The following is a 57671-nucleotide window of genomic DNA, read 5'->3' on the forward strand; positions in this document are numbered from 1 at the left end:
TTATTATCAGAGGTATTAGCTAATTACATGTTTGAACCTTTATTGTCAAAGAATATTCACAAAATCCGGCTTTTTATTATAATCTTTAAGTATTAAGAAATAATGAACTAATTATTCGTTATAGAAGAGCATTTAGATAGAAAAATAATATGAATTTAATACGTAAAATAGTTTTGATCGGGGCCTTCGTTCCGATGATTGTTTTGGGGCAATCGAAGGAAAAGCCTAAAGAGAACTGGCAGAATTTAGATTTACAACGAGATGGGGTTATGGGGATCAGTACCGAGCGAGCATATGAACTGCTTAAAGGGAAGCCCAGTACTCCTGTTGTAGTGGCCGTCATAGATGGTGGGGTAGATGAAGAGCACGAGGATTTAAAAGCGGTCATGTGGAAAAACACAAAAGAGATTGCTGGTAACAATAAAGATGACGATAAGAATGGCTATGTAGACGACCTGTATGGTTGGAATTTCCTTGGTTCTCAAGATGGAAATGTTCGATATGATAATTTAGAGGTGGTCAGGCTTGTGAGGAAACTCAAAGATAAATATGCATCTGTAGTAAATTCCACACCTCTATCAGAAGAGGAGCGGAAAGAATTTACTCAGTACAAGAAAATGGTTACTGATTATATGACTCGTCTGGATAATGCACGCCGGGGTTATGAAAGCTTAGCCGTAATAAAAAAGATCACAGAAGAAATTACTGTAAAGATCGGCAAGCCGGCTCCTTCTTTAAAGGATTTCGAAAAATATGAATCTGCCAACGAAATAGAATCAAAGGTTTTAAAAGTTATTAAATCCGAGATGAAGAAGGAACCGGATTATAAGCTATTCAAAAAAGATATTGATGATACCTATAAGTATTATAGCTCCCAGGTCAACTATCACCTTAATATAGATTATGATCCCAGGGATTCTGTCAAAGATGATTATTCCAATACTTCGAACAGAATTTATGGTAATTCTGATATTACAGGACCTGACGCAGAACATGGCACCCATGTAGCCGGTATAATAGCGGCAGTCAGGGGAAATGGCATCGGAATAAATGGTATTGCTGGCAATGTTAGAATCATGGGAGTTCGTACAGTTCCTGATGGTGATGAGCGTGACAAAGATGTTGCAAATGCTATCCGTTATGCCGTAGATAATGGTGCAAAAGTTATCAATATGAGCTTCGGTAAAGCTTATGCGTGGAATAAGGCAGTAGTAGACAGCGCGGTAAAATATGCCGAATCTAAGGATGTCCTTTTAGTTCACGCTGCAGGAAACGATGGAAAGAATACCGACTTCGGGGTGAATTTTCCGAATAGAATTTATGGAAATATTACGTCGATAGAAAAACCTCAGGTACTTGATGGCAGGTCTCTGCAGGGATATAGAAGACCTCCGGAGGTAACTAAAGTAATTCCGCAGGATACCGCGAATGCAAAGTCAAGATTTGATTTACCAAGGGCTCAAAACTGGATAGAAGTTGGCGCGTCTGGATGGACTAATGACGATAATCTCGTTGCGAGTTTTTCCAATTACGGAAAGATGTCTGTAGATGTGTTTGCACCTGGTGTTAAAGTAAATTCAACAATTCCCGGTTCAAAATATGAACCCAATGACGGCACAAGTATGGCTTCTCCGGTGGTTGCAGGTTTAGCAGCCTTAATCAGGTCTTATTATCCCTCTCTTACCGCAGTGCAGGTTAAAGATATAATAATGAAATCGGTAACCAAGATTGATCAAAAAGTTAAGATCAAGGAAGATGGTTCAAGTAAAAAAGTTAAGCTGGATGAGATTTCCATTTCTGGCGGGGTCGTAAACGCCTATAATGCTATACAACTGGCATCAAAAATTAATAATTCGAGTTTGTAAGTATTAGTATAAAAAAAATGCCGGAGACAGCTCCGGCATTTTTTTTAGAACGAAAATCCGCTATTTATACTAAAGTATCTTCCTTCTTTAGAAATGCCATAACCAGCTGAGAGAAGGAACTTGTTATAAAAATTAACCCATGCCCCGGGCCCATATGCGGTATGCAAATCATTACTTTCAGGAATGTTAGAAAAGACTCTGCCTGAATCAAAGAATCCAAATAAGCCAAAGTTTCCTGTTAATATATAATTCCTGAAGGTGGAAACTTTAAACCTGAGTTCGGAGTTTTGGTAGACATATGATTTTCCGGCGAAGCGGTTATTTCTATAACCTCTCAAATTAGTGGTATTACCCAGGAAATTTGATTGAAAAAATTTATAATTCCCAATATTTGTTGCCCCCCCTATTCTTAAGGCCGCTGTTACCGGGAAATTGAAATTTGGGGTTCCAAAAAATGCTATATCTGTTTTAAGCTGCAAGAAATTATCTTTTGTTCTATTTACAGCATTAAAATAATTAATTTCATTCTTCCAGCGCACGCCGGATGAAGGGGTCAATTCATTATCCACAAAATCAATGTTAGCATAAGAACGCAGAGTAGCAAATCTTGAAGGGTTATCCAAATCAGCTTTCTCCAAAAAATCTCCGCTTGTTAAGAAATTGTTCAACGGCTTTTCAATCCAGTATAACTCGTATCCAGGTCCGATTCCGATTTTAAAGGCCTGGGTAAAGCGTCGTTGAAAGAAGGTTGAAAAAGAAATATTTTTGGTTCTCACCCTGTAATAATCGATATCGTCACCAACGTTAGGAGTGGAGTTCCCCTGCCCAAAGTAATTAAATGTGTACTTAGGACCATTAAATGCAGCTTGTATTATTATATCTTTATTTCTGCCAAAGATAGAATAGATGTTTCCCGTGTAATTGATGCTGTGTGCATGAGTTCGGGGAGCATATCTCGCAGTAATTTTATGAGTGTAACTATAGGGTTCTTTTCTAAAGCCATAATGTCTCAACTGATAACCTGCGCCAATAAATAAACCGTCGTCAACATTGTAATCAAAAGAAGGCATCGGACTTTTCTTGTCATACTTAAATGCATTTCGATTGTATTCGTGTACGCTTTCATATTTAGAAAGTGCCAGTTTGGTGCTTTTTCCCTTATTTATGGTTGCTTCATTGTCTCTTGTATCATATACTATAATATTTTTGCTTTGATCGGTTGTATTATCAGTATAATGATCGGCATCCGCACCCCCTACTACTCTTATTTTTATTTTTGAAGCATCACCCTTAACAACAATACTATCACGACCTTCGAAGGCAAAAATGTTTATTTCCTGGGTTTCTTTACTAAGAAAAGTACGCCCAAAAATCTTGGTATCTACTTTTCTATCTTTATCAATTTTGTAAATAGAAAGTCTTGTAAAATCGCCTATATTTTCAATTAATATATATTCGTGCTTATCAGTGCCTGTAATTGTTACTTCTTTAGTAAGCACGGCATAGTATTCTTCTGCAGCCTTGGTTATATTATTTCTTCGCGATTTAAGTTTCCCGATAATTTCTCCTCCCGAAATATTAAACACTTCCGGCGGCATTTTCCGTACAGCATCTTCAATGACTTTGTCTGTTAATTTGGTTTGTACTTCAAATGCTACCTGTAACCATTGTTCATGAGTTAACTTATTAAGGAAATTTCTGTCAAGATTACGGGCAGCGATAGAGAGTTTGGATACATCTTTGATCTCATATTCAAATGACTGAAGATCAGGAACTACTTTTGTGATCAATCTTGGTAAGGTACCATCATATTTTGTGAAAGCCTGGTCTCTGTCGCGGGGAATAGGTCTGTAAATTGATCCTTTTTCTTTCTTAAACTCCGCCCAGCGCCATTGGTCTTCGTGTCTGTCCCAGTCACTTATTAAAATGTCAAATAAGCGGGCCTTTAAGTACATTACCTGGTCAACTTCATTGTCGTTGTCTTTATGAAGCTTTTCATATAATTTGTGGGTGCTTATTGCATTTTTTGCGTTCCCGAATGATTTAAAGTCAGAAACATCCTCATCGGGTCTTGCTTCAATAGTTCCCAATTGTCCGCCAACCTGCTGAATGTAGGGGCCCAATAAACGGGAGTAAGGCATGTAAACCAATTGAGGACTTACATAAAAAATTCCGATAGCTTTTGCCATATCAGGCACAATGAGAGAGCCATAAGGATGGGCCGAGGATATTTGATCCTGAAAAAAGTCGTCCGCAAAAGTCCGGATAAATCCTTCCGGTAATAAAGCGCTGGGATCTTTTCGGACGGTTCTGAACTGGTATACGTTTCCATCTTTACCATCCAACTGCAGGGATGTGGTTTGTTTTCCTCCACCCATTTTTAAAGGAGTGAGACCACCGGCAAAGGTACTCAGGTCTAAATAATTGACTTTAACCGGCGTGGCCCATGTGTCGCGATAATGTTCGCCAAAAAATGTACGTTTAAAACCACCAGCTTCGTATTGAGGACCCGCAGCTATAACCTTTACGCTGTCTTTATAATTAATTTGCTTTTCTTCACGAATTTCAGAGGCATCTTTGGGCAGAATAGCATAAAGAGGGGCCCTGTACATTAATTTACCTTCTGAGCCATCACCTACAGGTTCCCAGAATTCGACCCAGCTTTGTCCGTTATCGTAATAATTTATTTTTGAAAACCCTTTGGTACCATGAGCAAATAAAGCTTCATTTCCCTTGGTCATCCCGTTTGATTTTGCACCCGCTCCGCTAATAATATGGCTTATATCATTATATCTGTTAAACTGAAGGGCGTGTTCATGTCCTGTTGCAATTACAACATTCTTTTCTTCTTCTAATATTGCTAACAGTCCGCGTTTTAACTGCTGATAATCTTTATTAGATAAATCTTGTCTCGATATCCCGTACTGGCGCATAAAAGGATATATGGAGCCAATTACAGGTAAGGGAATAAAAAGCTTTTCACGAACAAGCGTTAATGGAAACATATAATCTTTAAGAGAATAATATCCACCGTGCTTTCCGTTACTGAATAAGGGATGGTGCTGCGCAATAACAATGTTTTTGCCTCTGTTTCTTACAATTATATCTTTTACCTGTTCCAGAATTTCAAGGCGGCTTCCCGCGGTGCATCCATTGTCCGGAGCTATGGGTTTTTCATATTTATAAAGCCACCATTCGCTATCCAGTACAATAACTACCAGGTCATTATTTAATTGAAGTTCTACAGGGCCGGGGCAACCATCGCTGGGAAGAAAGACATCATTAGAATCAAGATAGTTTTCTACAAACTCTTCCTGGCGATTTATCGCTGCAAGGCCACCTGGATAACTTTCATTCCAATCATGATTGCCGGGAAGAAAGACTTTTCTACCCTTAAAATCCTTGACAATATTCATCTGCTCAATAATTCTCCGCTCCTTTTCTTTTCTGTCGGCGTCCTCAGGTTCAGGTAAGCCTGTATTGTAAATATTGTCTCCGAGAAACATGACAACATCTTTGGGATTAGAATTATATAGCACGCTGTCTTTTCCTGCGATCTTTAGCATTTGCTGTTTAAAGATGTGGCTTTGGGCAAGTTTAAGTGTAGGTTCCTGACGGTTGGCATCCGGATTTCCGGCATCCCCAATTAGAAAAACAGTATATTTTAAATGTGTTGAGTCGGGTGGTGTTGCTTTCTCCCAGGCTAATTCACTTTTGTCGTAGAATGGTTTTAATGTTATACAGCCTGTTAAAAAGAGTATAATGGAGCTTATAAGTGTAAATTGATTAAAAAACTTAATCTTCATAGTTTAATTCTATAATGTTTGCCTGGCCGCCTTTTCCTTCGTTTGATATAAATAATTTGCCGTCACTTGTGAAGGCTAAGCCTTCAGGTTGTACAAATTCCTTACCATCCAATTCTAAAATTCTAGTAATAGAACCCTTACTGTTTAATACGGCTACTATATTGTTTAATGACGAAAGCACATACAGTTCGCCGGTTTTGGGATGGAAGTTTAATGCAGATGTTCTGAATACTTCATTTAAATTTTGATTGCCTACTGCTTTGAGTATTTTTTTTGAGAATTCTTCTATTTCATCGCCTTTAAAAAAAGTTTCTATTTCAGATTTCTTAATGGAATAAGCCGCATCGGTATTAAGTGTTTTAGATTTAAGGTCGAAGGCATATATATCTTTTTCTTCTTCATTTCCATCAAGACTAAAATCCTTTACGGCGAGAAGTAATCTGTTCTTCTTTTTATCATAAGCTAAGCCTTCAATATTATTTTCTTCTTTGAGAACAGTTTTAAAAACATTCGGTTTGGACTGACCCTTTTTAAAGTTTTTTAATTCATAAAGGGCGCCCGAGCTGCTTACAATCCATAAATCGTCACCAACTACTGCAAGGTCCTCATAATCTTTTCCTTTCCAGAACTCATATTTCGTTGTTATTTCCTCCTTCGTTAAATCGTAAAAGTAAAGCAATCCCTCTTCATCCTGAATCGCAACCAGGGTGCTGTCTGTAACAAAGGAAATTCCGGAGATTTCCATTAATTCCTTGGGAACGCTGTAAAGTTTACCCCCTATAGGTTCGAGAGTAGGCTTGGAAACAGAATCCTGATTATCTGCTTTTTTGTCTGATGTTCCGCATGAAATAAAAAAAAGAGCTAACAAAAGCTGACTTATTCTGTTCATAGATGAAATAATAATAATTTAATGTTACAACAATTAAGTTTTATAATAACTAAAATTGTACGTTATAGTTTCATACCTATTTGGAAGTTCTCTAAATAATATGAAATTGGGTAATCAGAATTTACCCGAACAGAGTTAAAATACTTTTGATTGTATAAAACGATCTTAAATGAATATTTAATGTGAGTTTGCAAATATCAGAATTATAAAAGCACATTAAGACATTCACCATTAAAAAAATAATTTATTTCCATGAAAAATGCTAACCCGATAATTAAAAGTGCAGAAGAGTACGTATTTAATTTATTTAAGGAAAAGCTTCCACCAGACCATGTTTATCACAATTATAAGCATACCTTCCAAACAGTTAAGGCCTGTAAAGAACTTGCTAATTCATACAATCTAACAAGCAGAGATCTCGAGCTCTTACTGCTGGCGGCAATTTTTCATGATACAGGATATATAGAAACCTATCTGGGGCATGAAGAGATAAGTATCAAAATGTTCAATGATTTTATTAAGGGGGATTACCCTCTGGAGGATATAAAAAAGGTTGAAGAGTTAATTTTATCGACTAAAGCGGGCAGCGTACCTGATGGTACTTTACAGGAAATACTTCATGACGCAGATTATATTAATATAGGTAAGAAGAAATTTGTTCAGCGAGCTGAATTATTAAGGATTGAGTGGGAGCGATTGCTGAGCAAAATCTATACAGATCTGGAATGGGCTGAAATTCAACTCAATTTCCTGATTTCTACCAATTTTGTTACCGAAGAGGCTATTGTGAAATTTGACGATCAGCGGGAAGTTAACATTCGTTTGCAGAGAGAGAGAATTGAGGAACTGAGAATTGCCCAGGAGAAGTTAAATTTCAAACTTGAGAAAAATAATCCGGATAAGCCACAAAAAGAGGGAAGAGGGGTTGAAACTTTATACCGCTCTGTTTATGATTATCATATAAACCTGAGCCAGATCGCAGATAATAAAGCAGGAATTATGATCAGTATTAATACAATCATAATTTCACTGGTTATTACATTATTCGGATCGGGCTACACTTTTTCCGGACAGAATGAATTCGGTAGTTTCAGGTTTGTTATCCCTATGGGAGTTTTACTTGTAACCAGTTTATTGGCGGTGGTTTTTGCTATACTTTCTTCGCGGCCTAATGTTACAACCAAAGAAAAGTATGAACTTTCTAAGAAAGACAGCAGTATTCTGTTTTTCGGAAATTTCGCTCAGTTAGAGATCAAAGATTTTGTGGGCCGGATCAAAGAATTAAAACGCGAGAGAGAGGAACTTTATGATAGTATGTCGGTAGATATATATCACCTGGGTTCGGTACTCGTGAAAAAATATAAACTCTTAAGCTGGTCTTACAATATATTTATGGGGGGACTAGTTCTTTGCGCAGTAGCTTTTATTGTAATTATGATTTTTTCTTATGGTTCATAACATCATTCGAAAAAACTAAGCTGATTTCAAACGGAATGTATGAATATTTAACTTCCCCTAAGTATTCATATGTTTCAGAACCTTCTTGAAATTCACCCCAGGGAAAATATTGTTTAATATTGTTTCCATTTGTCTTGCTAAGATAATCATGTGTTAACAAAACATATTCACCCTCTTGGATACTATTTTTCAGTAATTTATGCGCTATTATAACGTTTTGCCCAATTAGTTTGGTTCTACCTTTAATATTTGCTGTTATAATTTCGCCGTAATGGATAATGATTTTCAGACCCATTTGACCGTCTGCCAGATATTTTTTGAAGTTTTTGGGATCCTCTTTCTCTGTCAGTTTTAAATAATTATAAAACGTTTCGAAAAGGAGCTGACATTGCCTGGCAACCATATTAACCGCAGGTAAACGACCGGTTTTATAGAAAAATATTGCATCTCCTTCTATCTCACCCACATTCATTTTAATAATATTCGCACTTACAAGTCTTCGCAATAATCCTGGAATAAATCTGCTGCTGAAAGACAGTTCTGTAGTAGAAATGAATTTTGTGAATCCTGTTATATCAGGTACACAAAAAAAAGCGCCTTTAATGTCTTCGTTTTTTTCCATAATTGAAGTGATAAAGATAAGCGTTTAAATAGTTGATTTGTTTATCTTGAATCAGAAAATAGAGTTCATAATTATGGCTTTTCTGTATAAATGAAAGTCAGAAATTAGAATTAAATCAGGAATGGGGCCGGGAACGAAATTTTTGAAAATATTTTTCCTGATGATTAATCCTTTTGAATTCGTCAGTGTCATAATAATATCACGACTAATCAATTAGCATGAAAACTACTACAAAGGTTTATGGTCTTTTAGCGGCATTTATTTGTAGCTGCTTATTCGCTTCCTTTTTCAATGAGAAGCTGCCCCTTTATAAATTTTCTTACAAAGAAGCGGGTTTAACGGAAAGACAAGCCGCGGCTCACTTACTCAGCAGGTTTACTTATGGGCCCAGCGCCGGTGATATCGATAAAGTAGTTGAAACAGGTTTAGAGAAATGGTTTCAGCAGCAGCTTGATGCCAGGCAATCTGATGCAGAGCTTAATGAAATGTTAAGCGATTTTGACGCGATAAACCTCAGCAACACCGAGGTTGTAAACAAATTTCCTCAGGGAAACCGGGTCTATCGGATGGCTCAGGCGGATGGCGTTATTAGCAGAGATTCTGTTAATAAGTCGGATAAAAAAGTTTACAGGGCACAACTTGAAGCTTATATGAAGCAAAAAGGTCTGAGGCCTCAGCAAGAACTTTTCCGGCAGTTCATTAATCAAAAGATTTTGCGTGCCACCTATACCAATAATCAGTTGCAGGAGTTGCTGACAGATTTTTGGTTTAACCATTTTAATGTATCGTTAAATAAAAATCAATGCGCAGAGTTTATTCCTGCCTATGAAAGGGATGTCATTCGTCCGAATGTTTTAGGTCATTTTGAAAATTTATTACTGGCGACAGCAAAATCTCCGGCGATGTTAATGTACCTCGATAATTTCAGCAGTATGGGTATCAATGAAGAAATGAACCAGGTTGCTATCCCTGGAAGGCCGCAAAATGCAAAATTGCTGCAGAAAAAAAACGCCCGGGGCCTGAATGAAAATTATGCCCGCGAAGTGATGGAGCTGCATACAATGGGCGTTGACGGCGGGTATACGCAAAATGATGTAACCCAGGCTGCCCGCGTTCTAACGGGCTGGACCATTTATCCGATGGGAGACCGCGGGTACGGCCCTCAGATGAAGCAAATGGCTGATAAAACAGGCATGGCAAATTTAGAGAAAAGAGGCTTTGTACACGAGGGTGATTTTTTGTTTGCTGCTAACAGGCATGATACAAAGGAGAAAGTTGTTTTAGGTAAAAAATTTGCTGCGGGTGGCGGCTATGAAGAAGGCGTTGAGCTGCTGAAGATGCTCGCCCGTCATCCATCCACTGCAAAGTTCATATCTAAAAAAATTGCAGTGCGTTTTGTCAACGATAACCCATCACAAAATTTGGTAGATAAAATGGCCAGCACCTTTACTGCTAAAGAAGGGGATATAAAACAGGTTTTAATTACCATGGTATCGTCTCCCGAATTTTGGTCAAAGCAAGCATTGCGGGAAAAAACGAAATCACCTTTTGAATTAGCTATAAGCGCTGTTAGAAGTTTGGATGCGGAAATAAAGGCACCTTATCAGCTTTACAGCTGGATAAGTAAAATGGGTCAAAAAATGTATTACTATCAGGCACCTACAGGTTTTCCGGATAAGGGCCAGTATTGGATTAATACCGGGGCATTATTAAACAGAATGAATTTTGGATTGGCCCTGGCCTCACAAAGAATTCCCGGCGTCAGGATAGACCTCGCAAAGTTAAACCATAACCGGGAACCAGAGAGTGCCGAAGCTGCATTGAAAATATACAGTAGTATAATACTGCCGGAAAGGAATTTAAACGAAACCATAAAGCGTCTTACACCTATGCTGAACGATCCCAATCTGCTAGTGAAGGTTGAAACAGCTGCAGCTAAAGCGGCGCCCTCAGTTGACATGAATTCGATGGTGAATGAGGATGCGGTTATTATGGAACAAAGGCCCGGAAAATTGAATGAAAAACCAAATCAGTCAGGGAAAAAGGATAATACGGCAATGCAAAGTTTGGCGGGAAATAATTCGATGCTCGCCCAGGTGGTAGGCGTTATTATCGGTTCGCCTGAATATCAACGTAAATAGAAATTTTTAAAGCTTATAACATGACTTCAAGAAGAGGATTTATAAAAGCCGGTGGCCTGGCTTTATTTGGAATTGGAATAGGAGGAATTCCTGCTTTTTTATCAGAGGCGGTTGCTGCAATAAAGGCTCCGGGTCTTTTCCAGCGGAAAAAAGTTTTGGTGTGCATATTCCAGAGAGGCGCAATGGACGGCCTTATGGCGGTTACCCCCTTTACAGACCAATATCTAAAGGCTGCCCGTCCAACTTTATTTATGTCGGCTGCAAAAGCAGGTAATAACAAACCTTTGCTGGATTTAGACGGGCGATTTGGCTTGCACCCTTCAATGAATGCTTTTGAGCCCTTATTTCGTGAAAAACGTTTGGCAATCGTCCATGGAATCGGGTCTCCCAATTCAACCCGATCGCATTTTGACGCCCAGGATTACATGGAATCAGGGACTCCTTTTAATAAAGGAACTGCAAGCGGCTGGTTGAACAGGGCAGTAGGTTTGCTTGGACATGAAGCCGCTACCCCCTTTCAGGCAGTAAGCTTAACTTCCTCTCTTCCTAGAGCTTTTTACGGAGATAATCCGGCTGTGGCAATAAGCAACTTACAGGATTTTAACATTCAGATGAGAGGTAACCAATCCGGCGCAAACCGGGTATCAAAAAGTTTTGAAGATCTGTATGATCAGACAAGCTCAGGCTTGTTAAAGGAAACAGGAAAAGAAAGCTTTGAAGCGATTAAAATGCTTCAAAAAACAGATACAAAAAATTATATACCGGCCAATGGTGCCGTTTATCCGCCCACAGCTCTGGGAAATTCGCTAAAGCAAATAGCTCAGTTAATTAAAATGGATGTGGGATTGGAAGTCGCTTTTTCTGAATCCGGAGGATGGGATACTCATTTTAATCAGGGAACTGATACAGGAATTTTTGCCAGGAATGTAAACGATTTGAGCAGTAGTATCATGGCTTTCTGGACAGATATGGGAACCCTTCAGGATGATGTAACACTGATGACCATGACTGAATTTGGACGTACTGTACGTCAAAATGGAACCGGAGGTACAGACCACGGACGGGCCTCGTGCAATTTTATTTTAGGGAATGATGTGAAGGGTGGTCTGGTTCATGGAAATGTTAAGCCCTTATCTGTAGAAAATCTGGAAGATGGACGTGACCTTTCAGTTACAACTGATTTCCGAAGTGTTTTTAGCGAGGTAGCTGATAAACATTTGAAGATTAATAATGATAAGATCTTATTCCCGGACTGGAAGGGAGATAAAATAGGGGTAATGAAAACTTAAATTGGTGCCAATTTTAAGATTGACTTATTATAAACAAATTACAAGGTCAAAATCATCGGAAGTTCCACTCTAGCCGAATTAATTTTATATTCGTACCAATGGATTCTGAACAAAATTTGCCGATACTAGATTCAACTGAACAGCGTGTTTTGGGGGCCTTAATGGAGAAGTGTAAAACTACCCCCGACTATTATCCTATGACATTAAATGGGCTTACCGCAGCCTGTAATCAAAAGACATCGCGGAAGCCCGTGGTGAATTATGATGAAGAAACCGTAGTACTTGCGCTTAATTCTTTGAAAAAGAGAGGGCTGATATCCACAGCAACGGGCGGATCCAGTCGTGTGATAAAATACAAGCATAATTTTGCTATTGCATTTCCTGTGCTGCCTTCTGAAGTAGCTATTATTTGTCTGTTGCTTTTACGGGGACCCCAAACTCCCGGGGAGTTAAACACGAATTCCGGCAGGTTGTATGAGTTTGAAACTTTGGAAGAAGTGCAAGATGTTTTAGAAAAACTTTCCGCAGGAGAAATGCCTTATGTTGTTCAGTTACCACGCAGGCCAGGGCAAAAAGAAGTTCGTTATATGCATTTATTGGGTACTAGCCCGGATTTTGACGAAGAGGATTTGCCCGAAGAACCAGCGAGGAGATCGGTAGGGGAACTCGAAAGCCGTGTTTCAAAACTCGAACAGGATTTAGCCGAAATGAAAGAAGCTTTTGATAAGTTGATGAAAGAACTGATGGGATAAAGACCTGTGCCCAGGGTTGTTCCATTGCTTTGTTAAATTCCCGGAAGTACTATAGAGTAGTTGAAGCGTTCATTTAAGTGGTTCTGCAGGCGGCTTTATTGATGGACCAGGATGATCCCATGCTATACTAAGTGCAGCGGTTGGTGGGATAGGGGTAATGACCTTTTCCTGGTATCTAACCAGCAACGCTTTAATACTGTTAGTGACGATTCCTAACATCTACGAAAGGTTGGTTTACCCGAACCAGAGATCCAGGGGCAGTAAATGTTATGCTGCGGGAGAAATTGCAATCTTCAGAAGAATCTTACCAGTGATAGCAAGTTCAAAAAACCTTGTCTGTTAAGATTAAATGCCTTTAAGTTTGGATAGTATCTTACATTATCATGTAAATATCCTATAATATACTCTTTATCTGCCTGAGTAAATTTGGTAATAAACTAAACCAAAATTATAAACACGTCCTTTAATACCGGAAAAATCTAAAAGGTTGGCCTATTAAGAAAGCCCTTACCTGAGGAGGTAGTCGGGACGGAATAAACAGCCCGTAGCAAACGCTCTTGTTGTAAGCTTTGTGTTTCATAAAGAATTTAATCTAACCATTGAACCCATTTCTTAAAAAAGAATGAATAAATTTACATTAGATCTGAAAATAGCGGCTCAAATGCCTTCGCGAAAGGACTGGAGGATTGGCACTATTGGTTCAGGAGCAATTATTCGGGGCTGCCATCAGGTAGCTTACCGCAATGCAGGCTTTAATTCCTATGGAATAGCCTCTCTCAGCAGGGCCAGATCAGAGGATGTTGCAAAAGAATTTAACATTCCCAATGTTTATGATTCCTGGCAGCAATTAATTGAGGATAAAAACATAGAGATCCTTGATATTGCCGTGCCGCCAGACAAACAACTGGAAATAGTGCGGAAGGCGGTGAAAGAAAACGATCATATTAAAGGAATACTTTGCCAGAAGCCCTTGGCGATGAACCTCGAAGAGGCGAATGAAATCGTGATTTTATGCGAGCAGGCAGGAATTAAACTGGCTGTTAACAGCAATATGAGATACGACCAGTCGATAAGGGCATTGAAAACCCTGCTCGAGCATAATTACTTTGGCGAAATAGTTCTTGCTACAATCGATATGAGGGCAATACCTCACTGGCAGGAATTTCTTCAACAGTACGACCGCCTTGAGATGCTGAATATGGGAATTCACCACATTGATACATTTCGTTACCTTTTCGGTGACCCCGAGAAAGTAACGGCGATAACCAGGAAGGATCCACGAACCAAATTTCCTCACATTGACGGGATCACACAATACACTTTTCAATATGCAGACGGGCTGATGGCAACGAGTCTGGACGATGTTTGGGCATGGCAGGGAGAAGGAACTCAGAAAGACATGTACATCAGATGGCGGGTAGAAGGCCTGGAAGGAATGGCTGTCGGTGAGATCGGCTGGCCTAAATTTCCCGAGAAAGGTTTAAGTACACTAAAGTTTACCTCACGGAAATTTCCGGATCAATGGATTGAACCATCGTGGGACACGGTGTGGTTTCCCGATGCTTTTGAAGGAACAATGGCCTCATTACTGTGCGCTGTTGAAGAAGATAAACTACCAGAAATAAATGGTCGCGACAATCTGCGCACCATGGCGACCATCGATGCGCTTTATTTATCCATCAAAGAAGAAAGAACTGTAAAACTATCCGAAACATTACAAACCCTCAAATAACCAGTATAAATGATCTCAGTAGGTATTTTTAATGGATACTATCCATACACGCTTGAAGAAACAATCAGCAAAGTAAAAAAAGACGGATTCAATTGTATTCAGCTTGATCTGAGTTTTAAAGATTTCGACCTGAACGACCCGCACACCTTACCCCAGACATTGACCATCGAAAAAGCGCGTACCATACGCAATGCTTTCCGCGATGCAAATATTGAAATCGTTGCGATTTCAGGATACACAAATCTTATTTCCCCTGACCCTGAAAAAAAGCGTAAGAATATTGAGTATGTAAAAACCTTGTTAAAGTTCGCACGTGAATTTGGAACTCCTTATGTGATTAGTGAAACCGGAACATACGAACCAAGCAGCGACTGGGTTTTTCATGAAAGAAATGCTACCGAAGAGGCTTTTCAGGAAATTAAGGCAGTAATTCAGGAACTGGCGGAATTTGCCTACACACATGATGCTGTATTCCTGGTAGAAAACTATGTAAACAATGTTATTGGAAGTGTTGATCAATTATTAAGGTTATTCAGTGAAGTAGATCATCCGGGACTAGGACTTTTAATGGATCCTACCAACTACTTCAATGGATCCAATATTAAGGATGTTGACGCAAAACTCTACCGGATTTTTAACGCCCTTGGAGATAAGATAAAGATTGCCCATGCCAAAGATATCAAACAGGCAGAAAGTAATGAAGAAAAACATGCAGCGATTGATGCAGTAGAATCGCATACCTTCCGTGGTGCCGGTGATGTAGAACTTCCGGCAGCAGGTCTTGGAGTGCTGAACTATGAATTGTATCTAAAACTGCTTTCCAAAAAACATCCAAATATTCCAATTATTATCGAGCATTTAGACGAGGAAGATATTCCACGGGCTAAGCGATTTGTGGACGATACATTAAAAGCAATTGGTGCATAAGATCGGGATATCAGTGTTAATCCCTTTTAACGTTTTCGCGGGTTTTGATAGCCCTTAACTATTTACCTAAAATTTAATATCATGAACGACTTGAAATTAAGTATTGAACAGAAAGCTGCATACGACCAGGACGGATACCTTATTGTTAAAAACTTTTTAAGCAAAGAAGAAGTCGGTTTACTCTATAACCTGGCCACAAGCGATGATGTGCTGAAAGATAAAGCATTTGATTTTAACGACCAATCCGGAAAACGGACAAAGCTTACTCTTTGGTTTACTCCGGGCGATGATGCCTACGGTTTGTTAACGCGTAGTGAAGCTTTGGTTCAATCTGTACAGGCTTTGCTTGGCCCGGGGGAGGTTTGCCACTTCCACTCAAAATTGATGCAAAAAGAGCCCCAGGTTGGTGGTGCCTGGGAATGGCATCAGGATTATGGATATTGGTATAAAAACGGGTTCTTATTCCCTGATGCCATGATTAGTGTAATGCTTGCCCTTACCGAAGCGACTGTAAAGAATGGGTGTCTGCAGGTATTGAAAGGTTCACATAAAATAGGACGTTTGGAGCATAGTTTCGCAGGTGAGCAGCAAGGTGCAGATATGGATTTTGTTAACGAGGCATTGGGTCGTTTCGAGCGTGTGCATGTAGAGCTGGAACCCGGCGATCTGTTGTTTTTCCATAGCAATACATTGCACATGTCTGAAGCAAATACCTCCGATAAACCTCGCTGGTCTATGATATCGGCCTACAACCTGAGCTATAATAAACCTTTTCGCGAAAAGAACTTATCATGTATTACGCCGGTACAGACGGTTCCCAATAATGCTGTAATATCCTCCGATGCTAAGGGATTATCTGCAGACAGAGATTTTCTTCAGAAAGATGATGAAATAACTCTTAAAGTGAAGTAATTTATATTTGACGTTTAAACTGATACATTGAGATTTAAATTCTTTTGCCCCAGGTGGGGGAGTGAACAGATAAGTTGGGATATATTTTGCCAGAAGGTGAAAAACGAGGGCTATGATGGTGTGGAATACGGAATTCCTAATGATGTTGCAGTGAATGAACTCGATGAGGCCTGGAATAATTTCGAAAAATACGGCTTAGAGGTTATACCTCAGCATTATGGTACCTATGATGCGGAATTCTCAAAGCACTTCAATAATTATGGAGGCTGGCTGGATATGGTACGGCCTTATAGAGCGCTCAAAATTGACTCTCAGACCGGGAAGGATTATTTTACTTTCGAAGAAAATAAAAAACTGGTAGATCGGGCAAGCGAACATACACGCCTAACGGGGGTAGAAGTATTCCATGAAACGCATCGTAACAAGTTTACATTTGCCTGCCATATTACTGCTGAGTATCTCAGAAAAGTTCCTGAATTAAAGATTACCCTTGATGCATCGCACTGGGTAAATGTGGCAGAGTCCTTTTTGGAAGATCAACAGCAGGCCATTGAGCTGGCAATCGCCCGAACGGAACATATTCATGCCCGTGTTGGATATCCGGAGGGTCCGCAGGTTCCCGATCCTGCCGCACCAGAATGGAATGAAGCCCTGCAGCATCATCTAAACTGGTGGGATAAAGTAATCGAGCGCAAACTTTCTGAAGGCGATGCCCTGATAACTATTACTCCCGAATTTGGCCCGTATCCGTATATGGTACATTTGCCTTATTCGCAGAACCCAATTTCTGATCAGTGGGCGAATAATGTTTTTATGATGAACCTGCTCAAAGAGCGGTACAGGAGATTTTATTGAAGATGATTTTAAGAGGGTGGAGAAGTTCTTCATCCTTTTTGATTTGATTGACTATCTCAGAAAAACTGAATGCTTCAGCACCCTGCAGCTTAAATTGTAAACTGGTAATAATATAACTTCACATTAATTGTACTTGTGAGTGTAAATATTACTGACTAGATTTAATAGGTTTTAAACTCTCAATCGCTTATGGATGACTTCTATTCCTCTGAGCTTTTTGTAAAGAACTTTTCAAGCGGATCAAATTATTTTAAGGTTTCCTATACGGACAGCAGGGGCTTAATCTTGCATGGTTTGGTTAAGCAGGTAAGTCCGGATCACTTTGAGGTTTTGGTTCAGGAAAAGGAAGTTATTATTCGTTGCATCAAGGATAAAAATGGCGTGCTTTCCTGTAAGTTAAATAGTTCCGGCAATCCGGAATGGATAGATGGCATTAGCAATGAAGTGGCAAAAATGGTTAGTAGTTAGGTTGTCGGTTAAACAATCCATTTTTAGTTTAATTCATACAATTACTTATTTATTACATCCCTTTAAAGAGCCCTGGTAAGCATTATTTTCTGGCACCGAATTGGTTAGGATATGTATCTAAATTGAGGATATGTACAAGATATTTGTAATAGACGACTGTCCCCTTAACCTGGTTTTAGCGAAAATAATAATCAAGAAACATGGGTTTTTTACGGCTACCTGCTTTTCAGAAGCACAGTTAGCCCTGGATTATATTGCTTGTAATCAAAACGATTCCATAAACTTACCAGACGTAATCTTGCTGGATCTGAACATGCCTGTCATGGATGGGTGGCAGTTTCTTGCTAAGTTTGAAGAACAATTACCCTTAGTGAAGGTAATTGGCGTTTACATGTTATCATCGTCTACGGACCTCAGAGACGTTCAGCGTGCAAAGCAATACCAATCGGTGAAAGAATTTTTCACAAAACCTTTAAGTACTGAAATGCTTAACGAAATTATGATTTCGAGCTTGGCAACAGCCAGTTAACTTAGTGGATTTATTACCTATTGTTTTCCACACCCAATTATTTTAAGGGCAATTACTCTTTTTTGTAAGTGAAGGAACAAAAATGAAAGCTTTCTTAATTGCTCATTAAAAGTTAGATTCATGTCTGCTGAATATGTTTAGATTGTGAGATTCATAAAGTAAGCCCTGATTTGCATTATTTTTTTGCAAATGTCGAAAAAAGACGTACATTTAGAAACCAAACTATCCAAATATACCTCATACAAGCCCTTGTCTTTCAGACGAGGGTTTTTGCTTTTGTAACAATTCGATTGTATAATTACCAAACTGTTAATTTTTGTTAAAAGTCTTTGTGTTTCTGTCAATTTTTATACCTTTGACTCAGGTTTATAATTGGTTAGTTAAAAGGTCTTCATTCTCCCCGTTTGAAGATCTTTCTTTTTTTGAGGCTTTTCCATATAAGCCAAATGATTTCTATTCGGGCTTTATACGGCTTGTCAGGTATACACTTTTTGAATAAGATGCATTTAGTATTGCTGCTTATGTGGGTTGGTATATTAATTCACCCTTTTTAAGGAGAATTTATTTGGGATATCAATCATTAAAGGAACTTTTTCTACAGCTATTGAGCTTAAGTCAAGTCCAAAGCTTTTTTCATCAGACACACTTAATTTTTTAAGTAACTGATGGTAGATAATTATAGACCGCTCAATGAAGCCCAGACTGTTTGCATTAGTAATTACCTTTTCAATTACAACGAATCTGAAATCGCCTGCTATGTTGTACTCACTTAATGAAGGGTATTTACTTGTAATTTCTACTTCACCTGCTTTAACAAGATCTTCAACAACCATTCTAAAAAGAATATTAATACGTTGCTCTACCTTAAACCCTAATTTAAAGTCGACTCTTATTAATTGCTTAGGGATAAATGAAGTAACCTTATATTCTGATGTATAAGGCTCATCGGTAACATCAACATGCAGAAGCCAGTACACATCCGCTCTTTTTGGATTCTTTTGAATAATGGAATAAATAGTCGAATGTTCTATCTCCGTCTTGAAATTTGCGCTTGTCAGATAAACCAGCTGAGATGCATATTTAGGAACTGTTGAGTCGGCGCTTAACTTACTGATAATCGGAAAGTATTGATCTATCTCAACAAACCGCATGTACCTGTTTCTGATTCTCCGTCCGTTTGACCATGACCACATAATTGAAAATAAAACACTTCCCAATATTACGGTAAACCATCCTCCATGCAGGATTCTAGGTAAGTTCCCAGCAAGGAAGGTTAATTCGATAATGCCATATACAACTAAAAATAAGGCAATAAGGTATACGGGATAATGCTTTTTCTTTAGAAAGACGGCTACCAGAATAGAAGTCATTAGCATGGTGATAGTGATAGAAAGACCATAAGCATGCTCCATACTATCTGAATTCTTAAAGATGAGTAAAACCACCATGCAACCAATCCACAAAATCCAATTCATTGAAGGAACATAGATCTGACCTTTCTGAATAGAAGGGAAGTTTATTTTTACCTTAGGCCAAAGATTTAATCTTACGGCTTCAGCAATTAAAGTGAATGAGCCTGAGATCAGAGCCTGACTGGCTATTATTGCAGCCAGAGTTGCAATTCCAATTCCATAAATTAAGAACCAGTTAGGCATTAAACTGTAGAAGGGTATTCGACCTTCCAAATAACCACCTTGTTGCTTCCAAAGCCAAACACCTTGTCCGAAATAGTTAAGTAAGAGGCAAAGTTTTACATATATCCAGCTGATCCTGATATTCGCCCGTCCACAGTGGCCTAAATCTGAATATAGTGCTTCAGCTCCTGTTGTACAAAGAAATACACCTCCAAGAATTAAGAATGCCTGTGGATGTGTTGACAATATATGGTAGGCATAATAGGGATTTACACCTTTTAGTATTTCAGGAAATTGGAGAATAAAAGCGACACCCAGCACGGCAATCATAGTGAACCAGATCCACATTATTGGCCCAAAAGCTTTGCCGATTATAGATGTTCCGAATTGCTGTATAATAAATATTCCTGTCAGGATAATGATTACAATTGGTATAGTTGGTATTTCCGGGTATCGAAGTGCTAATCCTTCAATGGCCGCGGAAACAGTGAAGGGCGGAGTTATTATACCGTCGGCTAATAAAGCTGCGCCTCCAACGGCTGCTGGGATTATCAACCATCTCGCTTTACTCTTGACAAGGGAAAATAATGAGAATATTCCACCTTCCCCTTTATTGTCAGCCTGAAGGGTAATGATGACATATTTAATCGTTGTTTGAAGTGTGAGCGTCCAGAACACGCAGGATAATCCTCCCAAAATAAGGTCAGGGGTGATTAAACGGGTACCAATTATTGACTTGAAAACATATAGCGGAGAGGTGCCTATATCTCCATAAATTATGCCTAAACTAATTAAAAGTCCAGCAGCCGATAGCTTATGAGCATGTTTATGAGTTGCCATTTTAATATTTTAAAACCGCGCCAAAGCTAGATGATTCTTCATAAATGCAACCTCAAAATAGTATGCTTATAACAACGTGTTTATACCATAATTGCAGAGGCCTGGTTTTAAGAAGTAATTTTTTAAGTTGAAATTAGATGTTGGCTGTTAATAGCGGCCCTCTGTATGATAATTTTCTCAAAAAGACGATTCATAGGTAAGCAGGTCGTTACTATTTTAGTACAGCCTTTTTTATTTAACGTTACGCTTCTTCAGTTATTAAACTCAGCATTTAAGATATTTAAAGCTTTTTAAAGAGTAAGCGAGTACTCATATTGAACTGTAATAATCAAATAGGTGCCTTGGAACTTGCTTTTGACACTGATCCCTTGCTTTTAGCTTTATTTGGGCATAGATAAGGAAAGCTTATTTGGATTATACTCTTTTGGGCGTTCCATTAGCATTGGTTGGCGCACAAGAAGAATTGGAAGTAAAAAGGCTTTCAGATTTCTCTAAAAGCCTTTTGGATCAAGTAGCGGGGAGCAGGATCGAACTGCCGACCTCAGGGTTATGAATCCTGCGCTCTAACCATCTGAGCTACCCCGCCGTTTTCAATTATTTTTAGATCACTCTAAAAATTGGAGTTGCAAATATAGTTTAATTTACTTTCCTTTAAAAAGAAATCTAAAAAACTCTCCGAAGGTTTAGAAAAGGAAATTAAGAATGTCAGAAAAAAAGAAGTTTAGCCTGGAATATGAGGTAAAATCATCTCCAAAAATATTATTCAGTTTTTTAAATGAACCAAATGGTTTAGCACAATGGTTTGCAGATGACGTTCAATACAGAGATCAGGTGTATTCTTTTGTATGGGACGGCGAAGAACATAAAGCCAAATTGCTTTCTATAAAAGAAAATAAGCTGGTCAAATTCAGATGGGTAGATGATGAACCTGTTTTTTATTTTGAAATGGAGATTCTTCAGGATGAATTAACCAATGACGTTGCCTTATGTATAACCGATTTTGCGCCTGATGATCTGATGGAAGAACGTAAACTTATCTGGGATAATCAAATTGAATATTTGATTAGTGTTATAGGGGCTTAGGGATTTAAATCCCTATTTTTGTGTTGTGAAAAAAATACACCTGCTGGTTTTGAAGGCCTTTATCAGGCCCTTCATTGTTACCTTTTTCATTGTCATGTTTGTATTGTTGATGCTATTTTTATTTAAATACATCGATGATCTAATTGGTAAAGGTTTTCAATGGTATGTAATTCTGCAATTAATGTGGTATGCATCGGCCACCAATGTTGCCATGGCTTTACCTCTTGCCATGCTCTTATCATCCATCATGACATTCGGAAGCCTGGGAGAAAATTATGAGCTTGTAGCCATTAAAGCAGCTGGAATCTCCCTTCAAAAGGCAATGGCTCCTCTATTTGTTTTGGTGTCTTTACTTAGTATTGGCGCTTTTCTTTTTTCTGATTATATGCTGCCTGTTGCTAATTTGAAGTTTGGATCCCTGTTATGGGATGTAAGGAACCAGAAGGGCGCGTTTTTACTAAAAGAGGGGGTTTTTAATAATAGTATTCCTGGTTTCAGTATCAGGGTTCAACAGAAAGATCCGGATGAAAGAACCCTATATAACATTATCATCTACGATCATAATAACGCTACTGGTAATGTTGTTATAAGGGCCAAGCAGGGCGTGATGACAAAAACTCCGGATGAAAGTTCGTTGATTCTTAATCTTAAAGATGGTGTAAGATACGAGGAGAAGTCTGGAGACGGAACGTATAATCCAAGACAGCGCTTTACCCGGTATAAATTTAAAGAAACAACGCAAAAGTTTGATTTATCGGGTTTCAAAATGCAAAGAACAGATGAGAATTTGTTTAAAAGCAGTTATGCGATGATGAACCTAAAGCAATTAAAATACTATAAAGATTCTACCGTCAAAGTAACTGATAGCACTATAAGAACATACGATAATATGGTCATTCCTATGATCAGGCTTTACGCCATGAATGCTCCGGTCAGTTCAGTTAAGGTCGGGAGTATTCCTCAGTATAAAAAGAATGTACTAGACATTGTGCCGGTTAACGAACGGTCGAATGCTATCTCATTTGCACTATCTGAGACAAGAGGGATTAAGGATGTTGTGAGTGCAAAGGCAATAGAGAAAACTGATTATAAAAAGAGTATTCTTAGATATGTTGTAGAATATAATCGAAAATTTACGCTTGCGGTATCCTGTCTTATACTCTTCTCCATCGGCGCTCCATTGGGTGCCATTATCAGGAAGGGTGGCCTGGGTTTGCCGGTTGTAATGTCAGTTTTGTTTTTTCTAATCTATCATATTATTTCTCAGATTGGAGAGAAATCTGCTAAGGCAGGTACCATGGATCCTATTTTAGGAATGTGGATAGCAATTATTGTTTTAACCCCGTTAGGGGTTTTCCTGACTTATAAAGCTGCTATAGATTCGGCGATTTTTGACGTAGATTATTACAAGCAGCAAATTCTTAAGCTCATAAAAAAGAAAGACAGCTGAACATCTTTTACCCGCAGATTATAAAGTTTTACCTGAATTTAATTACAGAACTGTAATTTTGTTTTTATAATGGATATCAAGCTTAATACGATAGAAGAAGCAATCGAAGAAATTAAAGCCGGAAAGGTAATTATAGTTGTTGACGACGAAGACAGGGAAAATGAAGGCGATTTCTTAACAGCGGCCAGAAATGCAACACCAGAGGTTGTAAATTTTATGGCGAAATACGGCCGTGGCTTAATTTGTGTCCCTTTAACAGATGAACGCTGCGACGAGCTAAAGCTCGATTTGATGGTTGGCAAGAATACCACTTCTCATGAAACTAATTTTACCGTTTCGGTTGATCTGATAGGTCATGGGTGTACCACAGGTATTTCAGCAACAGACCGGTCTAAAACTATTCAGGCTTTAATTAATCCCCAAAGCACTCCTGACGATCTTGGGCGGCCAGGGCATATTTTCCCCTTAAGAGCGAAGGATGGAGGTGTGCTGCGTCGTGCGGGTCACACAGAAGCTGCAATAGACCTGGCGGCAATGGCCGGGTTTGAACCTGCGGGCGTTATTGTCGAAATTATGAACGAAGACGGCGACATGGCGCGTTTACCCGAGCTCATGGTTATAGCTAAACAGCTTGACATGAAAATTATTTCCATTAAGGACTTAATTGCTTACCGCTTATGCCAGGAATCTTTGATAAAGAAAGAAGTATCTGTAAAGTTACCTACAGAATGGGGTGAATTCGAATTGGTTGCTTACACCCAAATTGATTCGGGAGAACACCATATTGCTCTTGTTAAGGGAACCTGGGAAGAGAATGAACCTATATTGGTAAGGGTTCATAGTTCTTGCATTACAGGAGACATATTTGGTTCGTGCAGATGTGATTGCGGGCCCCAATTGCATAAGGCGATGGAAATGATTGATAAGGAAGGCAAGGGAGTGATTATTTATATGAACCAGGAAGGCAGAGGAATCGGCCTAATCAATAAATTGCGTGCCTATAACCTTCAGGAAAACGGTTTTGATACTGTCGATGCAAATTTAAAGCTCGGCTTTAAAATGGATCAGCGCGATTATGGTTTGGGCGCACAAATATTGCGCAGTCTGGGTATTAAAAAAATGCGTCTGATGTCTAATAACCCAACAAAGCGGGCCGGATTAATTGGATATGGAATTGAAATTGTTGAAAATGTTCCTATCGAGATCAAGTCTAATATCCATAATGAGCTGTATCTCAAAGCCAAGAGAGATAGAATGGGACATACTATTATGAAAGGCTCTTAAGTATCTGAGTTTAAAATTACACCGTATTTTAGCATTTGCTGTTTTTCCTCCCGGGTAGAAATAGCGAATGTTATGAATTAATAGCTTTCCTGGCTTAACCACATATAAAAAACAAAGGCTTCAAAGGCCGATCAGAACTTTCTAAATTCGATTATTTAACGGATGGTTTTTTTTGTCCCGTACTCTCATTAGAAGGGTTTGACATAACCACCGGCGGGGATGTATTAATAGGCGGAGGAGGTGCCTGGGGAACCTCGTTTTGGCGTTCTTCCATACGTTTTCTGCCAATTAATGCCCGTAAAAATTCCCCCAGAGTGTCAAAATCTTTGCGGTACACCAATCCTAACGCACTAACATATTCCTGATTTGTGTTGGTGCTCAGCACAACTTTATTATTTAACCGGTTCGATGCTCTTGCAATAAGGCTGCCATCTTTTTTTATCAGATATTGAGCTTCCACGTCTCTTGCAAAAGAATTACCAATAACATCAAACCCACTCGTAAGTACCCTGGTATCAGTAATTCCACCTGTCAATATTAATCTGTCTTTAAATAATCTGAAAGTCGCACTCGCGTCATTTAATGAGCGCACATTAAAATCTACTGACCTTAAATTTAACGTTTGTGCCAGAATAGTATTCAGCTGGTTGAATGTTAATTCTGTTACCGTGCTAAGAACGGTTTCGTTAACAGCATTGAATTCCAGGCCCGAATTAGAAGCGAATGACCGGCGCGCAACGAAGCTCAGGGCTTGCTGGGTTCTGTTATTGATATCACTTAAATAACTTTGTAATTCATCTTTAACATACGGGTCCTGAGGGAAATTAATGTCCAGATCAATTTTAGGACGGGTTAATACACCAGTTAAAGTCATTACGGCTTCGGCATTTATACTCTCCCGTTTTGCTGGCCTGCCTGCGGCAACATATAAAGGTCCCAGGTTTGCTCTCTGGCTGTAAACAGCTGTTAAGTTAATCTCCGCTTCTACCGGATCTCCGGTCCACCGGATTGAACCACCCTGCCGGATTTCAAAGATCTTACTGATATATTCCTGTGCTGTATATTGAAATTCTCCGCTTGTAATAAGGTATCTTCCAAACATCTGAAATTCGCCGAGACTCGTAATGTTTAAGGATAGAGCCTCTGAGGTTCCTTTACCACTAAGTTTTCCGAGGTCGGTGATAATATTTACCTGTGAGGCTTCATCAACCTCAAGGTTTAAATTCATGGAAAGACCGCTAAACGATGGCTGCTTTCGCGGAGTTAATGAAGAATCTTTAGCAACAAACGTAATAAAGTCATTGCTGGCTACACGAGAAGCAGCATTTAAGGGAATATTGAATATTGTACCAGCCTCGGTTTTTGCATTTATATTAATGCGCATATTATTTGTCGGACCTTTAAAAGTATAGGTTCCGGTAGCATATGCTGTCCCATAATATAAGGGGTTATCTTTTGATGTTGTATTTAATGCCATAAAATTGTCGGCATCTATAACGATATCAATATAAGGCGTTTTCGGCTTCTTCATATTGATGGAGCCGCTGGCATAGGCCTTATGGTTTTTTATATCTGTCAATTCTAACCTGTCCAGATTTATAACACTATTCGTAATACTAATATCATCGGTAATGCTGTAAGGTGTTTTAAGATAATTGACAATTAAGCGTGCATTCTTTAACCTGGCCGTGCCGTTTATATCCGGATCAAAAACACTTCCGGTAACTTTAAAATTGGCAGAGACGTTTCCGGAAACATTTGACACCAGATGCTTCATGAACGGTTGAAAAATCACCAGTTCACTATCTTCCATCACCAGGTCAAGGTTTAAGGTATTCTTGTCAGAATTTGCGTTATAATTACCCGCAATGTTCATGGTTTCTTTACCATTTTTCTGAATATTAAGAACCAAATCAACTAATCTGGTACTATTATCCAGGTTCGCAACCATTGTTAACTCTCCGATAGGAACATTATTCATTACCAGGGAGTCAATAATCAAATCAGATTCTATTTTAGGCGTTTTGGTAACTGAGGATAGTGTAATGTTCCCGTTAAGTTCTCCTCCTAAAGTTATTCCCCTGGTTTTTGTCACAGGATTAAAGGTTCCCAGTTTGAATTGTTTGAAACCCGCGTTGAGTTTATCGTTAGGATCTGCGGAAATTATCCCGTCGAGAGTTAAGTACTGATTATCGCGGAACAGAGCAAAATCGCTAATAGCTAATTTGCCTTTGTCATAATTAAACCGTACCTGTTCTGGCACGCGCCATACATCTCCGTTGATAATAACATCAGAAGGTAACAAGCTTAAACTGGCAAAATTTTCTGTGTCGAACTCTACTAATCCGTTTAAATCGAGCTGATTCACAGCATTTTTGTCAGATAGTTTAACGTTCAATGATAAGCTGTCGTTATGGAAAATGTTTGCCACGTTGACGTTTTGAATGTACAGGCTGTCGGTAATATCTACTCTGTCTGATGTCAAAAACACATTCAGTGCATTCGGTTGGGTTGATTCATCAATAATGAAGTTGTGGATTTTTATCTTGTTATATTCTATTAATGAACTTGAACCCGTTAAAGTTGCAACGTTTTCAGCAGAGATAAAACGGCCTCTGAATTCAGCGCCTTCGGGAACTCTTAAAGCCGGAATAAACATTACGCTGATTGGTTCGAAGTATTTCAGATTTAGAATAAAATCAAAATTTTGTATGCCAATCGGGCCGCTTTTACTTTTTAAAGAGGGAACATATTGTTTAATAACCGAGGTGAAATAGGACGGCAACAATTTTAAATCATATTGTCCTTGTATGCCCGCATCTAAAATATCAGAATTTATGGTAAGCGACCGGGAGTTGCCCACACCGCTGGCTAAAACATAAACAGAATCCACAACCAGCGAGTGATGAGGCGTTGTCATGCGGATTCGTCGTAACTCCAGATTTCCCTGAATGTTATTTAAATTGTTCCCGCTAAAGGCTGTATGAAAATCTGCATCTATCTGGACAGTGTCCTTTGTAAAGCCAAGTTTATGAAGGTTGGTATTTCGAAGAGTAGCATTAAACTGAAAGACAGGGAGTTTAGAGGTGAAGTTTATGCCACCTAAAAAGTTGAGGTTAATGTTCTTGTCGTTTATATCAATCTTCCCGTTAAAGAAATTTTTGTTATACTTTCCATTAATCTTGATATTTGAGTAGCGGTATCCTTTATAATCAAAATAGGTTATATCTGCATTGATGTTTTCCTGAACGTCTTTTAATGAAAAGCCTTGTCCGATAATTTTAGCCGACATGCTGGTCCGGCCCAGATCTTTTCTGTCTAAAAGTTCTCCGAGGTTAAAATCGAAGGTTTTAATAGTGCCTGAATATTTGGGAAGCCCATTTAAGTTCATACGCAGGTCGGTAATAACTCTGCCTAATGCGGTTTTTAGTTCTCCGTTAGCCTTAAAATCTTTTAGAAATCCTGTGAATTTGCCTTTAAAGCTCACGTTCCCAAACTTTTCTGCAATTGCCGGAATCTGGTTTGTCTTTCCTGTTGCCAGTTTAATTAATCGGTCGGCATCTCTTTTATTGCTGTGCATCCGATCGAAGCGCAGGTTTACATATGTTTTATTAATGGCAGGCAAGCCTTTGATGTCGAAATCGCCTTTAATATAAGTCGCCTGGCCCGCAGAAGCTGAAAAGTTTCTGGCTTTTAAATCTCTGATGAATCCTGTGACATCACCTTTAACTTTGACTTCGAAATTGGGTGGTAGGTTATCAGCAAAAAATCCAAGATCTTTGGTATGTACGACTGAATTTGTTAGGTGACTTTTAAGGTAAACTTTGTTTACAAAATTATTCAGGTCTTTAAAATGATGATATTTCAGTAATAGATAGTCAGAAACCTGGCTTTGCGGAGTTTGCAGAATAAGGCTTTTAAACTCCATTTGATTGGTATCTATAGCAGCAATTGTGCTCAGATTTCTTAATCTGAATCCGCTTTTTTCGCGGAAGTTAAGGTTTTGAATATTTGCCTCGAAAAGGTGGGACCTTGTATTGATATCTAATACCGTGGTATTGAGATTTCGAAGATGAAGGTCGTCAAAATTGATTCGTTTTAATATGCTAACGCGGTTAAAGTTCTTATACTTAAAGTCGATATTGTTTAAAACTACTTTATCAAGGCTAACCTGATACCTTTTTTTAGGTTTTGTACTTGGTTTTGTTGTGCCGGTATTAAAATAATTTATAATAAACTGCAGATTCGTTTCACCGGTTTTATAGGTTTTTAAAAAGAACTTTCCATCATCCATTTGTACGGTATTAACCGATACAATACGTTCTTTTATCGAAAAGTAATTTAAATCAACTGTAAACTTTGGTGAGTGCAGAAGAGTATCTTTGTCCAAATCCTGAACATATAGGCCCTCAAGCACCACCGATTTAAACGGCTTGATATATAAGCCCTCAATGGAAATAGTAGTTTTTAACTCTTTGGATAAGTACCTGGCGGCTCTTTTTGCTATAACAGTTTGAACCGGTTTAAATTGCAGAGAAAAAATCAAAGCACCTAAAAGTAATATGATTACTGTTAGGGTCCAAAGCGTTATTTTGAGTACTTTTTTGATAATTTTGTAGTTTAACTAGCAAACAAAAAATTTAAGATACAGTTTTGGCAATAATCCTTGGTATAGAATCTTCGTGTGATGAAACTTCAGCTTCTATATGTATAGACGGTAAAATCTATTCAAATAGTATAGCGAATCAAATAGTTCATCAAAATTATGGTGGTGTTGTTCCCGAACTTGCGTCCAGGGCACATCAGCAAAATATAATTCCTGTTGTTCAAGAAGCCATTGCGGCTGCAAAAATACGTAAAAAAGACATTAGCGCAGTAGCTTTTACTCGCGGTCCGGGTTTACTTGGTTCTTTGTTAGTTGGAACTTCATTTTCGAAGGCATTTGCACTTGCAAATTCCATCCCGTTAATTGAGATAAATCATATGCAGGCCCATATTCTGGCTCATTTTATTGACGATCCTAAACCCCCTTTCCCTTTCCTTTGCCTTACTGTATCAGGAGGACATACTCAAATTGTGTTGGTTAAAGATTACTTTGAAATGGAGATCGTAGGTCAGACGACAGATGATGCCGCAGGTGAAGCTTTTGATAAAACAGCAAAAATTTTAAATCTGCCTTACCCCGGTGGTCCCCTGATAGATAAATATGCAAAGCAAGGAAATCCCCTGGCGTATTCTTTTCCTGAGCCGCAGATCGGCGGGCTCGATTTTAGCTTTAGCGGGTTAAAAACGGCTATTTTATATTTTATCAGAGACAATAAAAAGATTGATGAACACTTTGTTGAGAATAACCTTGCAGATATCTGCGCATCGGTTCAGCATAGAATAGTCACCATATTACTGGCCAAGGTAAAACGTGCCGCCCAGGAGTATAATATTAAGGATATAGCTATAGCGGGTGGAGTGTCTGCAAACTCTGGCTTGCGTACCGGCCTTGAGCAGGCTGCTGAAAAAAATGGATGGAATGTTTATATCCCATCTTTCGAATATTGTACAGACAATGCCGCAATGATCGCAATTGCTGGTTATTATAAATTTTTAGCGAAGGATTTTGTTGGGCAGGATATTGCGCCACTGGCAAGAATGAGTTTTTAAATCAATAAAATGGGCATTACATCATTAATTTTCGGACTCGTTATCGTCGTCCCTCTTATTTTTGTTATCTATTCAATTATTTTAAAAGATAAACAAAATGGCAAACTAGGAGCAGTAGTTGTCGGTATAATATTTATAGCAGCGATTGTGATCTCTTATTACGTAAACCGGAATAAGTAAAATATTTGGTATAGCGCATTAGGATTGGCGATCTGGTCGGCAATGACGATTTGGTGGGATACGATTGTTGTTGGAACGATGATGGTGTTAAATGCGAGATTATCCAGGTCCGTCATTCCTGCGCAGGCAGGAATCTTAATGCTTGGTAAGATAATGGTACAGCGTGTTACGATTGCCGATCGGGTCGGCAATGACGATACGCAGAAATGATGAGGTTACCTATTATGTAAGATGCTGAAAACAAGTTCAGCACGACCATGCCTGAAAGCGGTCACTCTTCCAGGAAAATTAATTTGATGAAACAAGCGATAGTAATAGGAGCAGGCATTGCAGGGGTTGCTACCGCGATACGGTTAGCGTTAAAAGGATATTCGGTAAAAGTTTTCGAAGCCAATGCTGGTCCGGGGGGCAAGCTGTCAGAGCTCGAAACGAAAGGCTATCGTTTTGATGCCGGGCCGAGTTTGTTCACCATGCCTCAATACGTGGATGAATTATTTATCCTTTCTGAAAAAAATCCCGGAGATTATTTTCAATACAAGAGTCTGGATAAAATATGCAACTATTTTTATGAGGACAATACAAGAATTACTGCCTGGTCCGATACCGAGAAATTCGCTGAAGAGATAGCTTCCAAAACTTCTGATAAGGCATCCTCAGTGAAAATGTTTTTGAAAAAAAGCGGGACGATTTATTCAATTACAAATCCTGTTTTTCTTGAAAAATCCCTCCATCGTTTAAAAACATATCTAAGCTGGGATACAGTAAAATCATTTCTTCGGATCAGTGAAATAGATCCGATGCGAAGTATGAATAAAGCAAATGAAACGTTCTTTAGCGATAAGAAAACTGTTCAATTGTTTAACCGGTATGCTACCTATAATGGTTCTGATCCCTATCAGGCTCCGGCCACTTTAAATGTAATTCCGCATTTGGAGTACCACTACGGGGCATATTTTCCTAAAGGCGGAATGTATAGTATTACCACCAGCCTGGTAAAGCTTGCTAAGGACTTAGGAGTACAGTTTCTTTATAACTCAGAGGTTGATGAGATTGTACTCAAAAATGAGGTGGTCCAGGGAGTGAAAGTCAAAGGAGTTCTGGAAAAATCATCGGTTGTAGTTTCCAATATGGATGTTTGGTTTACTTATAAAAAGCTTTTACCACATCAAAAGGCACCTGTACGTAAACTTGACCAGGAAAGAAGCAGTTCTGCTTTGATTTTTTACTGGGGCATTAAAGCCGAGTTTCCGCAGCTTGATCTTCATAATATTTTCTTTAGCGATAATTATAAACAGGAATTTAACGCGATCTGGAAAGAACAAAAAATTTATCATGATCCGACAGTTTATATAAATATAACTTCGAAATATAAGACCGATGACGCCCCGGCCGGTTGCGAAAATTGGTTTGTCATGATAAATGTTCCGGCAAATAGCGGGCAGGATTGGGATATACTCATTGCGGAAGCCAGGATTAATATTCTGAAAAAGTTGAGCAGGATGTTAAAAATGGACATTAGATCGCTCATTCAATGTGAAACAATTTTAGATCCCAGATCTATAGAGTTTAAAACATCGTCATACCAGGGCTCTTTATATGGCACGAGTTCAAATAATAAGTTTGCAGCTTTCCTGCGGCATCCAAATTTTTCTTCAAAATTAAAAGGCCTGTTCTTCGCGGGCGGAAGTGTCCATCCGGGCGGGGGGATCCCATTGTCTCTTTTATCTGCTAAAATTGTAAGTGATCTGGTAGAGAATAAATAAATAAATAAATAAATGCCAAAAAACGTTCTTCCTGGAGCGAAATAAGTATTAAGTGGTCGCTATTCGACTTTTATCAATAGTGACCGCTAGCAGGCTTATAACCTGACAGAACGCTTTTCTGACCAAAGTAAAAATAGATTTTGAACTTATTTATATATATCGTAATATTGCAATGTAATGGGACTGACAAAATCCGAAATATTTACAGAAGAGCAGAATAAATTAGCCCAGTTATTAAAGGCTGTAGCGCATCCTGCCCGTATAGCAATTTTACAGCATGTGATTAAAACAAAGGCCTGTATATGCGGAGATCTGGTAGAAGAGCTAGGTCTGGCTCAGGCAACAATATCACAGCATTTAAAAGAATTGAAAAATGCAGGTCTGATACAAGGAACTATTGAGGGCGTGAGCGTATGCTATTGCATCAATCCGGTAACCTGGAAAATGTTTGAGAATATAATGAAGAAATTTATTGGTTCCTATAAGTTAGCATCGAACTGCTGTTAAAAAATTTTTTTACTCCTAATAATCGCAATATTGCAATGATATAAATCCAAAAATCATGAAAACTGAAGAAGAAATTAAAGATCTGGTAAGGCAAAAATATAGTGAGATCGCTTTACAGGATAAAGCATTAAATGAAAGCGCCTGTTGTGGTTCTGGCTGCTGCAGTTCCGAAGTCTATAATATCATGAATGATGATTACAGTAAGCTTGAAGGATATAATCCTGATGCGGATTTAGGTTTGGGTTGTGGATTACCAACTCAGTTTGCGCAGATTAAAGGGGGAGACGTGGTAATTGATTTAGGCTCTGGAGCTGGTAACGATTGTTTTATTGCCCGTGCCGAGACCGGTGAGGCAGGTAAAGTAATCGGTATTGATTTTACAGAAGCAATGATAAATAAAGCCAGGGAAAATGCAGAGAAACTTGGTTTTAACAATGTGGAGTTTCGCATCGGCGATATTGAAAAAATGCCGGTTTCTGCGAATACAGCCGATGTTATCGTTAGCAATTGTGTATTAAATCTTGTACCCAACAAGGATAATGTATTTAAGGAGATTTACAGAGTGTTAAAACCCGGGGGCCACTTCAGTATTTCTGATATAGTGTTGGTGGGTAATTTGCCTTCTCAGCTTCAGGACGCGGCAGAAATGTATGCAGGCTGCGTTTCTGGTGCAATTCAAAAAGAAAAGTATTTAGAATTGATTAGGAGCAATGGGTTCGAAAAGATAAAATTGCAAAAAGAAAAAGTAATTGTTATTCCTGATGATATTTTAATAAATTATTTAAATCCCCTGGAACTTGTTGATTTTAAATCGGGTAATACCGGAATATTCAGTATCAGTGTGTTTGCTCAGAAGCCTGAGGCGAAAGCTTGTTGTGAGCCGGGATGTTGCTAAAAATAAGATTAAGGATTTGTCTGGACTGCATTCATAAATAATCAAATGATAACTACGTCAGCTAATAATTGTGCTCCGGCGGCACAAAGAAAAAAATTGAGTTTCCTCGATCAATATCTAACCTTATGGATTTTTCTCGCGATGGTTCTTGGTGTTGCCATAGGGTACTTTTTGCCATCGTCCTCAATATTTATAAATTCATTTTCCGACGGTACAACGAATATCCCTTTAGCTATCGGATTAATTTTGATGATGTATCCTCCCCTGGCAAAAGTGAAGTACGAGAATCTTGCTGAAGTTTTCAGAAATACAAAAGTTTTGAGTGCATCATTATTATTAAACTGGGTAATCGGACCTGCTTTGATGTTCATACTAGCGGTTACATTACTCCATGATAAGCCAGAGTATATGGTGGGCTTAATTCTGATCGGACTTGCACGCTGCATTGCTATGGTAATGGTGTGGAATGAATTGGCAGGAGGAAGCAGAGAATACGCGGCTGGTTTGGTAGCCTTAAACAGTATTTTTCAGGTTTTCCTATATAGTGTTTATGCATATGTATTCATAACCTTGCTTCTGCCAGTGTTTGGAATGGAAGGTTCTGTTGTTGATGTCTCCATTGGCGAAATTGCCAAATCTGTAGGCATTTACCTGGGCATGCCATTTGCCGCAGGACTTATCAGTCGCTATGGATTAATAAACTTAAAAGGTGAGGAATGGTTTACAAAGAAATTTATTCCTTTTATTTCTCCCATAACTTTAATCGCACTGCTTTTTACTATTGTGGTGATGTTCAGTTTAAAAGGCGAGCTGATTGTTCAGATACCAATGGATGTTGTCAGAATTGCAATCCCTTTAGTTATTTATTTTGCCATTATGTTTGTGGTCAGTTTCTTTTTCGGAAAGGCATTGGGTGCTGATTATTCCCAGAATGCTTCTATTGCCTTCACCGCAGCAGGAAACAATTTTGAGCTGGCAATAGCAGTAGCAATCGGTGTTTTCGGAATTAATTCGGGTCAGGCTTTCGCCGGAGTTATAGGGCCTTTGGTAGAGGTTCCTGCATTAATTGCACTCGTAAATGTTGCCTTTTGGCTCCGAAAAAAATATTATAAGAAGGAATTTCTTGAATAAGTTATACAGCAGTATTCCTAAAAAAAAAACGGTTATTTACTCAATGAGTCCGACTACTCTCTCCTCACAAACCAATATGAAAGCCTGCCAAATCTCATATTTAATATCTCACCTCTCAAACGGCGGAGCCCTCTTGAGTACAAAAAAACAATATTCATAAACGAAAAATCTCTTCAAATGAAAATCGCTCTATTTTCAGACATACACGCAAATCTTCCGGCGCTGGAAGCTTTTTTCAAAGATATAGACGCTAAAAAAACTGATGCCATTTATTGTCTGGGCGATTTGGTAGGTTACAATATCTGGCCAAATGAAGTAATTAATGAAATCCGTAAACGGGGTATACCAACCATTACCGGAAATTATGATTTTGGAATTGGCAGGCATAGCGATGAATGCGGATGCGCATATAAAACAGATTATGAAAAGGCGATGGGAAAAACCTCCATATCATATACCAATGAACAGATAAACGATGAAGAACGGGCTTATCTGAGAACTCTTCCCTCTCATATCCGATTGGAGTTTCAGTTAAATGGAGACAGCCTGAATCTTTTATTGGTTCATGGCAGTCCCAGAAAGGTTAATGAATACCTGTTTGAAGATCGTGAAGAAAAGAGTCTGTTGCGTATTATGGAACAGGCAGATGCTGATATTATGTGCTTTGGTCATACTCATAAACCGTTTCATCGGATTTTATCATCAGAAGCTGAAGGTTCTGAACGTTTTCGTCACGCAATAAATATTGGATCAGTAGGAAAGCCAAAAGACGGGGATCCCCGCGGTGGCTATGTAATGCTTACGATTAAAGAAAATAGTTCGATTTTTGATAGCGAAAGCATTCAGGTAGAATTTATCCGTTTCGAATACGATGTTGAAATGGCTGCAAAAGCGATAGAAAATAGCCCGCTTCCAAATGAATATGCCGATATGTTACGCAAAGCCTAAATATGAGAATAGCATTGTTTTCTGATGTCCACGCCAATCTTCCGGCTTTTGAAGCTTTTCTTGACGATTTGGACCATAAAAAACCTGATTCAATTTATTGTTTAGGCGATCTGGTCGGATATAACATCTGGCCGAATGAAATTATCGCTGAAATTCGCAGGAGGGGAATTGCAACTATCGCCGGGAATCATGATTTGAAAGTAAAAAGGCTTTCCTCAGAAGCATCAGGAAAGAATTACGCTTATAGTATTATCGGTGAGGAGGAACGTTCATACTTAAAAGCTCTGCCTTCGCATATACGCCTGGAATACAAGTTAAATACAGAATCTCTTAATATGCTGCTGGTGCATGGTAGTCCCCGAAGTATCGATGAGTATATGCTTGAAGATATGAATGAAGATTATGCATTAGATTTGCTGACACAAACCAGGGCGGATATAATCTTTTGTGGTCATTCGCATTTACCATACCAGAGAATATTCCAGATAGAGGATAGTGGGACGTATTCTGTCAAACGAATCATAAACACGGGCTCGGTTGGTAAGCCCAAAGACGGCGACCCGCGCGGCTGCTATGTGTTGTTAACCTTGAAGGAGGGTAATGGTAATAAAGAGGATATTCTGGTTGAGTTCGTCAGGTTTTCATATGATGTTGAAAAGGCCGCAAAAGCTGTCGAAGAGAGTCCGCTGCCCGATGAATTTGCGGATAGATTAAGGAGGGCGTATTAGGAATTAACGCAAACAGCGTTCAAAACGCTGTCTGCGTTGCTTAAGCGTGAGTTAGAATAAATTCGGCATCAACTTTTAATTCCGAATGAACAGCTTTTAAGAAATTAATATCAGGTTTTTGTTTCCCATTCATTATCATGGAAAGCTTTGCATCGCTTACGAGATTTGATTTTCATCCACTCTGTTTTAACCGATCAAACTGCCCCTTTTACCGACTTCCCTGTCATCTCTGCCTAATACCTGTTGTTTCCATGTCTAAACTCCTATACATTTGATCCATAATGTTAGTTGTTTCAATATGCCAGCAAAGGAATCTGAAAATATTTTCAGGCGGTGTGAAATAAATATTATCTAAGTTTAATTAATAAATGCTGAAATGAACGGAATAAATTATAAGAACAGGAAGCCAGGGACCGGAAAAAAATGGGTAGGAATAGCTTTACTGATATTTGGAGCCATCATGCTTTCTCAAAGTCTGGGTATTCTTATTCCTGACTGGGTTATCAGCTGGCCCATGCTGTTAATTGCTATTGGGGTATTTACAGGCCGTCGCCACCAGTTTCGAAATCCGACTTCCTATATCTTAATAATTATCGGTTTGATTTTCCTGGCGGAAGATATAATTCCAAATGTCGATTTCGACGATTTTGTATGGCCAATAGCTATAATCGGAGTAGGATTGTATCTTATAATAGGAAAAAAGAAAATTACAAATTGGGGATCCGATAACGAAAAAACGCCTTCAGACCTGACCTGGGATAAGCGGGTGAATGAGGATAATGAACCTATTCCTCCCACAGAAAGTTCTGTGGACGATTACATTGATATTGTTTCGATTTTTGGCGGAGTAAAGAAAAATATAGTTTCCAAAAACTTTCAGGGCGGTGAAATAGTAGCAATAATGGGAGGTGCCGAAATTATTTTAACCCAGGCAGATATTACTCTTCCGCGGGTTGAATTAGAAATTACTCAGGTTTTTGGTGGAACAAAAATCATCGTACCACCACATTGGAAGGTGACATCCGATTTAGTCGCGATTTTTGGTGGCATAGAAGATAAACGGCCATTGTTTTCAAATCAGGCTATTTCTGAGGAAAAGCACCTGGTAATAAAAGGGACTTCAATTTTTGGAGGCATTGATATACGCAGCTTTTAAATTTAATTTGTGGCAACTCCGCTATTATCATCAAGGCGTGTTTTAGGCTTCCTTTCTGGGGCCTGGCTTATATGGATGGGATTGCATGCAGCAACCTTGTACTGGCTGGGTTTTGACCTTCAAACAGTATCTATCGATGCTGTTATCAGCAACTTGATGATAATTCTTTCATCGCTTATTGTTAGCAATACATTACGATATTATCAGCCTGGCAGAGGCAAGTATTTTTATATCGTTACCTGGTGCTTTTTATTAGCTGTCCTTGCGGTTTTCATTACCAGATTCCTGCTTCTAAAGGTCCTCTATAATGATGGGCTAACTATTAATGATATTTATGTATCGGTAATTGACAAATCTTTAATCATCAGGTTTTGTGTCGCTTTCTTGCTTATCAGCGGAATGGGTTTAATGAGTATGCTATGGTACACTCAACAGGAACAAAAAGAAAGTGAAGGCCGGAAAGCTGATGCAGAGCGTCTTGCCCGTGATGCGGAATTATATAAATTACGCCAGCAATTGCAGCCTCATTTTTTGTTCAACAGCTTAAATTCTATAAGTGCACTAATAGGCAGAAGGCCCGATGAGGCACGTACGATGATCTATCAGCTATCCGACTTTCTCAGAGGTACATTGCGGAAAGAAGAAAATGAATTTGTTTCACTGGAAGAGGAGCTGCAGCACCTGCAATTATATTTGGATATAGAAAAAGTGAGATTCGGGCACCGGCTTAAAACTGAGATAAAGCAGGACGAGGGTTGCAGCAGCTTGATCTTACCTGCAATGCTCTTACAACCCCTTGTAGAAAATGCCATAAAATTTGGTTTATATGACACCACAGGCGAAGTGACAATTGTTATTGAGGCAAAGTGCGTTCAAAAATACCTGGTTTTGATTATTCAAAATCCGTATGATACCAATACGGTAAGACCCAAAAGCGGAACAGGCTTTGGTTTGGAAAGCATTAAACGAAGGCTATATTTATTATTTGCAAGAACAGATTTGATTGATGCAAAAGGGGAAAATGATATTTTTACAACAAGCGTAAGAATTCCGCAAGTATGACAAAAGCTATACTGATAGATGATGAACCTTTAGCCAGGGAGGTGGTTAAAGAGTATTTGGAAGAATATCCTCAAATCGAGGTAGTAGCCGAATGCGGAGATGGATTTGAAGGAGTTAAAGCCATTGCGCAGCATCAGCCCGATTTGATATTTCTGGACATTCAGATGCCTAAAATTACGGGCTTCGAGATGCTTGAACTTATCGAACAGCGCCCCGGAGTAATATTTACTTCAGCATTCGATGAATATGCCATTAAGGCTTTTGAAGCACATGCAATAGATTATCTGCTAAAACCTTTTTCTAAAGACCGGTTTAATAAAGCGGTCGGGAAATGGATCGAAAGGCAAAATTTATCAGAAGCCCGGCAGCAGGTTCAGGCATTGTTACAAAGTTCACCGGTTTCTCCGGCGCACAGCGAACGCATTGTTGTGAAAGCCGGCACTTCAATTAAAATTATTCCGACAGCTGATGTAATTTACCTGGAAGCGTATGACGATTATGTGAAAATTCATACCTCAGAAGGCGTATTTCTAAAAAACAAAACCATGCTGTTTTTTGAGAATAACCTGGACGATAAACAGTTTGTACGCGTGCATCGCTCTTTCATTGTAAAAGTGCCTGAAATAACCAGGCTCGAACCCTATGAAAAAGATTCGTACAAGGTTGTAATTAAATCCGGCGAAAGGCTTCCTGTAAGTAAAACGGGCTATGTGAAGCTGAAGACCTTGCTTCAGTTGTAAAGGTCTTTTTCGGTGACTTAGAATTGGTAGATTGAAGCCTAAAACCCCACAAACCTCTCAATCTGTTGTTTTGTAAATTTTAAGGTATCCTCTTTATATAAGTTCATATTTTCGTCAAATTCTTTATGGATATGCGGTATATGAATCTTCAGAGGCAATATATCCAGGTTCATATAATGGCAAATTCCAGTCATATGATCAACACCTCTTATATTTCCATATTTACCAGTTGAGATTCCTACAAGAGCTGCCTTTTTTCCGCTAAAGCTTGATGGAAATTCACATGCATCAATAAAAACTTTTAATATTCCGGGAAAACTGCCATTATATTCCGGGATTATAAAAATGAATTTCTTAGTGGACGAAATTAAATTTTGAATGGGTTGCCAGCTTTCAATTTTCTGGTTTTCATACATTGCGGGGTGAATTATTTTCTCGGGAAGATTGCCAAGCGACAAGATTTCTGACTCAATCCCCAGATTCATAAGACCTGTTTTATAGTGCTCCGCTACTCTTAAAGTATAACTTTCGGGTCGGTTGGTACTTGCGATTATGGTGGTCATTTTGTGGATAATATGTGTAAAACCAAAAGGCGTTGCTCTGATTAAATTGTTTAAAGTTTGTATCTTAGGCGATTGTTAAATGGCTTTCAGAATGGTAAAAATAGTATTTTAATTTGCTATTAGCCGTTCAGAAAGCACAAATTACCCTTGAAACCAGGATAAAGAATGAGTAAGATTATTGCGTTAGCAAATCAAAAAGGGGGAGTTGGAAAAACTACTTCATCAATTAATCTGGCAGCGAGTTTAGCTGTATTAGAATACCGTACTTTGCTGGTGGATGCAGATCCTCAGGCAAATTCAACTTCGGGAATTGGTTTTGATCCCCGAACTATTAAGGCCAGTATCTACGAATGCATTATTAATGATGTAGAACCCCGCGATGCTATTCAGAAAACCGAAACACCTAATCTCGATTTACTTCCTGCCCATATTGATTTAGTCGGCGCCGAAATTGAGATGATCAATTTAGCCGAACGTGAATACAAAATGAAGTTGGTGTTAGATAAGGTTAAAGACGATTATGATTTCATAATTATCGATTGCTCTCCATCATTGGGTTTAATAACTATTAATGCGCTTACAGCGGCCAATTCTGTAATAATACCCGTTCAGTGCGAGTATTTTGCCTTAGAAGGATTAGGGAAGTTATTGAATACTATAAAAATTGTTCAAAACCGGTTAAACCCTGATCTGGAAATTGAAGGCATTCTGCTTACTATGTATGATGTTCGTCTGAGACTTTCAAATCAAGTGGTAGAAGAAGTAAAAACTCACTTTCAGGAGCTGGTGTTCGAAACAATTATCCAGCGTAACACCCGTTTAAGTGAAGCTCCAAGCTATGGGGTATCAGTAATTATGCATGATGCGAATTGTAAGGGCTCTATTAATTATCTGAATTTAGCCCGCGAAATTATTCGCAAAAATGGCATGGTTAGCGAAGAAACAACAAAACAAGAAACCGTTATTTCATGACGTATCAAAAGAAAACAGGATTAGGAAGAGGATTAAGTGCGTTATTGGATGATACAGAGGCGGTACAGTCATCAAAACCTCTGGCAGGCAATACGAATCCTGAGTATCCGGGGTCGTCTTCCGGACTAATATCTCACGTTAAAGTAAGTGAAGTTGAAGTTAACCCTTACCAACCCCGTACAGAGTTTGACAGGGAGGCTCTTCAGGAATTGTCGGATTCGATAAAGCTTCAGGGTTTAATACAGCCTATTACAGTTAGAAAATCCGGAAATAATTCTTACCAGTTAATTTCGGGAGAACGACGTTTAAGGGCCTCGAAACTTGCGGGATTAACGGAAATTCCGGCGTATGTACGTACTGCCAACGACCAGCAAATGCTGGAAATGGCTCTTATTGAGAATATTCAGCGGGAAAATCTTAACTCAATAGAAGTTGCCCTAAGCTTTCAGCGAATGCTGGATGAATGTAATCTTAAACAAGAGGAGCTGGGTGAACGTGTAAGTAAAAATCGGTCTACAGTAACCAATTATTTGCGTTTGCTTAAATTACCTCCAGCAATTCAGGCTTCAATTCGCGACAACCAGATTTCCATGGGACATGCCAAAGCTATCCTGGGGCTGGAAGAAGTGGATAAGCAATTGTATGTACATAAAGAAGTACTTGCCAAAGGTCTTTCGGTACGTAAAACTGAAGAGCTGGTACGTGATATCCAGAAATCAGGAATTAAAAAAATCGAAACTAAACCGCAACCCGTTTCTTTTGAATATAGAAAGATTCAGGATGACCTGGCTTCAAAATTTGCGACAAAAGTTTCCCTGAAGGTACAGGCAGGCGGTAAAGGAGCTATTGAAATTCCATTTGTTTCTGAAGATGATTTAAGCCGTATACTTGAACTGCTGGACTGGTAATGTATCGTTTAAGAGTATTTCTGGTTGTGATTTTTTGCTGTTTTGCGTTTAATGGCTTTTCGCAGACCGATTCAAACGTCGTGGTCGTTGATTCTACTCTTCGTAATCCTGATGCTAAACGTAACCCTGTCTTTAATGCACCGAAAGATACCTCCGCTAATTTAAAGGCAACAACTCCGGTAAAATCAGAAGTTTTTAAAGATTCGGCCCGGCTTGCCCTGGAAGCAATGCCCGGCAGGGCCATCAGACGTTCTGCTATACTTCCCGGTTGGGGGCAGGTAACAAATGGACGCTGGTGGAAAGTGCCTGTTATTTACGGAGGCTTTATCGGCCTGGGCTTAGCCGTTGATTTCAATCAGAAATATTATAAGAAGTTTTTAAGGGAATTGCAATTCAGAGATGAGTTTCCAGGTCAAACGAGTGATCCTGACCTGATTAGAATTACCGATCAGCAAGGACTTATTCAATATAAAGATTATTACAGGCGCAATCGCGATTTAAGCGTACTGGCTGCCGTGGGATTATATGCCATAAATATAATTGACGCTTATGTGGACGCAAAGTTTTTCAGGTTCGACATCAGTGATGAATTAGGTCTCAGAATACACCCCTCTTTAATTCCTTCCGTTTCCCACGCATATATTTCGCCGGTACCGGCAATAAAAATTCACTTAATGTTATGAAAATCATGAGTGCCTGTAACTGCTTAACAATACAGATGAATCTACTCATGATAAATCATCTCCAAAAAACAAATATATTCAAATGAAAATAGCCCTTTTAGGTTATGGTAAAATGGGCCGTATAATAGAGCAGTTCGCTTTAGACCGCGGCCATCAGATAGTTTTGAAGATTGATGAAAATAATATCGATCAAAAAACAATAGAAAACCTGCAGAATGCAGATGTCGCTATAGATTTTAGTACTCCTCATTCTGTGCATTCAAATATACAGAGCTGCTTTGAAGCAGGTTTACCTTTGGTTGTAGGTACTACAGGATGGTACGACAAAATAGAGGAAATCAAAGCCCAGTGCGAAGCGAGTAACAATTCATTACTATATGCATCTAATTTTAGTATAGGGGTAAATGTGTTTTTCTTTGTGAATGAGGTTTTAGCAAAGATTATGAATCGATATCCTCAGTATGATGTGCTGGTAGAAGAAATTCACCATACTCAAAAGCTAGATTCTCCCAGCGGAACAGCTATTACCATTGCCGAGGGTATTCTGGATGGGTTAAACAGAAAGAATGAATGGGTGAATGAGCTGGTTGGAGAAGCCGAAGAAGTTATTGCCAGGCCGGAACAACTGCTTATTGAGTCGCACAGGATTGAAGATGTGCCCGGAACCCATACGGTTATATATAGTTCAGAAGTAGACGATATCGAGTTCAAGCATAAGGCTCACGGAAGGGCTGGCTTTGCTTTAGGTGCAGTACTGGCAGCAGAATGGTTACAGGGTAAGAAAGGTTTTTATTCGGTAAAAGACATGTTTGATTTTAATATATAAAATAAAAAAGTAAACGTTTAATGGAAAACCTTGGATTGTACATAGTTATTATACTGCTTCTTGTTGCCTATCATGTTGGTTTATGGAAATTATTTGTAAAAGCCGGCAGAGCAGGATGGGAGGCGCTTATTCCTGTTTACAGTTTCTATATTATGCTAAAACTTACAGGAAGGCCCCTATGGTGGATGGTATTGTATTTTATCCCGGTCATAAATGTTATAGTAGGTATCGGAATATTAATTGATTTTGCTAAAAGTTTCGGGAAGTTTAGTTTCGGCGAACACGTTGCCAGCATTGTAATTCCTTTTTTCGCTTTTCCTGTATGGGGATTTGACAAAAAAACTCAATATCTGGGTCAGTCTGCAACACAGACATTTAAAGAGAAATACGCATATAAGAAAACAGCCACCCGTGAATGGGCCGATGCAATTCTTTTTGCTGTTGTCGCAGCAACCCTGATCCGGAGCTTTTTATTGGAAGCGTATACCATTCCCACCGGTTCAATGGAAAAATCACTTCTTATTGGCGATTTTCTCTTTGTAAGTAAGGTGGATTATGGTCCCCGTATCCCGATGACACCCTTTGCATTTCCGTTCGCTCATCATACTATGCCTGTTACCGGCACAAAAGCTTATTGGGAAGGGCTGAGCCTTAAATACAGAAGACTGCCAGGATTTACAGATATAAAAAGGGGAGACGTTGTTGTGTTTAATTACCCTATGGATGCGGATGAACCCTATAACAGACCTGTGGATAAGCGTGAAAATTATATTAAGCGCTGCCTGGGAATAGGGGGAGATACATTGAAAATTGTAAATACCCAGGTATTTATCAATGGTAAAGCTGCCGAAACTCCTCAATTCGGACAGTCGTCTTACTTTGTAATTACGGATGGTACAGATATTAATCCCAGCACTTTGCAGGATATGGATATTGAATATCAGCTTGAAGCTGCCAATACCTATGTCTTGTTTATGACTAAGGAAGAATCTGAAACCATCAAAAAATGGCCGATGATTAAATCGGTTATTCCAAGAATTATGGTTGCGGGTTATTATAATGCTCAAAGCCCTGTATATCCTCAGGATCCCCGTTTCAAATGGAATGAGGATAATTATGGACCGATTGTTATCCCTGCAAAAGGTATGACCGTGAAACTTGACAGCACAACAATTCCAATCTATAAACGCGTGATTAGTGTTTACGAAGGGAACAAATTTGAAGAGAGAAACGGACAGGTTTTTATTAATGATAAACTATCTGATTCATATACCTTTAAAATGAATTACTACTGGATGATGGGCGATAACCGCCATAACTCATTAGACTCAAGGTTTTGGGGCTTTGTGCCGGAAGATCATATCGTTGGAAAGGCAAAGTTCATCTGGATGAGCTTTGATGCGAATGGTTCTCTTTTCGGGAAAATAAGGTGGAGCAGAATTTTTGACGGGATACATTAAGCATACCTGAACGTTTTTAGATTTAATCCGGAAGTGTAATGCTTCCGGATTTTTTTTCAATCTGGGCCCTGACCAATCTCAACTTTTTGAAGCCCTTTACTGGCAGGACCTGTTAATACCTCACCATTAATAGCATACCTGGCGCCATGACAAGGGCAATCCCAGCTTTTTTCTGAATTATTCCAGTTAACAATACATTTAGCATGTGTGCAAACAGGATTTAAAGCATGGATTTCACCTGTTGCGTCTTTATATATCGCAAGTTTTTCATTTTTATATTCGACGAGCGCTCCACTGTCTAAGGGGATTTCATTTAAAGAGTGAATGTCTTTTGCCGATAAGCGGTCGGCAAAAAAGCGATACGCAACATCTGCATTTTCTTTGACAAAATCTGTAAATCCTGCAACAGGTTTAATCCTGCCAGGAGAAAACAGGTCGGCGTAGGGGTTAATATAGTCAAGTACAAGATCTCTAAGTATTTTACCAGAAATACTCCCCAATGTGATTCCATTACCGTTAAATCCGGTAGATACATAGACATCATTATCAAAACCCGGAAGTTTACCAATATAAGGCAGGCCATCAGCGGGTACATAATATTGAGCGGACCATTTAAATTCTACTGATGCACCCCTATAGTGGTGATGAACATATTCTTCGAGAGATTGGAAGGCCTGGTCGGGATTGCCATGTCCCGTTTTGTGATCTTCGCCCCCAATTACCAGATATTGCTGACCATTGATGTCATGTGTTCTAAAATAATGATACGGAACTTTCATGTCATAGGCCAAATCAAAAGGGTAGTTATTGCCGGCCAGCCTGACTCCTAATGAATAACTTCTGTATGGGGCACATCTGAAATGTAAGAGATTTATTCCCGGCGGAATATGTGTTGCGTATACAATTTTTTTTGCCTTAATTGATGTGTTATCCGCTTTAGCGATATGAAAATCTGAGCTTTTCTCGGTCGACTGGATTAAGGTGTTCTGTAAGATCAGGCCACCTTTTTTAGTAAATTCCAGAGCAAGGGCATAAATATATTTTAGCGGATGGATTTGTGCCTGTCTGTCAAACACAACTGCTTTTTTAAAGGGCACAGGTACTGGTATATTATCAGCCGGTTGCACAGGCACACCGGCTTTTATTGAAGCTTCTGATAGTTTATCAAGGTCTGAAGCTTCTTTCTCTGTTTCAGCATAGAGGAATCCTTTTTTATATGCAAAATCACAATCAATTTTATATTTAGTAACAAAGCCTGCCACCAGCTCAATTGCTTCTTTGCAGGCCATGGCCACGGTTTTAGAGGCTTCCTCGCCAAAGTTTTTTTCAATGTGGTCGTACCCGATATCCAGAAAGGTATTGATATGTGCTGTTGTCCCTCCGGTAGTTCCATAGCCGATAGTATGGGCCTCTGCGAGGATGCAATTTTTCCCAGCTTCCTGTAAAAGCATTGCTGTAGTTATCCCGGTAATGCCACCTCCAATTATCAGAACATCGTAAGTGGTCTCAGGGTTGTGTTTGCTGATATCACTTTGAACTGGCTCAATATTTTCCTGCCAAATGCTTTCTGTAATAGAATCGCGTGGAATGCCTATTCTTATATTATCAGCTGTTTTCATAGTAAATGGTTTTACTGATAACCTTAAGAAAGACGAAGTGGTTTTTAAATTTCGGTTGGCAAGGACCAGAAAAAAGCCCTATAAGATTTTAAACACTTATAGGGCCTTTAATAATTGCTTTATACGGAGGGATTACCCTGAAACTGCTTTGAAAAAACCGGGTTTAACTTTCTATGAAACTTTCAAGAATCTTGAAGCCTGTGTTTGTTTGCAAGGTGATATGTTTAATTGAGGCAGGAACCAAAACACAATCTCCCATTCTCACATTTAAACTATTGTCGCCATAGGTTAAAGTATATGCTCCCTCAACACAAACATGTATCACAAAAGAATCAAAAGGATAATCTCTGTCGACAGAGTGATTAAACTCTAAGATATTTGTGCTGAAATAAGGGCAGCGTACCACATTTATAGCTTCATTCAACTTTCTGTTATACTCTGATTTATATTCCGGATACACCTCATAATCCAGAGCTGCCAGAGCCTCCTGGGTATGTAATTCCCGTTTGTTCCCTTTATCATCAACGCGGTCAAAATCGTAGATGCGGTAGGTTATGTCCGACGTTTGCTGAATTTCTGCAATTAAAAGTCCTTTACCGATCGTATGAACTCTCCCGGCTGGTAAAAAGAATACGTCGCCTGCTTTAACCTCTTCTTTATTAAGAATGTCATCAAGCTTTCCGGAATTTAATTTTTCAAGATAAACACCCTCGTTAACTTTCTGATTAAAACCGGCGATCAGTGAAGCTCCTTCGTCAGCCTGTATGACATACCACATTTCAGTTTTTCCGAATGAATTATGACGTTTTTTTGCTAAAACATCATTGGGGTGAACCTGAATTGAAAGGTCATCATTCGCATCAATAAATTTTACAAGGAGGGGGAATTCATTTCCAAATCGTTTATACACATTTTCTCCTACGAGATCACCTTTATATTTCTCAAGAAGGGAAGCGAGACTTTCACCCGCTAATGCTCCATTTTCAACAATAGATACATCTGATTTGACACCAGATATTTCCCATGTTTCTCCGCAATTAGGTAAAGAAGAAAAATCTTTTCCTAAATAAGTCCTGATTTTCTGGCCGCCCCAGATTTTATCTTTAAAAATGGTTTTGAACTTTAATGGATATGTAGTCATCGTAATTTAAAAGCTGCAAGTATAAGAATAATGAGTATAAAAGCATCTATCCGCTGGTCAGCAACGCTTGAATTCCTGTATCTGGTTTTAAAATATACTGATTAATCATCAAAGGAAGTATCTGCAGCGATTTTTTCCCATTCATTGATCTCTTCTTCTACAGATTTTAATTTGTTTCGGATGGCTTGTATTGCAACAGTGCCAAGAGGTAACCTCAATGGCGGATTTTCGCTGTTGACTACTTTAATTATTGCCCTGGCAGCTTTTTCAGGGTCTCCGGGCTGATTGCCGGAATAAGCTTGTATGGTTGAAATACGGGAACCCGCAGTTGGCGAATATTCTTCAATTACTTTTTCTGAACGGATCGACGAATCGCCTGCCCAGTTGGTGCGAAATGGCCCGGGTTCTACAATGGTTATTTTAATATTTAGATGTTTTGTTTCCAGCGCCAGGGCTTCGCTAAAACCCTCCAGCGCAAACTTACTGGCATTATATAATCCCATGCCGGCCAATGATCTGAAACCAGCCATTGAGGAAATCTGTATAATGTGACCCGATTTTCTTTCGCGCATTAAAGGAAGTACTGCCTGTGTAAGGGCCAGAGCTCCAAAGAAGTTGGTTTCCATTTGCTGCCTTGCCTCATCCATGCTCACTTCTTCTATAGCACCAAACAGGCCGTATCCCGCATTATTTACTAAAATATCTATGGATCCAAAATTCAGAGTCGCCGTATTTAACACTCTTTGGAACGTCAAATGGTTATTCACATCCAATAATACGCCGAATGTTTGTTCTGGAACAAGTGCATCAAATTCTGCAACCTGCGCCTGTTTTCTAAGCGTTCCGATAACAATATCACCGCTCAGGGCGACTTCCTTAGCAAGAGCGCGACCCAAACCGCCTGAAACTCCTGTAATAAACCATACTCTTTGTGATTTTATCATATCGCAAAGAACATAAAAAACGATGATTTGATTTATATTAATGAATGATAATCAACCGCGCTGTTTATTTTGAAATAAATTACGCTATTTGTCTGATTACCAGGTGAACCCTGATATTAAATGGATAGTAGGGATGTATCAGTTTACTCTGAACCTGATTAAGATGATAAAACGATGTGAAATAAGGATAAAATGCTTCTAAATAAAGGTTCCTGCAGTCATAATAGCTCTTTTTAAATTTCCCCCAACCTCAATAACATTAATTGGATTTACTCTAAAGCAGCGATGATCTTCCTCAGCTATAAAGTATTCTCCAAAACGCACCTTGTCGCGTTTGATCTCTTCCCTGTCAACATCGGTAAGCTTCTTGACCAAATGTTGAGAATCTGTTTCGGATAATATCTTTTCCATCAGTTCCTTTCGTGTGTGTGATTACATAATAACAAATTACGAGCCAAGTAAATCTAGTATCGGCGGCTTCTAACTATGAGTACGATAAATTTAAGGTAAATGTTGCGACAACTATAAAATATTTCAAGAATAATTTTATAAATCAGGCTATTAACGGGATCTGTGATTAATTAAGTCTCATAAAGGTATTTTTCTAAAAATTAAATTCATCGGGTTTAAAAAATATCCTGTAATTTTTAATCATTCCTGCGGTTTTTTTATCAGATCGGGGTAGGTAACGAAATCCTTTTATTTTAACACTCTCACCTAAATCCAGTACAATCTGGTGAGGATGTTTTGGCTTCCCGCCCACAGATTGACTTTGCCAAAATGTGGATTCCTGTAAATCAAAAACTTTATCAGCGGAGTTGTTAGAAGCTGTGGTTTCTTCACTGTCTGCATAAACAACTTTCCATTTTAGCCTTGAGACTGATGCCCCGTCTTCACCGATAAGCTCCAGTTCTGCAATGGTAGTTAAATCATCCTTAGGATCGTGTGAGCTAAGAGCTTCTAAACAGAAATACCTGCCCTGGACTGTTTTTCCAAAATTCACGTCTTTAAATCCCTCACCTGCAGGAAGGTATCCCGAAAAAACGGGTTCTTCAGCAGAAAGATCAAGAGTTTGACCTTCCTTTCTGCTTAAAAGGGAGGCATCCGGACTGATCTTGTCAAGAATAGGTGTGTTTAATCCTGAAACTGAAGCTTCCGAAGGCTGATCAAGATCTAAAATAACAAGTTCATTTTTGCCTTTTTTAAGCCATGCCCCCGGGATGTATAAAGTTTGCTGTGGCCCGATTTTCCAAAATCTGCCCAGATTATACCCGTTTACCCACACCATTCCTTTTCCCCATGTGCTCATATCTAAAAAGGTGTCACCAATTTTATTCAGGTTAAAATTGCCTTTTCGCCATCCGGGGCCATTGAGACCAGCCGTTCTGAATTTCCTTCCGCTCTGAAATTTATAGTCAACGGGGAAATTGTAAACCAGCCAGTTTTTAAGCTCAGACGATTTTTTACCGTCACTAAGCTCTGCTTTATCAGTTATTCCCTTTCTGTCGATTATTGCTTTACCGTAGTTAACGCGGCCGGTTGCTTCTACAAGTATATCTAATCTTACATCAGAAGTGAAGGCTGGCAGTTCAACTGTATTATCACCTCTCCGCCGGTCTAATTTTCCAATTTGCTTCCCATCAATAAAAACCGCTGCCCAATCGTGTACTTCTGTTATAATTAATTTTTGCTGTGATGCGGAAGAGGGGAGGGTGGTACGGTAAAGAATTCGTCCCCAACCCTGATCGAAATTTTCCATGGGCAGGATATTTTCGCTTCTGTTCGCCGCAGGTAAGTTTTCAAATAAGCCAGCACTCTGTTTTAATTCAAATTTTGGAATTTCTATGATCGGCATAACCGGCTTAGGGATATCACCGAGCGTTTCACCTGGTAAAAGATAGTTCTTAAGCAGATCGCGAACAGCGAAAAATTTTTCAGTAGTGTTACCCTGTTCTCCGATAGGAGCGTTATAATCATAGGACGTTGCCATAGCCGAATATGGCGGGGCGTTTGCGCCACCCCATTGACCGAAAGATGTGCCTCCATGGGCCATATACAGGCTAAAAGAGATTTTCCGGTCCATCATGTCCTTCATACTTCCAATAAAGCTGTTTACAGACCGGGTTTCATGTGGCCGGCCCCAATGGTCAAACCATCCTGACCAATACTCGCTGCACATTAAAGGCGCATTCGGATATAATTCCTTGAAGGATTTGAATTGGTTATCAATATTTGATCCGGCGCCAAAATTTAGAGCCGTTGCAACGCCGTCCAGCTTGTACTTTTGAAAGTTTGAAGACCAATCGCATCTGAACAGCTGAACTTTATCAAATCCGGAGGCACGAACAGCATCTCGTATAGCTTCCATATAGCCCTGTTCGCTTCCAAAAGACGCATATTCATTTTCCACCTGAACCATAATAATGTTTCCGCCATTCTGTATTTGCAGAGGAGCCAGCTGTCTGGCTGCCTGGGTTAAAAACTTTTTGGTGCGATCCATAAAATAGGGGTCGTTAAGGGTTCTGACCTGTACGTCTTTTTTCTTTAACAACCACCAGGGTAATCCGCCCATATCCCATTCTGCGCACACATAAGGTCCGGGGCGTACAATGCAATACATTCCGTTTTTTTGAACCAGGCGAACAAATTCGGCAACATCGTTCTGTCCTTTAAAATCGTAATTGCCTGGTTGTTGTTCATGTAAATTCCAGAACAGATATATACACACTGTATTCATTCCCATAGCTTTGCTAAGCTGAATACGATGCTCCCAGTATTGTTTAGGAATGCGGGGATAATGCAGCTCGGCAGCGCGGATTATAAATGGTTTTCCGTTTAAAAGGAACTCTTTATTGCCAAGGGTAAAATTTCCCGGCTGTTTTTTTTGTGAATAAGAGCTGAAAAAAACGAAAATAAGAAGGATTAAGGGGACAATGTGCTTCCTCATTGGAATATCTTAGATGTTTTGTAAAAGCTCTAAGATATCAGATTTTAAGAAATGAAGTACACGCAAAAGTTTTTAGAAGTATTGTGCGTTGTGTGTATTACTAAACAATACTTTAATCAGCCAATTCCTGGCATTTAAAGCCGGCGGTTTCTAAAAGAGACTCTATTAATTCGGGGTCGAGATTGTTGGACACAATCCGTAATATATTATCACAGTCATCAAGGTCGAAGTTCCAGTGTTTAATGGTTGGTACAGCATCTAATAAGGGACTGACCTGCAAAATTTCTTCTTTTGCTGTAATGCTTGTTTTAAATACCAGTATATTCATAAATCCGCTTCTTAAAATCATGATTTTTACCTGTTTAATTATTAATAGTGGGGTTTGTATCTCCCTCAGAGCGTTTTCTGTTCCAGCCACACATCCGTTCCTTCATTTCGGTTCTGAATTTTTGTCGTTCATCAGGGCTTATGGCTCCGCATTTGTGCCTCATCCATCCGGATTTTCTTCCTCCTTTACCAAAACCAAAAAGTATTTTGGATAAAATAAAAATGCCCATCGCCTGCCAGAATGTTATTGCTTTTACATCCAGTATTTCCGGAAGCAAATTATTCCATAATGTCATTACAATTAAGCTTATTAACGAAAGGAAAGCGACTATCGCTACAGGTATAAAAACAAATCGTCCTTTATAAAATATTTCTCTCATGGTTTGTGTTAAATTTCTGTTATTTCTTTATATAACTGCTTTAATCGCTTGCGCAAATGCAGCACAGCATAGCGTTTCCTTGATACAAGTGTGCTGATATTCTCTCCGGTCCGTGTGGCAATTTCCTGGAAAGGAACATCGTCCAGCTCATGCAAAATGAACACCTCTTTCTGTTCTTCAGGCAATTCTTCAAGAGCCAGAAATAATTGTTCCCAGAACATATTGCGGAAATACTCCGTTTCAGGGGTTTTGCCTTCTGTCAGCAGCAAAGCTTTAAGGTCCAGACTATCTTCTTCATCGGTGAAACTGTCATCCAGCCGCAATTCGCTTTTCTTTTTGTGTTTATCGATGATTTTATTCCTGGCAACCCTGTAAAGCCACGCGCCTGTTTGCTCAATTGGCTCAGAATTGATGACCGAGCTTAGCTGGTACCAAACGTCCTGTAAAATATCTTCGGCATCAGCATCACTTTTCACCCGTTTTCGGATAAATCCTAACAACCCTTTACCGTATTCTTTTATAGATTTCAGTATATGATTGTTTTTCTCTTCGGGCATTACTACGCTAAGCAAAATCTCTTGTTTTGTTAAGAAGACGAATCAGGATGGAAAACATTTTAAATTATTTTTCATTTTTCTTAAGATGATCGAATTCTCCTAATTGTTACAAAATCCAAAACATGGATCAAAGAAAAAGAATTGATTGACAACCCTATGTCAGCAGGAAAACTATTTTTCAAAATCGGACCTGTTTTCTAAAAGAAAGATTCTGCCTGATCTTTAAATAAAACAATCATTCAGTACCCTCCCATTCCGAATAGAAGTGTGCTAAATACATTTCCATAAACTGATGCCTTTTCAGCGCCAGCTCTTTTCCGGTTTCGGTGTTCATTTTATCCTTTAGTAGCAGAAGTTTTTCATAGAAGTGATTAATCGTAGGTCCTTTGCTGTTTTTATATTCATCCTTACTCATTTTAAGATTTGGCGGAATATCTGGGTTGTAAAATTCACGTTGTTTGAATCCTCCAAAGCTAAATGCGCGTGCGATACCAATGGCCCCAATTGCATCTAAGCGATCTGCGTCCTGAACGACTTCAAGTTCTTTTGAATGAAAGTTTATTTTTCCCAGGCTTGATTTAAAAGACATGTTTCGAATTATTTCCTGAACATGATGAACTGTTTCCAGGTCAACAGAAATAGAGGACAAGAAATCTGCGGCTTTTCGCGGGCCTATGTCTTCATTGCCATCGTGAAATTTAGAGTCAGCTATATCATGCAGGAGTGCTGCCAGTTCCACTATTTCCAGCTTGGCCTCTTCTTTTATACCAATAGTTTTTGCCATATTCCATACCCTGTATATGTGCCACCAGTCGTGTTCGCCTTCTGCATCTGCTAATGAAAAATTACAAATTCAATGGTTTGTTTAATGCTGTCTTTCATCCGAATATAATTGTTTTTTAATGGCTATGAAGCTATCATGAGCATATTCACTCTGTTGGTGAGGGGTATGCTCATGATGGTTTCATTTTGCCAATTTAAAAAGATAATTAATTTCTGATCATATGCTGTGAACGATTGGAACAGTAATTGCTTTTATATCATCACATCGAAATAAAATAAATTTATGAGCCTATTAAAATACCTGGTTTTTGGCGCTGCGGTAGCCGCTGGCGTAAATTACGCAACTAAGAAAAGAGAAGACGGAAGATCTTTAATTGATGATTTAAGCGAGAAGGCTCCGGAATGGATGGATAAAGCCAAACATTATACCGATCAATTAAAAGGTCAGTTCGCCCAAAATAACCCTTCCAGCCCACATCAATCCAATACTGTTCACACAGACGAGCCCCCATATTAATAATTATTAAGATTTACTATTATTTGGAAACCCGGGTTTTACCCGGGTTTCTTTTTTTAGGCCTGATTTCTTTGACGAGAAGATCAGAATTTGATGTTTAATTCCACTGATACTTTATTTGTAAATTTTTGTTCATTTAACTTCACACATTGTACAAGCTCTCCGGGATGATATAGATTAAGTAAAGTGTTAGTATATTAGCAAAATCTTTGGGTGTACTAATTCATCTCTGAAATGAACAAAGAATTTTACCAGCATATTTTTGATAAGCATCAGCACATTGAGGCAGTTCCTTCAAATAAAGAAATTGCTGGCTGGGCAATCAGACTGATCAGGATTTTATATCCGGAGCAGTTCAAACAGGTGTTCTTATCCCTGAAAGAAATAGAAGATGCGCTTTTACATCTTCAGGAGGAGTTATGTCATATCATGAATTCTACAAAAGCTTGTCAGAATAGTGATAATGAAGAAAAGGCGAAAGTGTTCTTCAAGGATTTACCTCTGTTATACTCTTTGTTAAATACCGATATTGAAGCGATTTTAGCAGGAGATCCGGCCGCTACAAGCGAGTTTGAGATAATCAGGGCATACCCGGGTTTTTATGCGATATCATTTTTCCGGCTTGCTCACGCCTTATTTAAATTAGATATTCCTTTGATTCCAAGAATTCTGACTGAGTATGCCCATTCTAAAACAGGCATAGATATTCATCCGGGAGCTGAAGTAGGAAAGTATCTCTACATCGATCATGGTACGGGCATTGTTATCGGGGGGACGGCAGTAATAGGAAATAATGTAAAATTTTATCAGGGAGTAACCTTAGGAGCCCTGAGTGTTGATAAAAGTATGGCTTCATTAAAACGGCATCCAACGGTTGAAGATAATGTGGTAATATATGCAGGCGCTACAATATTAGGAGGTGAAACTGTTATCGGACACAATAGTATAATAGGCGGTAATGTATGGCTAACTAAAAGTGTCGCCCCGTACTCCACGGTTTACCACGAGTCGAAAGCAAAAGTTATAGAAAGGCAGAATAGTTAATGGCGGGATTAATTGATTTTATAGGGAATACTCCCTTAGTTGAGTTGCAGAGAATAAACCCGAATTCAAAAGTTAAAATTTTCGCAAAATTAGAAGGCAACAATCCAGCAGGGAGTGTTAAAGATCGTCCAGCCTTAAATATGATTAAAAGCGCTCTGGAGCGCGGTGATATTAAATCAGGGACGAAACTTGTAGAAGCAACCAGCGGGAATACCGGTATCGCTCTGGCAATGATTGCCAGTTTGTTCAACCTGGAAATAGAACTGGTAATGCCCTCTAATTCTACCCGGGAGCGTACCCTGACCATGGAGGCTTACGGAGCAAAAGTTACTCTTCTTGAAAGTATAGAAATTTGCCGTGATTATGCAGAAGAAAAAGGAGCAACGGGAGATTATTACCTATTGAACCAATTTTCTAATCCGGATAACTTTATGGCTCACTATAAAACTACCGGGCCAGAGATATGGAGAGATACTGAAGGAGGAATAACACATTTTGTGAGTGCTATGGGAACTACCGGTACAATTATGGGTACTTCCATGTTTTTTAAGGAGAAAAATCCGGAAATTCAAATTATAGGTTGTCAGCCGACGGAAGAGTCGTCTATCCCGGGAATCAGGCGTTGGCCGGAAGAATATTTACCAAAAATATTTGACCCTAAACGGGTCGACAGAATATTAGATGTTTCGCAGGCTGATGCAGTAGAAATGACCCGAAAGCTTGCAAAAGAGGAAGGTATATTTGCCGGCATGAGCAGTGGGGGAGCTGCCTTTGCGGCTCTTCAATTAGCTCAGGAGCTACAGCAGGGCACCATTGTATTTATTGTATGCGACCGTGGAGATCGTTATTTGAGCAGCGATTTATTTGCTTAAAGCAATAAAATCTTAAACAAAATACCTCTGCATTTTCTTATACCATTATGAAATTGATCTCGTCAATTGGAGGAGGACTTGCAGGTGCTTGTGCTCTTACCATATTACATGAAATAGTTAAAAGAATAAATAACGATGCCCCCAGAATGGATTTATTGGGGATGCAAACGGTTAAAAAAGGAATGCAAAGCGCCGAGCAGCCGGTGCCTGAAGATAAGCATCTGTATCAGATCGCGCTGGCTGGTGATATAGTAAGCAATACCATTTATTACAGCCTGGGTATTGCAGGAAAGAGAAAGTACATCTGGCCAAAAGGGGCGCTCACAGGCCTGTCGGCTGGGATAGCAGCCATTTTTTTGCCTAAGGCTTTGGGATTAAATCCCGCATATAGTAGCCGTACCTTAACAACTAAGGCGTTTACTACAGGATTATATTTAATTGGTGGCTTGGTTGCCTCTGCTGTTGCAAAAAAAATTGAAAATAAGACCAGGCCGTATTCAAAAAAGGCTTTTGATTCAATTTCATATCGCGGGAATACATTTTTAAACGGTTAGAAACCTAAAAAGCCGGGCCTTAAAAGGACGGAGCCCTAAGCTTAAGCCTATAGCTGATCATTGCAGAAATTGCTTGAATGTAAACAGTTATCTGTCTTCAGGGGTTGTTCATTTCTTCATCTTCAATAACCGGAGCCGTGTGCATTGAATGGGCAATTGAGGCAGCATCCAAAACTAAAAGAATAATTAATGCGGTAACAAACATGATTGATTTCTGTTTAGTGTAATTAACGATATTTTTAATTTAAAAAATATGATCCATGTTATTTTTTCGACTTTTATTATTCTAAGGTCTTATAAATGATACAGATAAAAATTTGTTAGCCTTTATATTAGCATTTAGGTAACAAATTGACAATATGATTATAATAATGAAATTGACTAAAATTCGGTTTTAAGGGGCCCAGGGATTTTTTGTGCCATTTTTTTTCAGATTTTATGGAGTACGCTCAAAAATATATCAATTACACGTCCAATTTTGGAGCCGTATAAATTGAATTAATATATTTTAATTCATTAAGCCATTCTTCTAAATGGTAATTAAATAGAAAAGCGGTTAATCAGGAATAGCCTAAACAAATAGTTTTATTGGGGCAAAATCTAGTTTGTTCAGATTATTACTCCTTGTTTTACGGCTAATTCACAACTTGTATTCCTCCGATCAGATACGGGCACAAAAAAAGCCTCTTTATGAGAGGCTTTTCCATCTTAATGATGTTTTTTGTGTACCCAGAGGGATTCGAACCCACATCAGCAGAACCGGAATCTGCAATTCTATCCATTGAACTATGGGTACTCTTACTTTTAATATTCGCCAAATATACTTATTCGACTTATAGGTGGCAATAGCTTAAACATTAAACCTGAAGTGCATGATGTCGCCATCTTCCACCACATAGGTTTTTCCTTCTACGCTCAGCTTCCCATTTTCTTTACATGCTGCTTCAGAACCATATTTTACAAAGTCATCAAATTTAATGACCTCTGCCCGGATAAAACCTTTCTCAAAATCCGAATGAATAACACCTGCAGCTTGTGGGGCGGTAAACCCTTTTGTAATCGTCCATGCTCGTACTTCCTGAACACCAGCAGTGAAATACGTGTATAAATCCAATAAAGTATAAGCGGAACGGATTAAACGGCTAACACCGGATTCATGCAAGCCTAAATCATTTAAAAACATCTCCCGTTCTTCAAAACTTTCCAGCTCGGCAATTTCTGATTCGATTTTTGCAGATATGACTAATACTTCAGCGTTTTCTTCTTTTACAGA

At 39.0% G+C, this 57671-nt stretch carries 50 protein-coding genes and 2 tRNA genes (1 of these 52 running past the window's edge); 34 read left to right on the forward strand and 18 right to left on the reverse strand.

What is annotated here, in order from left to right:
* Nucleotides 1-149: 149 nt before the first annotated feature.
* Nucleotides 150-1865 carry a S8 family peptidase gene (locus WG906_RS18890; RefSeq protein WP_339994453.1) on the forward strand — a complete coding sequence of 572 codons (1716 nt, stop codon included), beginning with the start codon at nucleotides 150-152 and terminating at the stop codon, nucleotides 1863-1865.
* Nucleotides 1866-1909: 44 nt separating this feature from the next.
* Here WG906_RS18890 and WG906_RS18895 read toward each other — a convergent pair whose 3' ends face one another.
* Together WG906_RS18895 and WG906_RS18900 are read right to left on the reverse strand one after the other, a co-directional pair.
* Nucleotides 1910-5671, reverse strand: a complete 3762-nt coding sequence (locus WG906_RS18895; RefSeq protein WP_339994455.1) for a BamA/TamA family outer membrane protein — start codon at nucleotides 5669-5671, stop codon at nucleotides 1910-1912.
* Nucleotides 5661-6560: an SdiA-regulated domain-containing protein gene (locus WG906_RS18900; protein WP_339994456.1), complete on the reverse strand. Its 900-nt coding sequence runs from the start codon at nucleotides 6558-6560 to the stop codon at nucleotides 5661-5663. The genes WG906_RS18895 and WG906_RS18900 overlap by 11 nt, the downstream gene beginning before the upstream one ends.
* Nucleotides 6561-6812: 252 nt before the next feature.
* On the opposite strand from WG906_RS18900, the gene WG906_RS18905 reads away from it, so the two are divergent.
* A complete protein-coding gene (locus WG906_RS18905; protein ID WP_339994457.1) occupies nucleotides 6813-8018 on the forward strand; it encodes a Pycsar system effector family protein in 1206 nt (401 codons plus the stop codon).
* On the opposite strand, the gene WG906_RS18910 is transcribed toward WG906_RS18905, so the two are convergent.
* Nucleotides 7993-8640 carry a DUF2652 domain-containing protein gene (locus WG906_RS18910; RefSeq protein WP_339994458.1) on the reverse strand — a complete coding sequence of 216 codons (648 nt, stop codon included), beginning with the start codon at nucleotides 8638-8640 and terminating at the stop codon, nucleotides 7993-7995. The two genes, WG906_RS18905 and WG906_RS18910, sit on opposite strands and share 26 nt — an antisense overlap.
* 218 nt (nucleotides 8641-8858) lie before the next feature.
* Between WG906_RS18910 and WG906_RS18915 the strand changes: the two genes are divergently transcribed.
* The 9 genes from WG906_RS18915 to WG906_RS18955 all read left to right on the forward strand — a co-directional run bounded on the left by WG906_RS18915 (nucleotide 8859) and on the right by WG906_RS18955 (nucleotide 18245).
* The gene (locus tag WG906_RS18915; protein WP_339994459.1) at nucleotides 8859-10781 is read left to right on the forward strand and encodes a DUF1800 domain-containing protein; all 1923 of its coding nucleotides are present in this window, start codon (nucleotides 8859-8861) and stop codon (nucleotides 10779-10781) included.
* A 20-nt stretch (nucleotides 10782-10801) separates the two neighbouring features.
* A complete protein-coding gene (locus WG906_RS18920; RefSeq protein WP_339994460.1) occupies nucleotides 10802-12070 on the forward strand; it encodes a DUF1501 domain-containing protein in 1269 nt (422 codons plus the stop codon).
* A gap of 98 nt (nucleotides 12071-12168) precedes the next feature.
* Complete coding sequence (locus WG906_RS18925) at nucleotides 12169-12822, forward strand: YceH family protein (RefSeq protein WP_339994461.1); 654 nt, start codon at nucleotides 12169-12171, stop codon at nucleotides 12820-12822.
* Nucleotides 12823-13444: 622 nt separating this feature from the next.
* Nucleotides 13445-14554 carry a Gfo/Idh/MocA family protein gene (locus tag WG906_RS18930; RefSeq protein ID WP_339994462.1) on the forward strand — a complete coding sequence of 370 codons (1110 nt, stop codon included), beginning with the start codon at nucleotides 13445-13447 and terminating at the stop codon, nucleotides 14552-14554.
* Between the two features lie 9 nt (nucleotides 14555-14563).
* Nucleotides 14564-15481 carry a sugar phosphate isomerase/epimerase family protein gene (locus WG906_RS18935; RefSeq protein ID WP_339994463.1) on the forward strand — a complete coding sequence of 306 codons (918 nt, stop codon included), beginning with the start codon at nucleotides 14564-14566 and terminating at the stop codon, nucleotides 15479-15481.
* Nucleotides 15482-15562: 81 nt separating this feature from the next.
* The gene (locus WG906_RS18940) at nucleotides 15563-16393 is read left to right on the forward strand and encodes a phytanoyl-CoA dioxygenase family protein (protein WP_339994464.1); all 831 of its coding nucleotides are present in this window, start codon (nucleotides 15563-15565) and stop codon (nucleotides 16391-16393) included.
* 27 nt (nucleotides 16394-16420) lie between these two features.
* Nucleotides 16421-17248, forward strand: coding sequence for a sugar phosphate isomerase/epimerase family protein (locus tag WG906_RS18945; protein WP_339994465.1), 828 nt, complete (start codon nucleotides 16421-16423; stop codon nucleotides 17246-17248).
* Between the two features lie 189 nt (nucleotides 17249-17437).
* Nucleotides 17438-17716, forward strand: coding sequence for a hypothetical protein (locus WG906_RS18950; protein WP_339994466.1), 279 nt, complete (start codon nucleotides 17438-17440; stop codon nucleotides 17714-17716).
* A gap of 130 nt (nucleotides 17717-17846) precedes the next feature.
* On the forward strand, nucleotides 17847-18245 hold the full coding sequence (locus tag WG906_RS18955) for a response regulator (protein WP_339994467.1): 399 nt from the start codon (nucleotides 17847-17849) through the stop codon (nucleotides 18243-18245).
* 536 nt (nucleotides 18246-18781) lie between these two features.
* On the opposite strand, the gene WG906_RS18960 is transcribed toward WG906_RS18955, so the two are convergent.
* Together WG906_RS18960 and WG906_RS18965 are read right to left on the reverse strand one after the other, a co-directional pair.
* Entirely contained in the window at nucleotides 18782-20719 is a 1938-nt protein-coding gene (locus tag WG906_RS18960; RefSeq protein ID WP_339994468.1) for a KUP/HAK/KT family potassium transporter, read from the reverse strand.
* Nucleotides 20720-21231: 512 nt separating this feature from the next.
* A tRNA-Met gene (locus tag WG906_RS18965) sits at nucleotides 21232-21305 on the reverse strand.
* Between the two features lie 116 nt (nucleotides 21306-21421).
* Here WG906_RS18965 and WG906_RS18970 point away from each other — a divergent pair.
* The 3 genes from WG906_RS18970 to WG906_RS18980 all read left to right on the forward strand — a co-directional run bounded on the left by WG906_RS18970 (nucleotide 21422) and on the right by WG906_RS18980 (nucleotide 24536).
* Nucleotides 21422-21802, forward strand: coding sequence for an START-like domain-containing protein (locus WG906_RS18970; protein WP_339994469.1), 381 nt, complete (start codon nucleotides 21422-21424; stop codon nucleotides 21800-21802).
* A gap of 25 nt (nucleotides 21803-21827) precedes the next feature.
* Entirely contained in the window at nucleotides 21828-23252 is a 1425-nt protein-coding gene (locus WG906_RS18975) for an LptF/LptG family permease (RefSeq protein WP_339994470.1), read from the forward strand.
* A 69-nt stretch (nucleotides 23253-23321) separates the two neighbouring features.
* Nucleotides 23322-24536, forward strand: a complete 1215-nt coding sequence (locus tag WG906_RS18980) for a bifunctional 3,4-dihydroxy-2-butanone-4-phosphate synthase/GTP cyclohydrolase II (RefSeq protein WP_339994471.1) — start codon at nucleotides 23322-23324, stop codon at nucleotides 24534-24536.
* A gap of 151 nt (nucleotides 24537-24687) precedes the next feature.
* Here the strand turns inward: WG906_RS18980 and WG906_RS18985 are convergent, their stop codons facing one another.
* On the reverse strand, nucleotides 24688-29082 hold the full coding sequence (locus tag WG906_RS18985; protein ID WP_339994472.1) for a translocation/assembly module TamB domain-containing protein: 4395 nt from the start codon (nucleotides 29080-29082) through the stop codon (nucleotides 24688-24690).
* Between the two features lie 107 nt (nucleotides 29083-29189).
* On the opposite strand from WG906_RS18985, the gene tsaD reads away from it, so the two are divergent.
* The 11 genes from tsaD to WG906_RS19040 all read left to right on the forward strand — a co-directional run bounded on the left by tsaD (nucleotide 29190) and on the right by WG906_RS19040 (nucleotide 39301).
* Entirely contained in the window at nucleotides 29190-30191 is a 1002-nt protein-coding gene (tsaD, locus tag WG906_RS18990) for a tRNA (adenosine(37)-N6)-threonylcarbamoyltransferase complex transferase subunit TsaD (protein WP_339994473.1), read from the forward strand.
* A 204-nt stretch (nucleotides 30192-30395) separates the two neighbouring features.
* Nucleotides 30396-30581: a hypothetical protein gene (locus tag WG906_RS18995; protein WP_339994474.1), complete on the forward strand. Its 186-nt coding sequence runs from the start codon at nucleotides 30396-30398 to the stop codon at nucleotides 30579-30581.
* A gap of 86 nt (nucleotides 30582-30667) precedes the next feature.
* A complete protein-coding gene (gene crtD, locus WG906_RS19000; protein WP_339994475.1) occupies nucleotides 30668-32134 on the forward strand; it encodes a 1-hydroxycarotenoid 3,4-desaturase CrtD in 1467 nt (488 codons plus the stop codon).
* 177 nt (nucleotides 32135-32311) lie between these two features.
* A complete protein-coding gene (locus tag WG906_RS19005) occupies nucleotides 32312-32641 on the forward strand; it encodes an ArsR/SmtB family transcription factor (protein ID WP_339994476.1) in 330 nt (109 codons plus the stop codon).
* A 55-nt stretch (nucleotides 32642-32696) separates the two neighbouring features.
* Entirely contained in the window at nucleotides 32697-33536 is an 840-nt protein-coding gene (locus WG906_RS19010; RefSeq protein WP_339994477.1) for an arsenite methyltransferase, read from the forward strand.
* A gap of 45 nt (nucleotides 33537-33581) precedes the next feature.
* Nucleotides 33582-34667, forward strand: coding sequence for an ACR3 family arsenite efflux transporter (gene arsB / locus WG906_RS19015; RefSeq protein ID WP_339994478.1), 1086 nt, complete (start codon nucleotides 33582-33584; stop codon nucleotides 34665-34667).
* Between the two features lie 177 nt (nucleotides 34668-34844).
* Entirely contained in the window at nucleotides 34845-35615 is a 771-nt protein-coding gene (locus WG906_RS19020) for a metallophosphoesterase family protein (RefSeq protein ID WP_339994479.1), read from the forward strand.
* Between the two features lie 2 nt (nucleotides 35616-35617).
* On the forward strand, nucleotides 35618-36343 hold the full coding sequence (locus tag WG906_RS19025) for a metallophosphoesterase family protein (protein ID WP_339994480.1): 726 nt from the start codon (nucleotides 35618-35620) through the stop codon (nucleotides 36341-36343).
* Nucleotides 36344-36719: 376 nt separating this feature from the next.
* Entirely contained in the window at nucleotides 36720-37499 is a 780-nt protein-coding gene (locus tag WG906_RS19030; RefSeq protein ID WP_339994481.1) for a LiaF transmembrane domain-containing protein, read from the forward strand.
* Between the two features lie 9 nt (nucleotides 37500-37508).
* The gene (locus tag WG906_RS19035) at nucleotides 37509-38561 is read left to right on the forward strand and encodes a sensor histidine kinase (protein ID WP_339994482.1); all 1053 of its coding nucleotides are present in this window, start codon (nucleotides 37509-37511) and stop codon (nucleotides 38559-38561) included.
* Nucleotides 38558-39301, forward strand: a complete 744-nt coding sequence (locus tag WG906_RS19040; RefSeq protein ID WP_339994483.1) for a LytR/AlgR family response regulator transcription factor — start codon at nucleotides 38558-38560, stop codon at nucleotides 39299-39301. The genes WG906_RS19035 and WG906_RS19040 overlap by 4 nt, the downstream gene beginning before the upstream one ends.
* Before the next feature lie 38 nt (nucleotides 39302-39339).
* Here the strand turns inward: WG906_RS19040 and WG906_RS19045 are convergent, their stop codons facing one another.
* Nucleotides 39340-39864 (reverse strand): NADPH-dependent FMN reductase, encoded by a 525-nt coding sequence (locus tag WG906_RS19045; protein WP_339994484.1) that lies wholly within the window; start codon nucleotides 39862-39864, stop codon nucleotides 39340-39342.
* 165 nt (nucleotides 39865-40029) lie between these two features.
* Between WG906_RS19045 and WG906_RS19050 the strand changes: the two genes are divergently transcribed.
* From WG906_RS19050 to lepB, 5 genes are all read left to right on the forward strand, one after another.
* Nucleotides 40030-40836, forward strand: a complete 807-nt coding sequence (locus WG906_RS19050) for a ParA family protein (RefSeq protein WP_339994485.1) — start codon at nucleotides 40030-40032, stop codon at nucleotides 40834-40836.
* A complete protein-coding gene (locus WG906_RS19055; RefSeq protein ID WP_339994486.1) occupies nucleotides 40833-41744 on the forward strand; it encodes a ParB/RepB/Spo0J family partition protein in 912 nt (303 codons plus the stop codon). Before WG906_RS19050 ends, WG906_RS19055 begins: the two co-directional genes overlap by 4 nt.
* Nucleotides 41744-42427, forward strand: a complete 684-nt coding sequence (locus WG906_RS19060) for a DUF5683 domain-containing protein (RefSeq protein WP_339994487.1) — start codon at nucleotides 41744-41746, stop codon at nucleotides 42425-42427. The genes WG906_RS19055 and WG906_RS19060 overlap by 1 nt, the downstream gene beginning before the upstream one ends.
* A gap of 82 nt (nucleotides 42428-42509) precedes the next feature.
* Entirely contained in the window at nucleotides 42510-43253 is a 744-nt protein-coding gene (gene dapB, locus WG906_RS19065) for a 4-hydroxy-tetrahydrodipicolinate reductase (RefSeq protein WP_339994488.1), read from the forward strand.
* A gap of 20 nt (nucleotides 43254-43273) precedes the next feature.
* The gene (lepB, locus tag WG906_RS19070; RefSeq protein WP_339994489.1) at nucleotides 43274-44713 is read left to right on the forward strand and encodes a signal peptidase I; all 1440 of its coding nucleotides are present in this window, start codon (nucleotides 43274-43276) and stop codon (nucleotides 44711-44713) included.
* Nucleotides 44714-44769: 56 nt separating this feature from the next.
* On the opposite strand, the gene WG906_RS19075 is transcribed toward lepB, so the two are convergent.
* From WG906_RS19075 to WG906_RS19115, 9 genes are all read right to left on the reverse strand, one after another.
* Nucleotides 44770-46332 (reverse strand): FAD-dependent oxidoreductase, encoded by a 1563-nt coding sequence (locus tag WG906_RS19075; protein ID WP_339994490.1) that lies wholly within the window; start codon nucleotides 46330-46332, stop codon nucleotides 44770-44772.
* Between the two features lie 163 nt (nucleotides 46333-46495).
* Nucleotides 46496-47473, reverse strand: coding sequence for a type I phosphomannose isomerase catalytic subunit (locus WG906_RS19080; RefSeq protein WP_339994491.1), 978 nt, complete (start codon nucleotides 47471-47473; stop codon nucleotides 46496-46498).
* Between the two features lie 101 nt (nucleotides 47474-47574).
* A complete protein-coding gene (locus WG906_RS19085; protein WP_339994492.1) occupies nucleotides 47575-48417 on the reverse strand; it encodes an oxidoreductase in 843 nt (280 codons plus the stop codon).
* Nucleotides 48418-48615: 198 nt separating this feature from the next.
* On the reverse strand, nucleotides 48616-48828 hold the full coding sequence (locus WG906_RS19090) for a hypothetical protein (RefSeq protein ID WP_339994493.1): 213 nt from the start codon (nucleotides 48826-48828) through the stop codon (nucleotides 48616-48618).
* Nucleotides 48829-49021: 193 nt separating this feature from the next.
* Entirely contained in the window at nucleotides 49022-51364 is a 2343-nt protein-coding gene (locus WG906_RS19095) for a beta-galactosidase (protein WP_339994494.1), read from the reverse strand.
* 112 nt (nucleotides 51365-51476) lie between these two features.
* A complete protein-coding gene (locus tag WG906_RS19100) occupies nucleotides 51477-51713 on the reverse strand; it encodes a hypothetical protein (RefSeq protein ID WP_339994495.1) in 237 nt (78 codons plus the stop codon).
* Between the two features lie 13 nt (nucleotides 51714-51726).
* Nucleotides 51727-52071: a hypothetical protein gene (locus WG906_RS19105; protein WP_339994496.1), complete on the reverse strand. Its 345-nt coding sequence runs from the start codon at nucleotides 52069-52071 to the stop codon at nucleotides 51727-51729.
* 8 nt (nucleotides 52072-52079) lie between these two features.
* Nucleotides 52080-52643 carry an RNA polymerase sigma factor gene (locus WG906_RS19110; RefSeq protein ID WP_339994497.1) on the reverse strand — a complete coding sequence of 188 codons (564 nt, stop codon included), beginning with the start codon at nucleotides 52641-52643 and terminating at the stop codon, nucleotides 52080-52082.
* A gap of 220 nt (nucleotides 52644-52863) precedes the next feature.
* Nucleotides 52864-53412 (reverse strand): HD domain-containing protein, encoded by a 549-nt coding sequence (locus WG906_RS19115; RefSeq protein WP_339994498.1) that lies wholly within the window; start codon nucleotides 53410-53412, stop codon nucleotides 52864-52866.
* A 282-nt stretch (nucleotides 53413-53694) separates the two neighbouring features.
* On the opposite strand from WG906_RS19115, the gene WG906_RS19120 reads away from it, so the two are divergent.
* The 4 genes from WG906_RS19120 (at nucleotide 53695) to WG906_RS19135 (ending at nucleotide 56398) form a co-directional block, all read left to right on the forward strand.
* Nucleotides 53695-53928, forward strand: coding sequence for a YtxH domain-containing protein (locus tag WG906_RS19120; protein ID WP_339994499.1), 234 nt, complete (start codon nucleotides 53695-53697; stop codon nucleotides 53926-53928).
* A gap of 234 nt (nucleotides 53929-54162) precedes the next feature.
* On the forward strand, nucleotides 54163-54972 hold the full coding sequence (gene epsC, locus WG906_RS19125) for a serine O-acetyltransferase EpsC (RefSeq protein ID WP_339994500.1): 810 nt from the start codon (nucleotides 54163-54165) through the stop codon (nucleotides 54970-54972).
* Nucleotides 54972-55844, forward strand: coding sequence for a cysteine synthase CysM (gene cysM / locus WG906_RS19130; RefSeq protein WP_339994501.1), 873 nt, complete (start codon nucleotides 54972-54974; stop codon nucleotides 55842-55844). The genes epsC and cysM overlap by 1 nt, the downstream gene beginning before the upstream one ends.
* Nucleotides 55845-55891: 47 nt before the next feature.
* Nucleotides 55892-56398 carry a hypothetical protein gene (locus WG906_RS19135; RefSeq protein ID WP_339994502.1) on the forward strand — a complete coding sequence of 169 codons (507 nt, stop codon included), beginning with the start codon at nucleotides 55892-55894 and terminating at the stop codon, nucleotides 56396-56398.
* Between the two features lie 724 nt (nucleotides 56399-57122).
* On the opposite strand, the gene WG906_RS19140 is transcribed toward WG906_RS19135, so the two are convergent.
* A tRNA-Arg gene (locus WG906_RS19140) sits at nucleotides 57123-57194 on the reverse strand.
* Nucleotides 57195-57248: 54 nt separating this feature from the next.
* Nucleotides 57249-57671: the 3' portion of a redox-regulated ATPase YchF gene (ychF, locus tag WG906_RS19145; RefSeq protein ID WP_339994503.1), read on the reverse strand. The gene runs 678 nt beyond the window's last position; only the last 423 of its 1101 coding nucleotides appear in the window; its start codon lies beyond the right edge, outside the window; the stop codon is at nucleotides 57249-57251.

This window comes from Pedobacter superstes (assembly GCF_037622515.1).
Lineage (GTDB): Bacteria > Bacteroidota > Bacteroidia > Sphingobacteriales > Sphingobacteriaceae > Paradesertivirga > Paradesertivirga superstes.

What these genes read in the sequence shown, in the direction of transcription:
- WG906_RS18890 (WP_339994453.1), top strand. Translation starts at nt 150, where the DNA reads ATGAATTTAATACGTAAAATAGTTTTGATCGGGGCCTTCGTTCCGATG.
- WG906_RS18895 (WP_339994455.1), bottom strand. Translation starts at nt 5,671, where the DNA reads ATGAAGATTAAGTTTTTTAATCAATTTACACTTATAAGCTCCATTATA.
- WG906_RS18900 (WP_339994456.1), bottom strand. Translation starts at nt 6,560, where the DNA reads ATGAACAGAATAAGTCAGCTTTTGTTAGCTCTTTTTTTTATTTCATGC.
- WG906_RS18905 (WP_339994457.1), top strand. Translation starts at nt 6,813, where the DNA reads ATGAAAAATGCTAACCCGATAATTAAAAGTGCAGAAGAGTACGTATTT.
- WG906_RS18910 (WP_339994458.1), bottom strand. Translation starts at nt 8,640, where the DNA reads ATGGAAAAAAACGAAGACATTAAAGGCGCTTTTTTTTGTGTACCTGAT.
- WG906_RS18915 (WP_339994459.1), top strand. Translation starts at nt 8,859, where the DNA reads ATGAAAACTACTACAAAGGTTTATGGTCTTTTAGCGGCATTTATTTGT.
- WG906_RS18920 (WP_339994460.1), top strand. Translation starts at nt 10,802, where the DNA reads ATGACTTCAAGAAGAGGATTTATAAAAGCCGGTGGCCTGGCTTTATTT.
- WG906_RS18925 (WP_339994461.1), top strand. Translation starts at nt 12,169, where the DNA reads ATGGATTCTGAACAAAATTTGCCGATACTAGATTCAACTGAACAGCGT.
- WG906_RS18930 (WP_339994462.1), top strand. Translation starts at nt 13,445, where the DNA reads ATGAATAAATTTACATTAGATCTGAAAATAGCGGCTCAAATGCCTTCG.
- WG906_RS18935 (WP_339994463.1), top strand. Translation starts at nt 14,564, where the DNA reads ATGATCTCAGTAGGTATTTTTAATGGATACTATCCATACACGCTTGAA.
- WG906_RS18940 (WP_339994464.1), top strand. Translation starts at nt 15,563, where the DNA reads ATGAACGACTTGAAATTAAGTATTGAACAGAAAGCTGCATACGACCAG.
- WG906_RS18950 (WP_339994466.1), top strand. Translation starts at nt 17,438, where the DNA reads ATGGATGACTTCTATTCCTCTGAGCTTTTTGTAAAGAACTTTTCAAGC.
- WG906_RS18955 (WP_339994467.1), top strand. Translation starts at nt 17,847, where the DNA reads ATGTACAAGATATTTGTAATAGACGACTGTCCCCTTAACCTGGTTTTA.
- WG906_RS18960 (WP_339994468.1), bottom strand. Translation starts at nt 20,719, where the DNA reads ATGGCAACTCATAAACATGCTCATAAGCTATCGGCTGCTGGACTTTTA.
- WG906_RS18970 (WP_339994469.1), top strand. Translation starts at nt 21,422, where the DNA reads ATGTCAGAAAAAAAGAAGTTTAGCCTGGAATATGAGGTAAAATCATCT.
- WG906_RS18980 (WP_339994471.1), top strand. Translation starts at nt 23,322, where the DNA reads ATGGATATCAAGCTTAATACGATAGAAGAAGCAATCGAAGAAATTAAA.
- crtD (WP_339994475.1), top strand. Translation starts at nt 30,668, where the DNA reads ATGAAACAAGCGATAGTAATAGGAGCAGGCATTGCAGGGGTTGCTACC.
- WG906_RS19005 (WP_339994476.1), top strand. Translation starts at nt 32,312, where the DNA reads ATGGGACTGACAAAATCCGAAATATTTACAGAAGAGCAGAATAAATTA.
- WG906_RS19010 (WP_339994477.1), top strand. Translation starts at nt 32,697, where the DNA reads ATGAAAACTGAAGAAGAAATTAAAGATCTGGTAAGGCAAAAATATAGT.
- arsB (WP_339994478.1), top strand. Translation starts at nt 33,582, where the DNA reads ATGATAACTACGTCAGCTAATAATTGTGCTCCGGCGGCACAAAGAAAA.
- WG906_RS19020 (WP_339994479.1), top strand. Translation starts at nt 34,845, where the DNA reads ATGAAAATCGCTCTATTTTCAGACATACACGCAAATCTTCCGGCGCTG.
- WG906_RS19025 (WP_339994480.1), top strand. Translation starts at nt 35,618, where the DNA reads ATGAGAATAGCATTGTTTTCTGATGTCCACGCCAATCTTCCGGCTTTT.
- WG906_RS19030 (WP_339994481.1), top strand. Translation starts at nt 36,720, where the DNA reads ATGAACGGAATAAATTATAAGAACAGGAAGCCAGGGACCGGAAAAAAA.
- WG906_RS19040 (WP_339994483.1), top strand. Translation starts at nt 38,558, where the DNA reads ATGACAAAAGCTATACTGATAGATGATGAACCTTTAGCCAGGGAGGTG.
- WG906_RS19045 (WP_339994484.1), bottom strand. Translation starts at nt 39,864, where the DNA reads ATGACCACCATAATCGCAAGTACCAACCGACCCGAAAGTTATACTTTA.
- WG906_RS19050 (WP_339994485.1), top strand. Translation starts at nt 40,030, where the DNA reads ATGAGTAAGATTATTGCGTTAGCAAATCAAAAAGGGGGAGTTGGAAAA.
- WG906_RS19055 (WP_339994486.1), top strand. Translation starts at nt 40,833, where the DNA reads ATGACGTATCAAAAGAAAACAGGATTAGGAAGAGGATTAAGTGCGTTA.
- WG906_RS19060 (WP_339994487.1), top strand. Translation starts at nt 41,744, where the DNA reads ATGTATCGTTTAAGAGTATTTCTGGTTGTGATTTTTTGCTGTTTTGCG.
- dapB (WP_339994488.1), top strand. Translation starts at nt 42,510, where the DNA reads ATGAAAATAGCCCTTTTAGGTTATGGTAAAATGGGCCGTATAATAGAG.
- lepB (WP_339994489.1), top strand. Translation starts at nt 43,274, where the DNA reads ATGGAAAACCTTGGATTGTACATAGTTATTATACTGCTTCTTGTTGCC.
- WG906_RS19075 (WP_339994490.1), bottom strand. Translation starts at nt 46,332, where the DNA reads ATGAAAACAGCTGATAATATAAGAATAGGCATTCCACGCGATTCTATT.
- WG906_RS19080 (WP_339994491.1), bottom strand. Translation starts at nt 47,473, where the DNA reads ATGACTACATATCCATTAAAGTTCAAAACCATTTTTAAAGATAAAATC.
- WG906_RS19085 (WP_339994492.1), bottom strand. Translation starts at nt 48,417, where the DNA reads ATGATAAAATCACAAAGAGTATGGTTTATTACAGGAGTTTCAGGCGGT.
- WG906_RS19090 (WP_339994493.1), bottom strand. Translation starts at nt 48,828, where the DNA reads ATGGAAAAGATATTATCCGAAACAGATTCTCAACATTTGGTCAAGAAG.
- WG906_RS19095 (WP_339994494.1), bottom strand. Translation starts at nt 51,364, where the DNA reads ATGAGGAAGCACATTGTCCCCTTAATCCTTCTTATTTTCGTTTTTTTC.
- WG906_RS19100 (WP_339994495.1), bottom strand. Translation starts at nt 51,713, where the DNA reads ATGATTTTAAGAAGCGGATTTATGAATATACTGGTATTTAAAACAAGC.
- WG906_RS19105 (WP_339994496.1), bottom strand. Translation starts at nt 52,071, where the DNA reads ATGAGAGAAATATTTTATAAAGGACGATTTGTTTTTATACCTGTAGCG.
- WG906_RS19115 (WP_339994498.1), bottom strand. Translation starts at nt 53,412, where the DNA reads ATGGCAAAAACTATTGGTATAAAAGAAGAGGCCAAGCTGGAAATAGTG.
- WG906_RS19120 (WP_339994499.1), top strand. Translation starts at nt 53,695, where the DNA reads ATGAGCCTATTAAAATACCTGGTTTTTGGCGCTGCGGTAGCCGCTGGC.
- epsC (WP_339994500.1), top strand. Translation starts at nt 54,163, where the DNA reads ATGAACAAAGAATTTTACCAGCATATTTTTGATAAGCATCAGCACATT.
- cysM (WP_339994501.1), top strand. Translation starts at nt 54,972, where the DNA reads ATGGCGGGATTAATTGATTTTATAGGGAATACTCCCTTAGTTGAGTTG.
- WG906_RS19135 (WP_339994502.1), top strand. Translation starts at nt 55,892, where the DNA reads ATGAAATTGATCTCGTCAATTGGAGGAGGACTTGCAGGTGCTTGTGCT.